Raw genomic sequence first — 57,671 nt, forward strand, 5'->3', positions numbered from 1 at the left:
CAAACATATAAATAAGATCTTTGTACTTCCAGACTTCCTTAAGCTTTAAATCAAATAACGAATGGCTGTCTTCAATAGTTTCTGTCCACTTTTGTTGTGGTTCACTCATTTGTGGGAATTTTTACAAATTTAAAATAATTAATTGATTTCCAATTCGCTGAATTTTGAAATGTTTTTCATACTCAGACAAAAGCATAGCTAATATATTAATAATTATTTCTCTGAACAAAAAAAGCTACCGGTTTCAAACCGATAGCTTTGCATATTTTAGAATATTTTATTATTTAATAACGAGTTTTTTAAGATATTCACCATATCCACTCTTTCCGTACTTCGTTGCCGTTTCCAATAGCTTTTCTTCATTGATGAATCCGTTTCTGAAGGCTATTTCTTCAATACAACCGATTTTGAAACCTTGTCTTTTTTCGATAACACTCACAAATTCTGAAGCATCGTTTAGGGAATCGAAAGTTCCTGTATCCAGCCATGCGGTTCCTCTGTCGAGAACGGCTACTTCCAATTTTCCTTTGCTTAAGTAAACATTGTTTACATCGGTGATTTCCAATTCTCCTCGTGGAGAAGGTTTAATATTTTTGGCAATTTCTACTACTTCATTATCATAAAAATATAATCCCGGAACAGCGTAATTCGATTTTGGTGTCAAAGGTTTTTCTTCAATAGAAACTGCTTTAAATTCATTATCAAATTCTACAACGCCGTACCTTTCAGGGTCTGAAACATGATAGGCAAAAACGACACCTCCTTCCGGATTTGTTTTGTTTTTCAACAAAGTTCCCATTTCTGAACCGTAAAAAATATTATCTCCTAAAACTAAAGCTACAGAATCGTCACCAATAAATTGGTCTCCAAGAATAAAAGCCTGTGCAAGACCATCCGGACTTGGTTGTACAACATATTCAATGTTGCAGCCAATTTGTGATCCGTCGCCTAAGAGTTTGATGAATCCGGCTTGGTCATGTGGAGTGGTGATAATTAAAATATCCTTAATTCCTGCTAAAAGCAATGTGGAAAGAGGATAATAAATCATCGGTTTGTCATAAACAGGCATTAGTTGCTTGCTTACAGCGATAGTAAGAGGGTAAAGTCTTGTTCCGGAACCTCCGGCTAATATTATTCCTTTCATAATTTAGTGCTTGAGTTATTGGGTATTTGAGTTATTGGGTGGTGTGCCTTTTGTTTCGGAGAACGTCCATTTTTTAGAATTCACGGTCATTGAAACAATTATACTCAAAATTTCGTCATATTTTTTATATAAATCTAAATGTGTTTTTTCATCAATATATTTACATGCAAATGCAAAGTCCAGCCAGTTTTGTGTTTCTGCGGCTTCTCCATCTGCATCGTTGAGTTTGTTTATAAATGATTTTTCGTACCGCCGTTTTCTCCATGCTTCTGTAATATTGGCATTTACAGAACGTGAACTCCTTCTTATTTGATCGGTTAATGAATATTTTTCTTCCGCTGGAAATAATTTTGAAATATGAAAAATTTCCATAGCTGCAGAAAAGGCTTTTTGATAGACAATTAAATCTTTATGGAATTTTATAAAGGTCATTCTTTAAAATTATAATTAGAACTAAACTCAAAAACTCAATTATTCAAAAACTCAATTACTACGAATATTGTTTGTTATAGTAATCTTGGTAGTTTCCAGAGGTTACATTTTCCAGCCATTCTTTGTTTTCTAGGAACCAGTCGATTGTTTTTCCTAATCCTTGTTCGAATGTTACAGAAGGTTTCCAGCCTAATTCTTTATTAAGTTTTGTAGCATCAATTGCATAACGTTTGTCATGACCTGGTCTGTCTTTTACATAAGTGATTAACTTTTCAGAATGACCAACAGGATTTCCAAGCTTTTCATCCATTTGCTTAATCAATTCTTTTACCAAGTCGATATTCTGCCATTCGTTGAAACCTCCGATGTTATACGTTTCTCCTGTTTTAGCCTCATTAAAAATCTGATGAATGGCTTTAGCATGATCGATGACGAATAACCAATCTCTTGTATATTTACCATCACCGTAAATTGGCAAAGGTTTTTCATTAATAATATTCGAAATGCAAAGCGGAATCAATTTTTCAGGAAAATGATTGGGTCCGTAATTGTTTGAACAATTTGAAACAATAAAAGGCATTCCGTAAGTATTTCCGTAAGCTCTTACCAAATGGTCTGAAGCCGCTTTTGAAGCTGAATATGGAGATTGCGGATCGTAAGAAGTGGTTTCTAAAAAGAATCCTGTTTCGCCTAAACTTCCATAAACTTCGTCTGTGGAAACATGATAGAAAAGATTGGTTCTTTTTTCGTTTGGGAATCTTCCGTGAGTGTGATCAGGATTCAAAGTCCAGAATTCTTTACAAAGATTCAAAAGATTGGCAGTTCCGTTTACATTGGTGTTAATAAATGCCATCGGATCTGTGATGCTTCTGTCTACATGACTTTCCGCTGCTAAGTGGATAACTGCATCTGGATTATATTTTTCAAAAACCTTTCTTAGTTCTTCAGGTTTTGTGATATCTGCTTTTTCGAAAACATAGTTAGGTTCATTTTCGATGTCCTTTAAGTTTTCAAGATTTCCGGCATAGGTTAAAGCATCCAAATTGATGATGGTAGAATCCGGATTGTTTTTTACAAATTCTCTTACAACATGTGAACCGATAAATCCTGCTCCGCCTGTGATGATGATGTTTTTCATTTGTTTTATGCTTTTAGCCGTTGGCAATTTGCTTTTGGCATTTTATTAATTAATAAATTTCAAAATTTAGTGCTATTTACCTGATGGTTTTTCTTCCAATAGATTTGTAGAAAAATCCGTTCTGTTGAGGAACTTCCAACGGATACATATTTCTTCCGTCGAAAATAGCTTTATTGTTCATTTTTTTAGCCATCATATCAAAGTTGGGATTTTTGAATTCAGGCCATTCTGTAGCGATAAATAATGCGTCTGCATTTTCTAAAGCATCATACATGGTTTTTGCGTAAGCTATTTTATCTCCTAATAATTTTCTTACGTTTTCTTCTGCAATAAGATCGTAGGCAACAATTTTTGCGCCTTTTTGAAGAAGTAAATTGATGTTGTCTAACGAAGAGGCTTCTCTAATGTCGTCGGTATTTGCTTTAAAAGCCAATCCCCACATTGCAATTGTTTTGCCTTCAAGATTTCCTCCGAAATATTTTTCAATTTCAGAAACCAAGATTACTTTTTGTGAAATATTGACATTTTCTGTCGCTTCCAAAATCTGGAAATTAAAATCATCGTCTTTTCCGGATTTAATTAAAGCTTTTACATCTTTAGGGAAACAGCTTCCCCCATATCCGATTCCTGGAAATAAGAAACGGTGACCAATTCTGTCGTCACTTCCCATTCCTAATCTTACTTTATCTACATCTGCGCCTACTTTTTCGCAGTAATTGGCAATTTCATTCATGAACGTGATTTTTACGGCTAAGAATGAGTTGGATGCATATTTTGTAAGTTCGGAAGACTTTTCATCCATAAAAATAATAGGAATTCCGGTATTGGTAAATGGCTGATAAATTTTCTCCATAATATCTTTAGCTTTCTCTGAGCTCGATCCTACAACAACTCTTGCAGGATTCATAGAATCTTCTACTGCAAAACCTTCACGTAAAAATTCAGGATTTGAAACTACATCAAAATCAATAGTAGTTTTTGCGGAAATAGTTTCTCTTACTTTGTCGGCTGTTCCTACGGGAACGGTGCTTTTGTTAACAACCACTTTATATTCGGTCATCAGTTCGCCAATATCATTGGCTACTTTCAAAACGTAAGATAAATCTGCTGAACCATCTTCTCCGGGTGGAGTGGGAAGGGCAAGATAAACAACCTCACTTTTATCTAAAGCTTCTTTCAGGTTGGTTGTGAAAAATAATCTTTCAGATTGAATATTTCTGAGAAACATTTCTTCAAGATTCGGCTCGTATATGGGTACGATGCCGTTTTTCATCCCTTCTACTTTTTTTTCATCAATGTCAACACAATAAACCGAATTACCAAGTTCTGCAAGGGTAGTTCCCGTAACCAGACCTACATAACCTGTTCCTACTATCGTTATATTCAAAATGTATGTTTTTAAAAATTCCAGACAAAAATACTAAAAATTGTCTCATGGTATTTTTTTAATAATAATAACTTACTAAAGATGACAGATTAAAAAGAGTTTGCAATGAAGATTGGTATTGTGAGAGTAGAGTTATTGTATGTTTTTTTTCTGGTAAATTCTTATTCTGTTGATTATGAAGAGTATTTGTGTATTTTATAAAAATGTCATATATTTGCAGGAGATTTACGGAAAAAATGGAAAGGCTTCTAAGAGAAAGCCTTTTTTCGTACTGTTAAATCAGGATATATATTATATGGAGTTTAGAAAAAATATTGAAACATTATTAAATGATTTCCTTCAGACAAGAGAAGATCTGTTTCTTATTGATTTGAAGTTTTCTGCAGGAGATGATATTACAGTAATCTTAGATGGAGATCAAGGTGTTACTGTGCAGGATTGTCTTGATGCAAGCCGTGCAATAGAATTTAATATGGATCGTGAAGAGCACGATTTTAGTCTGCAGGTAATGTCTGCAGGATTGAGCGAGCCGCTTTCGATTCCGAGACAGTTTCGTAAAAACATCGGAAGAGAAATTGAGGTTTTGTTAACTGATTCTTCAGAAATAGAAGGTGAGCTTGCAAAAGTAGATGAAGAGAAAATTACTCTTGTACTGCGTTACCGCAAACCGAAAGAAATAGGTAAAGGTAAAGTAGACGTAGAGGAGGAAAAAGAAATTCCTTACTCTGACATAAAAAAAGCATTAGTAGTACTTAAATTTTAAAAGAAAAAAAGATAAATGGATAATATAGCGTTGATTGAATCCTTTGGTGATTTTAAAGACGAAAAAGGGATCAGTAAAATTGATCTGATGGCGATCATTGAAGATTCTCTAAAGACTTTGTTGAGAAAAAGATTTGATTCTGATGATCACTTTGATGTAATTGTAAACCCTGATAAAGGTGACTTTCAGATTTTCTTAAATAAAACCATCGTTGAAGACGAAATGTCTGAAGATGATGATTTGGAAATTGAAATCACTGAAGCTAAAAAAATAGATCCAACTTTTGAAGTTGGTGAAGATTTTACCATGGAAATTCCGGTAGCGCAGTTGGGAAGAAGAAATATTTTGACGCTGAAGCAGATTTTAGCAACAAAATTGCAGGAGCATAACAATGCGATGTTGTATGATCAGTTCAGAGACAGAATCGGAGAAATTGTAATTGGAGAAATTCACCACATCCGTCACAAGCACGTAATTTTGTTGGATGATGAAGGAAACGAATTTATCTTGCCTAAAGAAAACCAGATTCCATCAGATTTCTTCAAAAAAGGAGAAAACATCAGAGCAATTGTTGAAACGGTAGATTTTAAAGGTTCAAAACCACAGATTATCATTTCAAGAACAGCTCCGAAATTCTTAGAAAAATTATTGGAATTAGAAATTCCTGAAATCCAGGACGGAACAATCATTCTTAAAAAAGCAGTGAGAATTCCTGGTGAAAAAGCGAAAATAGCAGTGGATGCTTACGACGATAGAATAGATCCTGTAGGAGCTTGTGTCGGGGTGAAAGGTTCTAGAATTCACGGTGTCGTAAGAGAATTAAGAAACGAAAATATAGATGTGATTCAGTGGTCTAAAAACCCTGAGATTATGGTGAAGAGAGCTTTAGGAAATGTTACCATCAATAAAATTGACATCAACGAAGAGGCAAACTATGCATTGGTTTATACTCCAATTGAAGAGATTTCTAAAGTAATCGGTAAGCAAGGACAAAATATCAGATTGGCTTCCTGGCTTTCTGGATACGAAATCGACGTGTACAGAGAAGCAAGTGAAGATGATGATGTTGACTTGAGAGAATTCAATGACGATATCGAACAGTGGATTTTGGATGAGTTTAAGAAAGTAGGTCTTACAACTGCAAAATCTGTCTTAGATAAAGATACGGTAAGTCTTTTAAACATGGTAGACTTAGAAGAGGAAACCATCGAAGACGTAAAACGTATATTGAAGGAGGAATTTGAAGATTAATATTTAGAAATAAATTTTAATAACAGTAAAAAAGAATACTTTAATTTTAAGAATTAAAAAAAACAGTAAATAATATAGATGCCAAAAATAAGATTAAATAAAGCGGTTAAGGAATTTAACATATCGATGTCTAGGCTGGTAGAGTTTTTACAGTCTAAGGATATTGTGGTTGAAAACAATCCTAACGCTCAATTAGAAGAAGCGGCATATTCTGCATTGGAAGCTGAGTTTGCCAAAGACGGTGAGCAACGTAAAGCTTCCCATGAGGTGGTTATTTCTAAAGTTCCGGAAGAAAAACTGGAGATGGAAGAAAAGAAAGCACCTGAAGTAATAAGAGCTAAAGCTAATACAAAACCAGAAACCAGAATTTTAGGTAAAATCGATCTTGAGCCTAAAAAAGCTGAACCTGTTGCGGAAGAACCAACTCCTGCACCAGCTGCGCCTGTAGAAGAAAAGAAAGAAGAGAAAGTAGAAGTGAAGGAGGTGAAAGAAGAGGTAAAAGCTGCAAAAGAAGAAGTGGCACCGGTTTCTGAAGTAAAAGCAACTCCTGAAAGGCAAGAATTCAAGGTTTTGGATAAAATTGATCTTTCTCAAATAGAAGGAAACAGAAACAGACCTGCAAAAAAAGATAAACCTAAAACAGAAGAAGTGAAAGCAGAAGCAAAACCTGCTGAACCTGTTAAAGAAACACCAAAGCCGGTTGAAAAGCCTGTAGAAAAAGTGGAAGACAAAAAACCTGAATCTACTATTGAGGAACCTCAGGAGCCTCAGAAAATAGAAACTGTTTATCAAAAACTTGACGGTCCTAAAATTGTTGGTGAAAAAATTGACTTAACTCAATTTGCACCAAAACCAAGCTCAGGAGCTAAAAAGAAAAGAAAGAGAATTGAAAAACCGGGCGGTCCTAACCAGAATACAGGAAACAACCAGCAAGGTGGAAACAATCAGCAAGGCGGACAAAACCGTCCACAAGGTCAAAATGGTCCTGGAGGAAATCGTCCTCAAGGTCAGGGAGGTCAAAATCGTCCTCAAGGACAAGGTGGTCAAGGTGGAAACCGTTTTGGAAATAACAACCAAGGTAATCGTCCATCAGGACAAGGAGGTCAAAACCGTCCTCAAGGACAAGGTGGTGGAAATCGTTTCGGAAATAACAGACCGGGGCAAAGAACGATGCCTGTTGAATTAACCGACGAGCAAGTTAAAAATCAAATCAAGGAAACCCTTGAAAAACTTACTAATAAAGGAGGTAAATCTAAATCTTCTAAGCACAGAAAAGATAAAAGAAGTTTCCGTAGAGAGCAAGACGAGCGTCAGCAAGAAATTGATGCAGCAGACAGAACATTAAAAGTAACCGAATTTATCACTGTTGGTGAATTGGCAAGTTTAATGAATGTTTCTCCTACTGAAGTAATCTCAGCATGTTTCTCTTTAGGAGTAATGGTTACCATGAACCAAAGATTAGAAGCCGATACTTTATTATTGGTAACTGATGAATTTGGATATAAAATTGAATTCTCGGATGCTGATCTTGAAGATACAGACGCTGAAGACGAAATCGATACAGAAGAGAGCCTTGTTTCAAGAGCGCCGATTGTAACAGTAATGGGACACGTTGACCACGGTAAAACTTCATTGTTGGATTACATTAGAAAAACTAACGTAATTGCTGGTGAATCTGGTGGAATTACACAGCACATCGGAGCTTATAACGTGAAATTGGAAAATGGTCAAAGAATTACATTCTTAGATACACCAGGTCACGAAGCTTTTACTGCGATGAGAGCCAGAGGAGCTCAGGTTACCGATATTGCAATTATTGTAATCGCTGCCGATGATGATGTAATGCCTCAAACGAAAGAAGCAATTTCTCACGCACAAGCTGCAGGTGTTCCTATGATTATTGCAATCAACAAAGTAGATAAGCCGAATGCAAATCCTGATAACATCCGTCAACAACTTTCCGGAATGAATATTTTGGTAGAAGAATGGGGTGGAAATGTACAGGCTCAGGAAATTTCAGCTAAAATGGGTAATAATATGGATCTTTTATTAGAAAAAGTATTGTTACAGGCAGAAATGCTTGAATTGAAAGCTAATCCTGAACGTGCTGCAAACGGAGTAGTAATTGAAGCATCTTTAGATAAGGGTAGAGGTTACGTAGCAACAATGTTGGTACAAACCGGAACTTTAAAAGTTGGAGATTATGTAGTAGCAGGTAAAAATCATGGTAAAGTAAAAGCTTTATTGGATGAGAGAGGGAAAAATCTTGCAGAAGCAGGTCCTTCAATTCCGGCAACAATCTTAGGTTTAGACGGGGCGCCTACAGCAGGTGATAAATTCCGTGTTTATGCCGACGAAAGTGAAGGTAAAGCTATTGCTAACAAGAGAGAGCAGTTACAGAGAGAACTTTCAATCAGAACGAAAAAACATACAACGCTTGAAGAACTAGGTAGACGTATTGCTTTAGGAGAATTCAAAGAATTGAATATTATCCTTAAAGGTGACGTGGATGGTTCGGTAGAAGCACTTTCTGATCAGTTACAAAGATTGTCAACAGAAGAAATCAGCGTGAAAATCCTTCACTCAGGTGTTGGGCAGATCACAGAATCTGATATCAACTTAGCGGCGGCATCTGATGCAATTATTATTGGATTTAACGTAAGAGCTGGAGCAAATGCTAAAGATCTTGCAGACCGTGAAGAAATTGAGATCAGAACATATTCTGTAATCTACAAAGCGATTGACGAAGTAAAAGAAGCGATGGAAGGAATGCTTTCTCCGGAGATTCAGGAACAAGTAATCGGTAATGTTGAAATCCGTGAGGTATTCAAAATTTCTAAAGTTGGAACCATTGCAGGTTGTATGGTTCTTACCGGAAAAGTAACGAGACAGTCTAAAGTAAGATTACTAAGAGATGGTATTGTGAAATTTGACGGTGAGCTTGAAAGTTTGAAACGTTTCAAAGACGATGTAAAAGAAGTTACAAAAGGCTACGAGTGCGGATTGAACCTTAAAGGCTATAATGATATCGAACAAGGAGATATTCTGGAAGTATATGAAGAGGTTGCTATAAAGAAGAAATTGAAGTAATTTAGATAAAAAAAATACCACTGAGAAATCGGTGGTGTTTTTTTTATCTAAATGTTAAAAGAGATAAATATTTGTATAAGTGGTTTTTTTTTTACAATTTTGCTAGAATTTTATAATAAAATAACTTTTTTGTTATTTTATTTGTAAAATCAATTTTTAATAATAATCCTAGATAAAAAAGAAATGAAAAAAGTATATTTTTTAATAATGCTTTTACCGGCATTATGTTTTTCACAAACTACTGAAGAGAGAAAAAAAATTGCGTCGCAGTCCGATAAAGTTGGTAATACTATTCTTCTTACTGAGCTAAGGAAACAAGAAAATGAACGTAAGATAAGATTAGAAAACTATTTAAAGAGTAATCCGGAGATTTCTAAAGTTAAAAAATTTGATGAAATTGGAACTAAGGAGTTGATGGATGTTTTACCAAATGGCGAACTCATTTTCGCAAAAACCGATAACGCTGGAGCTGCAATTACTGCCAGAGCAACAAGCTTATACAATGGCGGTAGTTTAGGATTAAATATACAAGGACAAGGAATGATTGGCGGTATTTGGGATGGTGGTAGCGTTAGAAGCACTCATCAAGAGTTTATGGTAGGAGGTATATCCAAAGTTTTATTAATGGATGGAGCTTCGATGGCAAACCATGCAACTCATGTTGGAGGCACAATTGCTGCACAAGGCGTAAACTCTTTGGTGAAAGGACTAGCATTTAATGCATCTCTTAATTCTTATGATTGGACTAATGATTTGGCAGAGATGTTATCAGAGGCAAGTGGAGGTTTGTTGGTTTCAAATCATTCATATGGCATTGGAAGCTTGAGTAGTTTGTGGTTTTATGGTGCTTATGACTCCCGAGCGCGACAGATGGATCAAATCTGTTTTAATAATCCGTTTTATTTACCCGTAGTTTCTGCAGGTAATGATAGGAATGCAAATGAAGCACCTGGGTCTACACAAATAGCTAATAAAGGAGGATATGATATGATTTTTGGACATGGTAATGCTAAGAATGTGATAACTGTTGCTGCTGTGCAGAATGTAGCAAGTTATACTGGTCCTGCTAGCGTGATAATGTCTACATTCAGTAGCTATGGACCAAGTGATGATGGTAGAATTAAACCTGAAATATCTATGAAAGGTGTAAACGTAAGATCAACTTTGTATGATTCAGATACAAGTGTTGGTTTCATGTCAGGTACATCTATGGCTTCGCCTGGTGTTACAGGGGTTGTTTTATTACTACAACAGTATTATAACCAATTGTATTCAAATTACATGAAAGCGGCAACTGCCAAAGGATTGATTCTTCATACGGCTGATGAAGCAGGTTTTTATGATGGACCAGATTATGAATTTGGTTGGGGGTTAATTAATGCTGAAAATGCTGCAAAAGTTATAAGAGATAAAAATCTTATATCAAACAGATCTATTATAGAAGAGAATACTTTAAATAACGGATCTACCTTCACAAAAAATATTTTATCAAATGGATTAGAGCCTTTAAAAATCTCTATTTCATGGACTGACCCTCAGTATCCTGGTCAAAATTCAGGAACAGTGGATCCGACAACAAAATATTTGGTAAATGATTTAGATATAAAAGTTACTTCAGCATCTGGAGCTGTTTATTATCCATGGAAATTACAAGGGATGGGCGCACCTTACGATCCGCCAACCAATAATTCTACTAATGATGTTGATAATTTTGAAAGGGTAGATATTCCACTCCCTGCAGGAAGTTATACTATTTCGGTAACCCATAAAGGAACTCTTACAAACGGAACTCAAAACTTTACATTAATTGCAAGTGGTGGAAATTTTTCAACTTTATCTACAGCTGATCAAATTGCTAAAAGTGATAAGTTAGATATTTATCCTAATCCTGCTGGAGATTGGGTTTACTTTAAGAATAATAATGATCTAGAAGCATCTGTAGTTATTTTGGATATGTCGGGTAAATTATTGAAAAAGGAAACTATTAAAAATGGGAAAATTTCTGTAAAAGAATTGGTTAAAGGGAATTATATGCTTCTATATTCTGATAAAAATAAAGAACAAAGCTTTAAGTTTATAAAATTATAAAATATAAATTTAAGAATCTAGAAAAAGAGCTGTCTATTTTAATGGGCAGCTTTTTTTGTTTTAAAGCATTTTTTTTTAGATTATTTAGAATTAAGATTAATTAATTGGATGAAATATAGCATAATATCAATTTATAATAATTCTAAATAATTTACATTGTTTTATTTATAATATTGGTAAGTTGTTTTTTTTAACTGAATAGCTTTATTTTTTTTTTATTTTGTTGGGTATTATTAATGAATTCTAATATATTTTACACTTTTATAGAATATCAAATAAAAAAAAGCAAATCTTAATAGTTAAAAATTTGCATATGTTAATATTTATTAACATATTTGCTCATTAAAAATATTAAAATTTTGTTAATATGAATGTTAAATTACGTGTGCTAACGGCTGGTGTATTGTTCTTTACTGGGCAGGCAGTTTTTGCTCAGCAAGATTCTACTAAAAATGTTAAAGACATTGAAGAAGTAGTAGTTTTAGGGTATAACAAAACTGCTACAAAGCCTAAAGATGTGACTGCGAGTGTGACTGTAGGTGCAGAAAAATTAGAAAACAGACCAAATGCAACATTTCTTAACTCCCTTCAGGGAGAGGCTGCTGGTTTGTCTGTGAGTTCAACTTCAGGACAGCCTGGTTCGTCTAAAATGGATATCATTATTAGGGGGGTGAGTTCTTTAAATGCAAGTTCTGACCCTTTGTATGTTATTGATGGAATGGTTTCAAACTCTGTGCAGTTTAGAAACTTAAACCCGAATGATATTGAAACTGTTTCTATTTTGAAAGATGCGGCAGCAACTGCAATTTACGGTAACAGAGGTTCGAATGGTGTAATTGTAATTAGAACAAAGCAGGGGAGATATGGCTCTCGTTTTGTTGTAAATTATTCAGGTTCTACAGGTTTGGGGGTGTTGCCTAAAACAAAGTATAACTTAGTTGATGCTAAAGGTCAATTAACCTTACAAAAAAGATATGGGCAAGGGATTGGAGCAAGTTATACTGATGCGCAAATTGCTGCTTATAATGGACCAAATACAGATTGGAGAGATGAGTTTTTCAGGACTGGTATAACACAATCTCATGATTTATCTATGATGTTTGGTGGTGAAAATGTAAATAACTATACTTCATTTGGCTATTTTGATCAAACGGGTACAGTTCCAACAACAGACTTTAAGCGTTTTACATTAAGAAATAATTTAAATGCTAAATCTAAGGATGGTAAATTTGTATTTAATTCTAATTTAGCATTAGGTTATTCTAAGAGACACCAGCTTTTGCAAGAATCTGCTGCTGACGGTTCTACTTCCCAGAATATTGTTCAGAATCCGTTATGGGGTGCTGTTTTAGGATCACCATTAATGGATCCAAATGCATATGCATCTGGAGAAGAAATGTACAATGGCTTTGGTACTAACTTGAATAACGGACAAACTGTTTATTCGTTGTTGGATATTTTAAGAGGTAATCTTCCAAACGAACTTACAGAAACATCCATTGTTGCTAACTTTTCAGCTACTTATAATATCAACGAAAATTTATCAATAACAAATAAATCGGGTGTTGATTATAAATATTCAACAGGGAATTCGGCCAGAGCTCCATGGGCTTATCTGTCTATAGCAGTAGCAAGACCTGCTGGAATTCCTTTTGGGGGAAATGAATCGTTTTCAAATACTACTGAATTTAACTTCAATTCGATTACAAGTGCGAACTACAGAAAAACAATTGGTGAAAATCATACACTTGATGTAGGGGTTTATTTAGATTATTTGAAAACTAATTATAGACAAACCTCACAGAATAGAGAAGGATTAAATCCGTTAAACTGGGTGTTTGGAGCAGGAACGGGATATGTAGGATTTAGCACTACAACTCCTGCACTATATAATCCAACTGCTTCAATGGCTAAAATAACTGCTGGAACATTAGCTTATTTCGCAACATTAGACTATGATTACGCAGATAAATATGGAGTTTCTGGAACTATAAGAAGAGACGGTACATTCCGTTTTATTGGTGATAATAGATGGGGAACATTTTGGTCAGCAGCAGGAAGATGGAATATTGATAAAGAAGAATTTATGACTAATTCTGGTTTTGATATGTTAAAACTAAGAGCTTCATATGGAGTTATTGGTAATCAGAATGTAATTGCTCCTGCTTATGGGCAAAATCCGCTATTAGTAGGAACTAATCTTATAAGAGATACTTATTCACTTCCTGCAACAGGTTATAATCAAACTACAGGTAGCATTGCAGATGGTGTTTTAGCTAATCCTAATGTTCAATGGGAAGAAGTAGGGCAATTTAACGTAGGTTTAGATTTTAGAGTACTTAATAATAAATTAGAAGGTACAGTAGACTACTATAAAAAGAAAACAAATAAACTTTATAATGATATTATTTATTCTTGGGCAGTAGGAACAAACCCGGCTACAGGAAATAATACTATTAAAGGAAATAATGGTAAACTTCAAAATGAAGGGGTTGAACTTAGTTTAAAATATCATTTATTAAACAAATCGGATTATAAATTATCAATTTATGCTAACGGTTCATACAATCAAAGTCGTGTATTAGAGGCTAATCCAGATACATCAATTTTAAAATCTGTTCCTGGCTCAATGATTGGAGAATGGTATTTGGTTGATTATGTTGGGGTGAATGCTTCTAATGGAGAGCTTTTGTTTAATGTTAACGGGCAAACTGTTGAACAGTTTGATCAAATTAACGATTTAAAAGCTACTGGGAAAAGCTACTTGCCAAAATTTGTTGGTGGTTTCGGAATTAATGCATCAGTTAAAAACTTTTTCTTAGATGCGCATTTTAATTGGCAGGCTGATGTTTGGAGAATGGATGGATTATTGGATTGGACTAATAACCCTTCATTGCTTCAGAGAGACCGCATGTCTACAGATCTTTTGAATGCTTGGACTCCAAATAATATGAACACTAATGCTCCGTCACTTACTGCTTCAAATTTAACTTATGCTGATTATTCAAATAGATTCTTACGTGATGCATCTTTCTTAAGACTTAAAAATGTGACTTTTGGATATAGCCTTCCTAAAAGTTTATTGGGTGATAAGTTGAAAGAAGTTAAACTTTATGTATTAGGTGAGAATATTTTAACTTTCACTAAATGGCAAGGTTATGATCCAGAACCGTTATTTGCTTCTTCAGGATCTGTTTATCCTAACTTGAAAACAGTTTCATTAGGTGTAAATGTTAGTTTTTAATTATAAATGAATAGATAAAATGAAAAGAAATATTAAATATTTAGTGGTAGCTTTTGCGACTATATTGTCGGTTACTTCTTGTAATGATGCATTAGAGATTGTGCAGGATGGTGAGTTATCACAGAATGCAGTTTTTTCTAACTCTAAAAATATGGAGAACTATTTGAATGGATCTATTTATGGATCTTTAGATAATTCTTCTCAAATGAAGTTTACATCTGTATTTACTGACGAACTTAGAATTGGTCCGTCTTCTGTTGGAGGTGATTTTGATCTGTACAGATATATTATCACCCCAAATTCCGGATATGCTGAAGGAATTTGGTCTCAAAATTATACTACAATTAGAAGAGTAAATACTTTAATTCAAGGTGCTAATACTATTACGCCAGTTGGGAGTGCAGAGACACTTCAATATAATAATACTTTAGGTGAAGCAAGAGCGATAAGAGCGTTGGCTTATATAAATTTATTAGCCTATTTTTCTCCAAATATGAAAGATAATGGAGCTTTAGGAGTTATGCTTACTACAGAACCTAATATTGTAGGAGATAAATTACCAAGGGTTACAAATGGTGAAATATGGGCAGTTGTAGAATCTGACTTGAACTTTGCTTATAACAATATTAGCCCTACACATCAAGCTTTGCCAGCTACTGCACACAACAGTAGTTTTTATATAAGTAAAGCGGCAGTACAGGCAATCAGAGCTAGAATGTATGTTTATAGAGGTAACTATCCAATGGCTGCACAGTATGCTCAAAGTGCAATTACTGAGTCAGGATTAGGATTATCAATTGCTACTCCTATTCCAACAGGAACTGTAGGATCAACAACTTGGAATACACAATTCTATAACGTTGGAGGAGGCACATCTCCATATAGAAGAATGCTGGTAGATGTGGCAGCGGCTACTGATGAAAACATTTTTAAATTAAGCAGACCTGCTACAGGAACTGGAGGCATTGCGGGTTTATGGACAACAAATACTACTGATTACGCCGGTGCTGCACAGTGGACATTAGGATTGAATGTCTACAATGCTATTACTTCATTAACTAATGATATTAGAAGGTATGCATTTATTGATCCAACATCTCAAAATAATTTTTGGATTATTGACAAATACCCAGGAAAAGGTACTACACCTTTGAAAAATGATATTAAAATGTTTAGAATTTCAGAAATGTATCTAATTTTAGCAGAGGCAGCAGCTCAATCTAATCTTACGCAGGCTGCAGATTATGTTAGACAAGTTAGACAGGCAAGAGTTTATTCTGGTACAGTAACAGCTCCTGTTTATGCTAATAAAGTAGATGCATTAAAAGATATTTTGAAAGAAAGAAGAGTAGAACTTGTATTAGAAGGTCATAGATATATTGATTTGAAAAGACTTGGTCAAGAGGCTGGAGTTGGTATTGATAGAAATGTAAATGATGATTGGGTTTCTTCTACTACGCCTTTAACATTAAGTGCTACTGATTATAGATTTACATTACCTATCCCTGCTTCTGAGATTAGTGGTAATCCAGCAATTCAACAAAATACAGGGTATTAATTATAATATTTAAATTATTTAATTATGAAAAGAATTTTAAGTATATTGACGCTATCATTATTAACTGTTTTTAATTCTTGTCAGGAAGATGAGGCAGTATATTATGAAGGTGATTCTTTAGTTCATTTTAATACGACTACTCAAAGAGTATTCGTTAAATTAGGGACTAACGCGGCAGATGTTTTAGTTACCTATGGTGTTACCAAAGCAGCCGGTTCAAACAGTAATGTAGAATTAGTATTTAATGCAACTAAATCTACAGCCGTATTGGGGACTGATTTTACAATAGTGGAAGGTACAGATACATTACCTGCTGGTAATGTATTAGGTGATTTTAAATTAAATGTTAAAGAAGCTGCAGCGTTAGCTGGAAAAAAAGCTTTTTTTACTTTAAAGTCTTCATCTTTAGGTTTAGCAACATTTAATACTGAAGTAGAAGTTGATTTTGCATTGGCTTGTCCTTTAGAAAATTTCCCATTGAAATATAATGTAGATGTTTTTGCTTTTGGAGAATATGCTCCTAGCCACGAACAGACATTGGTTCCTGTACCCGGGACAGATAATTCATTCAAAGTAAACTCTTCATGGGGACCTAGTTTTGTTGCATGGGCGACCGATAATAATGGGTATAATAATCAATATCTTTACCCGGGAACAATAACTATTCAATGTTCAAATGTAACATTTACCAGTGATGCTCCTACAACAGGTCCTGGTGGAACGGGTACTTATAATCCTACAACAAAAGTAATAGAATTCACAATCAGTCAATCACTATTTACTTCTCCATTTAATACTACATGTACCTTTACTCCATTGTAAAAACAAATAGTGTCTGTCCTAAAAATCTTATACAGATTATAGGTCGAAAATAATTAATTATACCAAAGCAAAAACGTTTTTTTGCTTTGGTTTTTTTTGTTTATAGGTTTTATTTTTAATTCGGGCTGCTCGTGCATTTGGTTGGGTATTAAATAATGTTTTGAAGAATGAAGTTTAATTTCGGATCAATCCCAAAATTTTGGGACTAAGCAAAAAATTATAATCCGAAGAGGAAGAATGCCTTATCTCGTACCCCACGAAATTGTAATCTGAAGTTTTTTTTATTTTGCATTAAAATAATTTAGAATACTATTATAGTTTAGCATGATTGTCCAGTTTAATTTATTGATAGATTTAAACCCTGATTCTTCCGTCTCTTTGAACCAATGCGCCGATTTCAGCATTGCAATTGATCTTTCGATGTTTTGATAATATTTTTAAATGTGCAGAATTTTATTTTCTTCTTGAAATTTAATAATCACAAAGTGTTCAATCAAGAGCTCAGGTAAAAATAATTTAAGTAGTTTAGTATCAGTTATCATAATACAAAATTATCTCTTTGTATTTTTTCTCCTCAACTATTGTAACTGATCCTTAATTTCATTATAAATTTTAATTGACTCATCTACAATATACCTTCTCAATTTTGCTTCCATATAGTATTATCAATATCAAATTCTTGTTTTAAATGCCATTAACCCTTTTTACTATTACAATCTGGTAAAGATTTTAATATTGCCTCATACAGTATCTAATACGATTAATTCTAGCAATATTGCTCTATCCAAGTAATGAATCTATGATTCTAAATTTACATTACCAATTTTTGCTAACCCAAATATGCAACAAAACGTAGGATGGTAATTGAAATATTACAAACCTATAACCCACATGATATTCATGTGGGTTTTTTATTGCCTTTTATTTCTTATTTTTGCTCTACAAAAAATATTCATGAAATACCTTTTTCTAATCATATTTTTCCTTGCTTCATTTACTAAAGCTCAGGTTATTGTCAATAAAACAGACTCAAACATGCTTGAGAAAAAACTAAAAGACACTTTAGTAATAGATTCCGGGACAAAAGATTCTCTTAAAATTTTTAGACCGACGATTAATGATTATCAGTATCAGACTCAGTTTTCTGAAAAGAAAATCTTTGATACAGCGATGAGCTTTAATAAGACCTATATTTTTTCTCAATATAACAACAGAGATAACTTTGGAAGAGTGCAGTTTGCAAATATCGGATCAGGATTCAATCCTTTATCTTATGAAGTGAATGCCGAACAAAACCTTTCTCTTTTGCCAACAAATAAATCGTATGGTATTTTAGGGATTAATGACATCAAATATTATGATGTAAAAACTCCTACTGCGACATTTATTTATCATACTGCAATGAAGAATGGTGCAGCTTTGCAGTCAACGTATACCCAAAATATAGGGAAGAGATTCAATTTTGCTTTAGATTATATGGGGCTTCGTTCTCAAGGGTTTTACAGAAACTCTTTGTCAGCAAATAACAATACTTTGTTTTCCGGACATTATATTTCGAAAAGCGGAGATTATGAATTGTTTGCGCATTACCTTCATCAGAATGTAAACAATCAAGAAAATGGTGGAATTGTAAATGATAATCTTTTCCAATCAGGAGATAGTGAGTTTAGAAATCGTGACAGGGCTTTGGTTAATTTAGCATCATCCAGCTCACAATATTCTTACCGTAGATACTATTTGAGCCATCAGTTTACTCCTTTTAATGCTGAAAAATTCCCTTTTAGAATTAGACACACCATTTTTAATCAAGGGAATAAATATTATTATAACCAAGGTAGCTTAGAACCATATTGGTACACTTCTGCTGCTGAGATTGTTAATGGTTTTCCTCTTGCAACTAAAAAGTATTCAAATAATTTCAGCAATACATTCAGTTTGGTTTTCGATAACGAACGTTTCAAATTGGATGCTGGGTTAAGATACCAAATGTTGAAATTCGGGGTAGATCAAATTACATTGCCTACTCTTCAAATTCCTTCTGAGATGAAAGAAAACAGATTGGGAGCTGTCGGAAATCTACAGATTAAGCTTTTCGATAAATTTCAGGTCAATTCATTCTTGGAAATTTCAAAAGGAAATCAGTTCGGAAATTATTTGAAGACGACAAACAATATCAAGTTTGAGCCGATTAAAGATTACTTTGTGAATGCAAAAGTAAATTTCCAAAGTTCATATCCGTCATTTAATTATCTTGCGAATGCTTCGGCATACAACAACTTTAATTATTTTCTTAATGATGCAAAAAATCAGTCGGTAACAGAAATTGGTGGAAATGTTAATTTAAAATGGTTCCAAACTCAACTTTTTGCCAACTATTTTAGAGTAGATAATTATACTTATTTTGATGCTGCAGCAATGCCAAGACAGAGTGCAAATTCTGTGAATATTTCTCAGATTGGAGGTGATGCTACTTTCAGTTATGGTAAATTTCATTTAAATACAAGATTGCAGTTTCAAAATGTTTTAACCAATAAAGAATTATTGCCATTGCCTTCTTTTATTGGTAGAGCCAACTTTTTCTTTCAGTCTAAAGCATTCAAAAATGCTGCGGAAATTCAGGCTGGCTTAAAAGTATATTATTTCTCGAAATTTGCTACCCGAGAATATTTCCCGATTCTTAATGAATACATTTTGCCAAGCGCAGATTCTTTCTCAATCGGAGGACAGCCAATTGCTGATGTATATGTTAATATGAAAGTAAAGAGAATGTTTTTCTTTATCGAAGGTCAGCAAATAGGAACGGTCATTTCACCAAACAAATCTTATACATTCCCACATTATCCGGTCTATGATTTTAGACTGAATATTGGAATTTTATGGTATCTGTTCAACTAAAATTTAATCAGGTTGAAAACAATAAACAAAATAGCATTCAGCGAAATCGAAAGTATTCCAAAATTGGTTAAAGATTTCCTGAATCATGATATAAAAGGATTTGAAGCACATAATTTTTCGCTTGAAAACTTTGCTCAGCAAATTCATTTAAAACAAAACTCTTTTATAGTAGAAAAAAGAGAAATTCTATCGGAAACGATAAAATCTCAACTTTCAGATTTTAAGTTGTCTTCTAAACAGACAGAAAATTTAGAAAATCTTAAACAAAAAAATACATTCACCATTACAACCGGGCATCAGCTTAATCTGTTTTCCGGACCTGTTTTTTTTGTATACAAAATTCTTCAGACAATAAAAACCTGTAGTTATTTACAGCAGAATTTCCCTGATTTTAATTTTGTTCCGGTGTACTGGATGGCTTCTGAAGATCACGATTTTGCAGAAATCAATCATTTTAAAACCGAGAATAATTATTACGAAATCAACGAGAAATCGGGAAGTGCAGTTGGGAGAATTCAAATCAACGATATTTTTTTTATTTCTGAATTTGAAAAAGAATTTAAAGATTCTATTTTCGGAACTGAGCTTATTTTAATGCTTAAAGAGGCTTACAAAAACGGAAATACTTTAACGAAAGCAATTCAGACTTTGGTTAACAGATTATTTGCAGACTTTGGTTTGTTGATTCTTGATGGTGATTCTAAAGCATTGAAAAATCAAATTAAAGATGTTTTTAAAGATGAACTTGAGAACTTTAGTTTACATAAAAACTCAAAAGATAAAGTCGATTTTCTGACGGATAAATATGGTAAAGTTCAGGTAAATCCGCGTGAAATTAATTTATTTTATCTTTCTGAAACCCGCGACAGAATAGATTTTGATGGCAAAAATTATATCGTTATAGATAAAAATATTCGATTCGCAAAAGAGGAAATTTTAAACGAACTTGAAAACTATCCTGAAAAGTTTAGTCCAAATGCATTGATGCGACCTGTTTATCAAGAAAGTGTTTTGCCGAATTTGGCTTATATTGGCGGGAATGCCGAAATTATGTATTGGCTTGAACTGAAGGATTATTTTACTAAACTAAATTTACCGTTTCCAATTTTAATTCCGAGAAATTCGATGTTGTTTTTAAAAGAAAAGACAATCGGCAAAATCGAAAAACTTAATTTAAAGCTGGATGACTTCTTTCAGAATTTCACAAAGATCACGAATGATAAGATTTTAGATAATAATGAGATTCTTGATTTGCTTAATGAAAAAGAAAATCTTCTCATAAAGCAATTTTCAGAATTGAAAAATGCAGCTGAAAATACAGACCAGTCTTTTGGAAATCTTGTAAAAGCAGAAGAAACAAGACAAATGAAATCATTCGAAAGAATGAAAAAAAGACTTCTTCGTGCTGAAAAAATAAAACAAAACGAATTATTGGAGCGTTTAGAGAATCTGTTTTTAGATGTTCATCCTTCAAAAACCTGGCAGGAAAGAATTTATAATTTCTCTGTATTCTTTGCAGATTTCGGATATTCTTGGATAGAATTTTGCATGGAAGAAATGGTGGTAGAAGATTCAAAATTAATAATTGTTGCCATTTAATTTTAAAGAAGTATTTTTGTAAATTATAATATCGAAAATGATTAAGAGGTTTTTTGTACTATCTGGTTTATGTTTGTTTCTTGGTTTAAATGCTCAGAAAACACACACGGTTATAAAAGGTGATACTCCCTACAATATTTCTAAGAAATACGGAATTTCTGTAGACGAGCTGTTGAAGTTGAATCCTAAAGTAAAAGATGGGAAACTGGCAATTGGAGATGTGGTTAACGTAAAATCGGGAACTGCAAATGCGGTTGCTACAAAAACTCCTGTTGTAAACACTTCTTCTAAAACAGGAAAAATAATTCTTCAGCCTAAACAAACTGTTTACGGAATTACAAAACAATACAGAATTTCTGAAACCGATTTGAGAAAACTCAATCCAGAGTTAGATTCTCACATGAAAATCGGGGACGAAATCACTTTACCTCTTGATAGCATCAAAAAATATGGTGGAAATCAGGCTGTAGCTACTACAGTAACAAAACCTGTGGAAACTGTTACTGAAACTGCTCCTGTAAATAATAACAAAACTAAAATAGATTCCGGAAACGAAAGATCTTCAGCCGGAAATTCTCATTCAAATCAAGATGATTACGCTACTTATACTGTTGAACAAGGCGATACCGTTTTTTCAATTGTGAATAAGTTCGGAATTACAATTGATGAATTGGTTTCATTAAATCCTGAATTATCAAAAGGTTTAAAAGCCGGAATGATTATCAAAATCAGAAAGCTTGATGCCGCTTATATCAAAAAAAATGGTGATGCTTTAAGTGTTGTTTTGATGCTTCCTTTTGGTTACAATACTGGCGAAACGCAATATCGAGCAATGGCTACAGATTTCCTTACAGGAGCTAAATTAGCGATTGAAAGAAATGCTTCAGCCGGACAAAAATTAGATATTAAAATTGTTGATTCTGGTAACGAAGCTTCATTCAAAAGCTCTTTGTCGCAAATCAATCCAAATAATACCGATTTAATTATCGGCCCTTTCTTTAAGTCGAATGTAATTGATCTTTTAGATTTTACTAAAACTCAGAAGATTCCTGTTGTTGCACCATTTGCAAACTCACCGGAATTATATAACTACAGCAACCTGATTATTGTTGAAACAAACGATCAGACGTATGCCGATAAAATTGTGGAAGAAGTTAAGTCAGTTTATTCTGATCAGAAAATTTATATTGTTGCAGACGCTAAAAAAGACAATGCCAATTATCTGAAGTCAAGTCTTGAGAAAAATGTTAAAAATGCTCAGATTATCATTGTAAATGCTGCTTCAGAAATCCAATTGGATCAAAATATGATGACTGGGCAATCTGCTCCGGTTATTGCAATTTTGGCAAGCGATAATGATACGGTAGGTGAAGCTTTTTCAAATAAAATAATTGCCTTATCTAAAGAAGTTCAGGGTATCAAAGCATTCAGTATGTATGCAGTTCCGAGTTTCGATAAAAAAGTGGATGAATTGAGCCAGGCAAGTTTGGTGTATCTGATGGACAGAAAAATCAACGCTGACGGAAATTTTGAAAAAGAAATCTTAGCTGCTTACAAATCAAAATACTGCAAAGTTCCCGGGAAATATGCGGTAATCGGTTTTGATGTGGTAAACGACATGTTGTCAAGAGAAAACAAGAAAGGAGAAATCTTTAAACAAATCAATAAAGTACAGACTCAGTTGGCTACTAAATTTGAATTTGTAAAATCTAAATCAAACGGAGCTTATGTAAACACAGGCTTCAGAGTGATCAGATTGGTTCCTTAATTTCTATAAGGACTTTATATTAAACTATATTTTGTATTAAACTTTAAATAAATAAATGAAAGCACTTGTATTTCCTGGTCAGGGATCACAGTTTGTAGGTATGGGAAAAGAATTATACGATTCCCGTAAAGACATTAAAGATCTGATGGAATCTGCTAACGAAATTTTAGGTTTTGATATTCTTTCCCTTATGTTTAGCGGGACAGATGAAGATCTTAAGAAAACGGAGGTTACTCAACCTTCAATATTCATACATTCAGTTGCTGCTTTAAAAGCGGTAAACGGTCTTGGTGCCGAAATGGTTGCAGGACACTCTTTAGGAGAATTTTCTGCATTGGTTGCCAATGGAGTTTTATCTTTTGATGACGGTTTGAAACTTGTTTCTGAAAGAGCTAAAGCAATGCAGGCTGCTTGTGATGCAAACCCAAGTTCTATGGCCGCAATTTTAGGTTTGGATGATGCTAAAGTGGAAGAAGTCTGCGCATCAATCAGTGGAGTAGTGGTTCCTGCAAATTACAATTGTCCTGGGCAATTGGTAATTTCTGGTGAAACAGTTTCTGTAGAAGAAGCTTGTGTTAAATTAAAAGAAGCTGGAGCAAAAAGAGCACTATTATTGCCTGTAAACGGAGCTTTTCATTCACCATTAATGCAACCTGCACAAGAAAGATTGGCTGCTGCAATTGAGAATACGAAGTTCAGAAAGGCAACTATTCCTGTTTATCAGAATATCACAACAACTGCGGTTACAGATCCGGATCAGATCAAAGCTAATCTTATCGCTCAGTTAACAGGCCCTGTAAAATGGACGCAGTCTGTTCAGAATATGATTAAAGACGGTGCTACAAATTTTGTAGAAGTTGGTCCTGGAAAAACACTTCAGGGATTAATCAAAAAAATTGATAGCGCAGTAGCATCTGCTTCTGCCATCTAATTAAAATAAAAATGGGCGAAATTTATTCACCGGGAAAGCTTATGCTTACTTCAGAATATTTCGCTGTAGACGGAGCTCTTGTCTTAGCGGTACCCACAAAGCTAGGACAGGAGTTTTTTTTTGAAGAAAAGCAAGACGGAAAATCGATTGTTTTCTGGGAAGCGTATCATCAAAACAAATTATGGTTAAAGGCTGTCATCGATTATAAGACATGGCAGATTCTTGAAACCAATATCAATCAAAGCGCAGAGTTTATTCTTAAGACTCTCAAAAATGTTCAGAGTCTTTCTGAAACTAAATTTAAAAGCACCGATACCTATCATTTAAAAACAAATCTTCAGTTTCCATCAGATTATGGTTTGGGAAGCAGCTCTACGTTGATGAATAATCTTGCGGAATGGTCACAGATTGATCCTTTTCATTTAAATTCTATAAGTTTGGGTGGAAGCGGATATGATATTGCGGTTGCTAATGCAAAATCTGCGGTGTTGTTTCAGAACAAACCTGAAATACATTTTGAGAAGATCAATTTCAATCCGAAATTTAAAAATGAGCTGATTTTTATTCATCTTAATCAGAAGCAAGATAGTCGTGAAGCAATACAACTTTACAGGTCGAAAATAAAGTCTCAAATTATAGTTGATGAATTTTCAAATCTCACAAGAAATATTTTATTATGTGATGAATTGGAAAATTTTTCAGAACTAATGATGTTACATGAGCAAAAAATTTCAGATTTTATTGAAATTCCGACAGTTAAGTCGAGGTTTTTCTCAGATTGCCCGAGTTTTGTTAAAAGTTTGGGTGCTTGGGGCGGAGATTTTGTAATGAGCTCAAAATTTGTAGGGTTTAAGGACTATTTTTGGGGAAAAGGTTTTACAACTATTTTTGAATGGGATAATATAATCAATTGTTAATCAATTTATTATATCTATTATTTTTTATTTGTCATTTTCGCTTATATGTTTATATTTATCCACGTTTAACAATTTGTTAATATTCGTGTTGTTAAACAAACAAAAAGAAAAAGAAAATATAAGTAAAATGAAAAACGCTAAAATCGTCCAAGATTTACAAAAATTAGGAATTAAAGGAGATTACGAATTAATTTATAATCCTTCATACGAAGAGTTATATCAAGCGGAAGTTTCACCTGAAAATCAGGGTTTTGAGAAAGCTGAACTTACAGAATCTGGCGCAGTATCTGTAAAAACAGGAATTTTCACTGGTCGTTCGCCTAAAGACAGGTATATTGTTCAGGATGATGTTACAAAAGATACTATTTTCTGGGATGGTAAAGTAAATTTACCTACAACACCTGAAATTTTCGAATCATGTAAAGATTTGGTATTAACTCAACTTTCTGATGCGAAAAAGATTTATGTAGTTGATACTTTTTGTGGAACCAATATTGACACAAGATTAAAAGTAAGATTCATCGTTGAAGTTGCTTGGCAGGCGCATTTCGTTACCAATATGTTTATCCGTCCTTCTCACTTTGAGTTAGAAAACTTTGGAGAGCCGGATTTTACAGTAATCAACGGGTCAAAAACTACAAACCCTAACTGGGAAGCGCAGGAATTAAATTCTGAAAACTTTGTCATGTTTAACCTTACTGAAAAACTTCAGATTATTGGAGGAACTTGGTATGGTGGTGAAATGAAAAAAGGAATGTTTGCAATGATGAATTATTACCTTCCGTTAAAAGGAATGGCATCAATGCACTGTTCTGCAAACGTAGGAGAGGAAGGAGATGTAGCGTTATTCTTCGGACTTTCAGGAACAGGAAAAACTACTTTGTCTGCAGATCCTAAAAGATATTTAATTGGTGATGACGAGCACGGTTGGGATAACAACGGAGTGTTCAATTACGAAGGTGGTTGTTATGCTAAAGTAATCGATTTGTCAGCAGAAAAAGAGCCGGATATTTTCAGAGCAATAAAAAGAGATGCACTTCTTGAAAACGTTGTGGTACACGACGGTGTTGCTGATTATACAGACGGATCTATCACTGAAAACACGAGAGTTTCTTACCCGATTTATCATATTAACAAAATTGTTTTACCTTCTAAAGCAGGTCACGCAAGTAAGATTGTTTATCTTTCTGCTGATGCTTTCGGAGTATTGCCTCCGGTTTCTATTTTAGATGAAAACCAGGCTCAATATCACTTCCTTTGTGGATATACTTCAAAATTAGCTGGAACTGAAAGAGGAATTACTGAACCAGAACCATCTTTCTCGCCTGCATTTGGTGAAGCGTTCTTAACACTACACCCAACAATGTATTCTAAAACATTGATTGGAAAAATGAAAGAACACGGTGCAAAAGCTTATTTGGTAAACACTGGATGGAACGGTACCGGAAAAAGAATTTCGTTAAAAGATACAAGAGCGATCATTGATTCTATCATCGATGGATCAATCGAAAAAGCTGAAAAAACAACTATTCCGGTAATGAATTTAGAAATTCCAACTTCATTGCCAAATGTTTCTGAAGGGATTTTAGATCCTAGAGATACTTACAGCGATGTTGCAGAATGGGAAGAAAAAGCAAAAGATCTTGCTGCAAAATATATCAAAAACTTCGAGCAGTATTGTAATACTGACGAAGGCAAAAAGCTGATTGCTTCTGGTCCTCAATTGCAGGAACAGACCATTTAGAAATAGTGAAGAAAGGCTCATCAAATTTGATGAGCCTTTTTTATTTTCGGTATTCTTTTAAAAATCTGCGTAATCTCCAAAATCTGCAAGAGCAAAATTCATTGAGCATTTTACACAATCATTTAGAGTTTTACTTTAAACTCAAAACCGCCAATCGATATCCTTCCATTCCAAAGCCGGACAAAACTGCATCCGTAGAAGCTGCCGTTACAGATTTCTGCCTAAACTCTTCTCTTTTATAAATATTGCTGATGTGAACTTCTACTTTTTGTTTCTGAATATTCTTTAAACAATCTGCAATTGCATAAGAATAATGCGTAAAAGCTCCAGGATTAATAACAACAGCATCAAAATCATCTACCTGAAGTCTGTTAATCAGTTCTCCTTCAATATTCGACTGATAATAATTCAATTCATGTGCAGGAAATTCGGACTTTAATTTTTCTAAATAATCTTCCATTGAAATACTTCCGTAAATTTCGGGTTCTCTCGTACCTAAAAGATTAAGATTTGGACCATTGATAATTAAAACCTTCATATAATGTAAATTTATTCAAATATAATATTTAAATATTGTTTTCACTACCTCTCTTGGTATTCTGAAAGTATTCTGAAGGTGTAATTCCTTCAATTTGCTTAAAAACACGATTGAATGTTGATTGATTTGAAAATCCTGCTTCTGTGTAAACATACATTAAAGTCTTTTTCTGGAAATCTACTTCTGTAAGCAATTTTTTCACATATTTGATTCTATAGATATTGAGATAATTGTTGAAGTTCGGATAACCTTTAAATCGAATAGCTTTCGAGATATAGTTACTGTTTATGTTTATTGCGACGCTCAACATAGACAAATTAAACTTGATATCTTTAAAAAACATATTTTCATTCATTGATTCTTCAATTTTAGAGAAAATTTTCTCTAAACCTTTGTTGTCTACATCATTGTTCTTTTGAGTAAATTCTTTAATGACTATTTTTTCTGTTTCTAATTCATATTCTGAATGATACGAAGTTTCCAACTTTCGTATTTTGTCTTTATAATAAACTAACATGGCAACTACTAAAATATTAGAAACAATCAAAATGGTGTCAGTGTTAATAACCTCTTTTAGGTTATGTTTTGGAAAATTGAGATTCAAACTATTTGCTAGAATATAACCAATTACAATAATAAGTAAAGTGTAAAATGTATAGTAATATGCTACTTTTTGATTAAAAAAAATGTTAGCTCCCAATGGAATAGGTAACAACCAGCAAAAACTTGCAACTGAACTATCCCAAAAAGCAAGCATCACATAAAAATTATATAATGGAGCTGTGATAAGATAACAATGAACAATAGTGCTAATAAGAAATTTTTTACGCACGAGAAGATAGCTGTATCCAAGAAAAATAATGCCTCCGCCTAAATATCGGCGTAAAATTTCATCATAAATATAGAATGTAAAGATTGCAGCATAAATACCTAAAATAATCATCATAAAAATGATGTATCTATCCACTAGCTCATACTTTAGCTTCTCAATTTGTTCATCTCTTGTGCTCATTTGTGTTCTAAATAAAATTATTTCAGAAAAACACAATGATTTATTGAAAAATGATTTGCTTAAATAACTGATTTTTAATAAAATAGCTTATTTAAGTCACTTTCGGATTATCATTGAGGAGAGTGGTTTTTGATTTAATATCTAAGATAACTTTGAATAAGATTGTTAGGCAAAATATCTGAGACAAATTTCTCCTTTTCCTCTGAAATTATAAAATATGAATGAAGTTAAAAAAAAATAATGAAGAAAAGATAAAATTTGAAGAATTTTTTTATCACCAGATTTTTTTTGATTTGCTTACTACAACAATTATTATGAAAACACAATTATTATGAAAACAATTATTTTATTGATAACAAATTTTGCTTTTGTATCAATGTTTTCACAGGTAGGTGTTAATACCTCAAATCCTCAAGGAGTTTTTCATGTAGATGGAGCAAAAGATAATGCTGCTACAGGGGTTTCGACAGCTGCACAACAATCTAATGACTTTATAGTGTCTACGGACGGAAGTGTAGGTATTGGAACAAATACACCAAATTCATCAGCTATTCTTGACGTAAATGTCGACGGTTTGCCGTCTGGAAGCAAGAAAGGTTTTCTCGGTCCAAAAGTAGCTTTAGATTCCTACACAGACCAAATGACGATATCTTCCCCAGCAACAGGATTGCTTGTTTATAATTTGGGAACAGGTGGTCTTACATATAATGGTTATGTTTTCTGGAATGGAGCAGAATGGAGAACATTTAATAATGGCTCTCTTGCACCCGGCATTGTGGGAAGTATTACTTGTAATGCTGTTACGCTTTCTCCAAATACTTATACTTCAGGAGTTTCTTATACGGGTACAATGAATGTTCCTTATACAGATGGTAATGGTGGCGTGTATCCTGCTCAGGTAATTGGACCTGTAAATGGGCTTACTGCAACTTTATCAGCGGGAAATTTTAATTCTGGTTCTGGAGTACTTAGTTATATAGTTTCCGGAACACCTACAGTTACTAGTCCTGTTTCTACCACTTTTTCTTTATCAATTGGTGGTCAGTCTTGTGATGCAACAATTGGTGCAGGTGGTGGTATTTCTCCTGGAGAATTGATTTTTTATCACTCTTCTATATCTCGTAAAACATCTTCATTTTTGCTGAGTCAGTATCTTTCAGATCTTCCGGTATTGAATAATACTTTTAGAATTGATGCTTTTATAGGAGCTCCCGGTGCATTTGACGGAACTGGAGCAAGTACTAATATGGATCCGCGTATTTATAATATTACAACATCTAATGCTAAAGTGTGGATTTCAGAAGTTTCTACTCATACAGGCGATTCTCATGGAGCGAATTTATTGATTTTGCCAAACAATTACGCACAATTTGATGATGGTGTTTACCTTACTCAGGGAAGAAATGAAACTGTAACTTTCGATGTTACTACCGCCGATAACAAATGGTACAGAGTCTACTATGTTTTACGTATTGACAATAAATCAATTGCCACAGGCAATGGTAATGGCAATACAACTTCTGATCCTTCAGTTGCAGATAATACTTTGGAAGTTTTTATTTCAATACAGCGATTATATTAGAATTAAAAGAATATTTAAATGAGAAGTTGTCTTAAAAAGGCAACTTTTTTTTGTTTTATGTTATTGTGTTATTTTTAATGATATTTATCATATTTGAGGATTTGATAATTTTTATAACTCCTTATTTTAGTGTTTTTTAAGAGAAAAATAAGTTAATTTTTACTAAATAATAATTTGAAATCATAAAGTCTACTTGTTTTGTAGACTAATTGTTTTTAGATTTGTAAACATATTTCGATCGGCTTATAAAGAAAGATGGAGGGAACTGACCCTGTGAAATCTTAACAACCTGCTCTTTGCAAGGTGTTACATTCAGCCTTTAAAGGAAAAATAAGCAATTGGTTAATCGTATTTATCGATGCCCTTTGCTGTCTTTTCTGCAAAGGGTTAATTTTTAAAATTTGATAAATGAAATGAGTTATGATTAACAAAAATTTAATTAGTTCTAAAGCTTGGATTCCACCTGTTGCAGTGTTTTTCTTAGGAATCATCAACATAAATGGTCAGGATGTCAAAAAAGATACACTTCGCGAACAGGATATAGATGAAGTAGTAGTTGTCGCTTACGGAAAAGCGAAAAAAACAAGTTACACAGGTTCAGTGGCAACAATTTCTAGTGAAAAAATAAACAACAGACCCGTTACCAATATTACCAAAGCTTTGGAAGGACAGGTTCCGGGTCTTCAGGCGGTAAGTACTTCAGGACAACCGGGTGCAACGGCATCTATCCGTATTCGTGGAATTGGTTCGGTGAGCGCTTCAAGTAATCCTTTATTTGTCGTAGACGGAATTCCTTTTGATGGGAATATCAATTCGATAAGCCCGAATGATATTGAATCGATCAGTGTTTTGAAAGATGCTACAGCAAGCTCAATTTATGGTTCAAGAGGAGCCAACGGAGTAATTATTATTACAACAAAATCCGGAAAAAAGGGTGAGGCTAAAGTGAATTTTAATATCAGTCAGGGTTTTTCTACAAGAGCGGTTAAAGATTACGAGCAGGTAAATACAGACCAGTATTTTCAGTTGTATTGGGAAGCTTTGAGAAATGGCTACAAATCGAGCCAGGTTACTTCTCAACAGGCGGCACAAATGGCGAGTGATAATTTAGTTTCTGCTTTAGGAATCAATCCTTATGGTTCAAGTTATGCAAAACCAGTTGGAACTGATGGAAAACTTTTGTCTGGAGCTAATGCTTTATGGAACGACGACTGGAGAGATATTCTTCAGAGAGTGGCGGCAAGAAGCCAGGTAGATTTAGATTTCAGTGGCGGAAGCGAAAAAAGCAATTACTTCTTTTCATTAGGATATTTAGATGATAAAGGAATTGCTATTGGATCAGGATTTACAAAATACAGTACGAGACTTAAAATAAATTCTGAAGTCAAAAAATGGTTAAATGTTGGGGCTAATTTAAGTTATACCAACAGCCTTCAGGAAGCGCCACCTTCTTCAGATTCCAGAACGGATAATATCATAAATGCAGCAAGAGTAATTCCTTCTTTTTATCCTTATTACGAAAGAAATGCGGACGGAAGCCACCGATTAGATGCCAATGGAAATTATATCTACGACTTTGGAAAATACCGTCCTACAAGTGCTTTGCAGAATCAAAATGCGGCAGCGACGTTACCTTTAGATAAAAATGAAAACAGAGAAGATAACTTTTCAGGAAAAGGATTTTTAGACTTTACTTTCTTACCGGAATTAAAGTTTAAATCTAGCTTTTCTGTTGATTTGGTTAATTACAACGGCCACTTTTATTCCAATCCTTTGATTGGGCAAGGAAGCGAAATCGGTGGTTCGGTAACAAAAACAAACTCAAGAACGCTGTCTTATACGATCAGTAATATTCTGACTTTTGATAAAAAACTCAACCAGCATCACTTTAATATTTTAGCCGGACAGGAATTTTATCATTACGAATTTCAAACCATTTCAGGAAACAGAAGCCAATTTTCGCTTCCCTATTATTATGAGCCAGATGCAGCAGCTTTGTTAGGAGGATTTAGCGGAAACAGTGACAAATTAGGTTTGTTAAGTTATTTAGGGAAAGCGGAGTATGATTTTAAAAATAAATATTTCATTTCCGGATCGGTAAGAGCAGATGGTTCTTCAAGATTTTCACCTGAAAACAGATGGGGAACTTTCTGGTCAGTTGGTGGATCATGGAAAGCATCGAGCGAAAATTTCATTAAAGATTTAAATATTTTTGATCAGTTGACGCTTCGTGCAAGTTATGGAGGTCAGGGAAATGACAAATTGAGTACGTATTATGCCTACCAAAGTTTGTACACATTTTATAATAATCTTGGTGAAGGCGGTACGGTTGCAAGCAGACTTCCTACTCCGGATCTGAAATGGGAAACCAATCTCAACTTAAATGTGGGGTTAGAATTTGCCATTCTGAAAAACAGAATTAAAGGTAATGTAGAATATTTCCAGCGTCAGAGTAAAGATCTTTTGTTTGATATGCCTTTGGCTCCGTCAGTTGGTTTTAGCGGTTATCAGGCAAATATCGGAGAGTTAAAAAATACAGGTTTTGAATTTTCTCTCTTTACGACTCCTGTTAAAACAGATGATTTCGAATGGAATGTTGATGTGAATCTGAGTACTTTAAAAAATGAAATTACAAAGCTTCCGAAAGGTTCAATTGTTAGTGGAACAAAACGTTTGCAGGTTGGAGGTTCTATTTATGATTTCTTTATTCCTGAATGGATGGGAGTTGACCCGACTAACGGAAATCCGCTTTGGAAAACAATTAGTACAGATGCAAACGGAAATACAGTAGAAGGAACAACTTCAGAGTATGCAAAAGCTACAAAAACTCTGCAAGGTTCTTCTTTGCCTAAAGTAATGGGTGGTCTTACAACCAGCATCAGATATAAAGATTTTGATTTTTCAGGATTGCTGACTTTCAGTTTGGGTGGTAAAATTCTCGATACCGATTATACAATGTTGATGCATAATGGAAGTGCTGCAGGAAGAGCATGGAGCTATGAAATGTTAAACCGATGGACTCCTGAAAATACAAATACAGATGTTCCGGCTTTAAGTACAACAACCAATAACTGGACTTCCGCTTCTTCGAGATTTTTGTATTCAGGAACGTATGCAAGAATTAAAAATGTAAGCTTAGGATATACACTCCCGTCTGATTATTTTGAAAAGATTGGGTTGAAAAAACTAAGAGTGTATGTTCAGGCAGAAAATCTTTTCACATTCTACAAACATAAAGGAATGGATCCTGAGCAAACTTTAGACGGAACAACCTACTACAGATATCCTGCAATGAGAACCGTAACTTTTGGTGTACATGCTACGCTTTAACATATTTAAAATTTAGACAATGAAAAAATTAATATACATATCTTTTGCTTTAATTGCTTCGATTTCTCTGGTAAGCTGTGAAAATGATTTGGAAACGGCTCCGACAAATCAGGCGGATGAAGCTGAAATTTTCAAGACTGCAGAAAGCGCCGAAACGGTAATCAACGGAACCTGGGCAAAATTTAATGATGACGGAACAACGTATGCCAATATTGGATATTCCACAGTGTTAAGAACTAGCGATGCAATGGGAAGTGATGTTGCGGTTTTAACCAATAAATATGGTTTTCCATCAGCTTATGCGTTCACTGATCTGGTGAATAATACAGGGGGTAGATCACTTTATATCTGGACATCTTTATATTCTGTTATCAATAATATGAATAACGTGATTGCAAGAATTGATGCTGCAGAAGGAACTCAGGAAAAGAAAAATCAGGTGAAAGGTCAGGCGAAAGCTTTGCGTGCTTTCTGTTACTGGAATCTTGCAAGTTTCTATCAGTTCAGTTATTTAAAAGATAAAAATGCACCAACGGCTCCAATTTATACAGAACCGGCAACCACCAATTCTGTAGGAAAGAAAAAAGCGAGTCTTGAAGAAATTTATAATTTAATTAAAAGTGATTTGACTGATGCCAACCAATTGCTTCAAAATTATACAAGAAATAATAAAGATAAGATTGACCGTTCTGTAGTCAACGGGCTTTTAGCAAGAGTATATCTGAATACCGGAGAATGGACCAAAGCTGTAGCTTCTGCACAAATTGCGAAAACCGGATTCCCTTTGATGAATGCCGAAAAATATAAAGAAGGCTTCAACGATATTACCAACGGAGAATGGATTTGGGGACACGCACAAACTCAGGAACAGTCTGGTGAAAGCTATGCATTCCACTATTTGGATGTTTCATCTTCGGGAAGTTATTATTACAGCTTTATGGCAGATCCTTATTTTAAAGATTTGTTTGATACCAATGACATCCGCTATTCTTTATTTTCTTGGGACGGTTTGCCAGGAAGAGAGGGGCTCTTGAGATATGCTAAATTTAAGTTTAAAGCTAATTTAATTGCCGATATCGTTTTCATGAGAGCTGCAGAAATGTATTTAATTGAAGCTGAAGCTGAAGCAAGAAGCGGAAATGTTACGAATGCAGTCACTGTTTTAAATCAACTAAAAACGACAAGAAATGCCAATGTTTATAATGGTTCTCTTGCAAAGAATGATGTCATTAAAGAAATTTTGACTGAAAGAAGAAAAGAATTGTTCGGAGAAGGTTTCTCTCTCTTAGACATCATCAGAACACAGGGTAAAGTAGAAAGAAAGGCGTATGTAAACTCAAGCGGGCAACCGATTCAGGTGCAGGTCACAACTCCGGATGGTACAGTAAAAACTGTTAATGGAAGAGGGCATTCTATCTTTGCTTTTCCTGATCAATCGGCTTTTGCGCCTAACAGCAGATATTATTTGTTTTCAATTCCGCAGAAAGAAATTGAGAATAATCCAAATTTATAGTTTTGATTTTATTTTGGAGTCTTTGTAGAAATGCAAAGGCTCTTTTTTTGATTTAAAACATTAAAATATATTCTAAAAGGCTAACTTTGAAAGACTCTCACCAATGAAAGTCTTATAGTATGAAGCAAGAAATCGAAAATAAGCTCATCGACAAAAATACCAAACCTACAAGCATCAGGATTTTGGTGTACGATTTTTTAAGTTCACAAGAAACAGCTTTGTCTTTGTCAGAGATCGAAAACTATTTTGAAAATGCAGATCGAACCACAATTTACAGAACATTAAAAACCTTCGAAGAAAAAGGAATTGTTCACAGCATTCAGGAAAATTCGACCACTAAATATAAATTATGTCATGATGATTGTAACGAAAAAACGCATAAAGACTGGCATCTGCATTTCTACTGCAAGATTTGTAAACAAACGACTTGCAAAGAAGATATTTCTTTCCCCGAAAGCATGAAAACCAATTTTAGGATTGATGAAATAAGGCTTTTTGCGAAAGGTATTTGCGAAAACTGTTTCGAAAGTTTGCAATAGTATTGCATTCGTGTTCACGGTACATTTGTTTAAAATTATTTGTTATGGAAGAATGTTGCACTACAAAACCTAAAAAAGAGCATAATCACGAAGGTCACGACCATGATCATTCTCACGAGGTTCAAGACAAATCGACTCTTCAGCTTTTTTTGCCGGCAATCATATCGTTTGTTTTGCTTTTAATCGGAATTACGTTTGATAATTTCATTGAAAACAATTGGTTTAACGGTTGGGTGCGTCTTGTTTGGTATTTGATAGCCTATATTCCTGTGGGAATTCCTGTTTTAAAAGAAGCTTATGAAAGTATTGTTAAAGGCGATGTTTTCTCAGAATTTTTCCTGATGGGAATTGCTACAATCGGTGCTTTTGCGATTGGAGAATATCCTGAAGGTGTTGCGGTGATGTTGTTTTATTCGGTGGGGGAAGTTTTTCAGGCAATGGCAGTTACCAAAGCGAAAACCAATATTAAATCGCTTCTGGATCAGCGTCCTGATGAAGTGACCGTTTTAGAAAATGGAACTCCCAAAGTAATAAAAGCTGAAAAAGCGAATATTGGAGATATTATTCAATTAAAATCTGGTGAAAAACTGGGTTTGGATGGCGAATTACTTTCTGAAAAAGCCTCTTTCAATACCTCCGCTCTTACCGGAGAAAGCAAACCGGATACAAAATCTAAAGGTGAAATGGTTTTAGCCGGAATGATTAATTTAAATACAGTCAGTCAGGTAAAAGTCACAACAGCTTATAAAGACAGTAAACTGAGTAAAATCTTAGAAATGGTTCAGAATGCGACCTCTCAAAAAGCTCCGACAGAATTATTCATCAGAAAATTTGCTAAAGTTTATACTCCTATTGTTGTATTTCTAGCGATTGGAATTACTTTTTTACCTTACTTTTTCGTTGAAGAGTATCAGTTTAAAAGTTGGCTGTACCGAGCGTTGATTTTCTTAGTGATCTCTTGTCCTTGTGCATTGGTGATTTCTATTCCATTGGGTTATTTCGGTGGAATTGGCGCCGGAAGTAAAAATGGAATTTTATTTAAAGGAAGTAATTTTCTGGATGTTTTGGCAAATGTTCAAAACGTTGTGATGGATAAAACCGGAACGATGACTGAAGGAGTTTTCAAAGTTCAGGAAGTAAACTTTGGAAACGAATTTAATAAAGATGAAATTTTAAAACGGGTCAATGCGCTTGAAAGCCAGAGTACACATCCTGTAGCAACAGCCATTCATCAGTTTGTGGGCGAGATCGATCATTCTATTCAATTAGAAAATGTAGAAGAAATTGCCGGTCACGGTTTAAAAGCAACGATTGCCGGAAAAGAATTATTGGTTGGAAACTTTAAGCTGATGGATAAATTCAACATTAGCTATAATTTAAAAACTGAAAACATTGTTTATACTTTAATTGCAGTTGCGTACGATAAAAAGTTTGTGGGATATCTTACCATCGCAGATTCCATTAAAGAAGATGCTCAGTTAACGATCAATAAATTAAAAGCACTGAATGTAAAAACCACGATGTTGAGCGGTGATAAAACTTCTGTTGTACAATTTGTAGCCAATGAATTGGGAATTGAAAATGCTTTCGGAGACTTACTTCCCGAAGATAAAGTAAATAAAGTAAAAGAACTGAAAGCAAAAAATCAAACCGTAGCTTTTGTTGGTGATGGAGTAAATGATGCTCCTGTTGTCGCTTTAAGCGATGTCGGAATTGCAATGGGCGGATTGGGAAGTGATGCAACAATTGAAACTGCCAATGTCGTAATTCAGGATGATAAACCGAGCAAAATCCCAATGGCGATCAATATCGGAAAGCAAACTAAAAAGATAGTTTGGCAAAATATAATTTTAGCATTTGCGGTAAAAGCTATTGTTTTAGTTTTAGGAGCAGGAGGCTTGGCAACGATGTGGGAAGCTGTTTTTGCCGATGTGGGTGTTGCATTACTGGCAATCTTAAATGCAGTAAGAATTCAGAGAATGAAATTTTAATAATGCTGGAAGACGGAAGCTCGATGTTGGAAGTTTAAAAGCAGGCTGCAACAATTTATATTTGGTTTTATCAATAGGGATGGGCTTTAGCCCGCCCTTAAAAATATCAATCTTCCATTGGCTTTAGCCAAAATTTATCTCACGCAGATTTTGGAGATAGAGCAGATTTAAAAAAACAATGCAGACATCTACGCAAATCCGTGCGATCTGTGGGAATTTTAATGAAGACAATTATCCACATCAAAAACTTCCATGTTTCAACATACAGATTCCATTTGTAAAACTGACTTTCATCATAAATTAATGCAGAAACAAATTTTGTACACTATATTTGTACTAAAGATTTGATACTTGAAGTTTTTCTTATCCTTTTTCATCGTATTTACCATTGCAATTCGTCCCGTTTTGCCAATGTTAAATTATGCGATCAACTACGATTACATTGTAAAAAATCTTTGTGAAAATAGAAAAATCATAGAGTCTGATTGTAAAGGAAAGTGTTTTGTAAAAAAAGAGTTGGCAAAAACTGAGAAGGAATCTAATAATGCTCAGAATATAAAGATTGCAGGCTTAGATGTTTTTTTATCTAATAAAATTCTGTCTTTTTCAAACATCGGTAAAGCTGATTTAAAATCAGAAAAGCCTAATTCAAATCATATTCAATTACATTCTTCAGAATATTTTTCCCGAATATTCCATCCTCCTTTAGTTTAATTTATTTAACCTGAAACTTTAGTTTTGATTTTTATCAAGGCTTATATTCATATTAATTAAACTTAATTTTAAATTCTATTTAATGAGATCTAAAGTTATCTTAACAGCATTATTGTCTGTTTCATTATTAGCCTGTGCGCAGGAAACGCCTAAAGTAAAGCATAAAAAGAAAAATACAACTACAAAAACGACTACTCAAAAAGTAAAGTTTGCCAACGCCATCGATCCGATCTGTGAGATGAAAACGGAAGACGATATGAAAGACACGGTAGTTTACAAAGGAAAAACGTACGGTTTTTGCAGTAGCTACTGTAAGGATGAGTTTAAGAAAAATCCTGAGAAATATGTCCAAAAATAAAAAGACCGAAAGCAGCGCAAAAAAGAAGATTATTATTCCGATTGCGGTTATTGCATTGTTGTTTTTGGGAATTGGTGTTGGGATGAGCTATTTTAAAAGTAGTCTTTATACGGTGATGAAAGTTCCGGATTTTGAGCTGACGGATCAGAACAGTAAAAAAATCACCAACAAAGATATGCTAGGAAAAGTATATTTAGTAGAATTTTTCTTCAGCAAATGCCCTACAATTTGTCCGGTGATGAATACCAATATGAGATTTATTGAAGATGAGATCAATGATCCCGATTTTGGAATTATTTCAATAAGCATCGACCCTGAAAATGATACTCCAGAATTATTAAAACAACATGCGCTAAAGATTGGAGCAAAATCTCCAAACTGGCATTTTCTGACAGGTGACCGAACTTATATTGGAGATCTTGCTGATAAATTTGATATTTACGTCGGAGATAAAGAAGATGAAAGCGAAAATCTCAATCACAGCGGAATGATTGCTTTAGTTGATAAAGAAGGGAATATCCGTTGCAGATACAACAAAGAAAATATGCCGATTCTTTACTATTCAGGGTTGAATTATGAAGACGCCGAAGGAAAAATCCCTAAATTGAACGGGAAATTTCATCCCGACAGAGAAATTTTAATCGAGGATATAAAGAAATTATTGAAATAAGGAAGAAAGCCTGAAGCTGGATGCGGGAAGTCAATAACAGACTACAAAAACTTCTATCTTCCATCACCCATCTTCCAGCAAAAAAAATAAATGTTAAACCATATAAACAAAAAGTTATGAAGATTTTTAAAATCGCTGCACTAAGTGCGGTTTTTGCGGCGCAGTTTGCGTTTGCACAGTTTAAGCAGACGCCTTTACCGTACGCATACAATGCATTGGAAGGTAATATCGATGCACAAACTATGGAAATTCACTATTCAAAACACGCAGCGGCTTATGTTGCCAATTTGAATAAAGCAATTGCCGGAACTCCACAGGAAAAGCAAACTTTATTTGAAATTCTTTCAAAAGCAGGAACTTTACCAATGGCTGTAAGAAATAATGCGGGAGGTCACTACAACCACGAGTTGTTCTGGACGGTTCTTACACCTCAAAAAGACACAAAACCATCTGCAAAATTAACAAAAGCAATCAACGATGCTTTCGGAAGTATGGATGCATTTAAAGAAAAAATGAGCAAAGCTGGAGCAGACCGTTTCGGTTCGGGTTGGGCTTGGCTTTCTGTTGATAAAAACGGAAAATTATTCGTTTCTTCAACGCCAAACCAAGACAATCCTTTGATGGATGTTGTAGAAGAAAAAGGAACTCCAATCTTCGGAATCGATGTTTGGGAACACGCTTATTACCTGAAATATCAGAACAAAAGAGCGGATTATTTAACTGCAATCTGGAATGTAACCAACTGGAAAGAGATCAGCAGAAGATATGACGAAGCATTAAGCAAAAAATAATCTTTTGAATTTAATTTGCAGCATATTTCTCACCTTTTTCACGGTTTTCAGACCTCTGATTCCGTTGGTGGAGTATGCTGTAAATTATCAATATATCAGCGAAGAACTCTGCGTCAACAGGAAAAATGTTATGCTCAACTGTAATGGTAAATGTTATCTTGCTAAAGAATTATCAAAAACCACCGATACCGATTCTTCACCTTTACACAAAACAAAAAATTCAGGACAAAAATTACTCGACATCTACGTCCTTCCTGAAATTATAGCCGTCAATTCCACAGAAAAGTCAGTCTTTTCTACAACCAATTTCCTTTACAAAACAGGCTACTCGTTTCTGTTTTTAAAACACATTTTCAGACCGCCGGTTTTTTAGTATTCCTTTTTATTATTTTGGGCGATTCCCTTTCCATGGCTTTTCCAGCCGCTTGGGTCGGGCTGTCCGCTCATATCTTTTTTTAGATTCTTCCTTGCGTCAGAATCCAAAAAAAGGATAACCGCTTCCATCCCTATCGCGATGAGCATACCAACATAATTTGAGTTCAGGTTAAATAATGAATATCGACAGTTATTTATTTAACGCAAAAATCTATTTAAAATAATTATGATTTAAGTAAGCAAAGAAGAATCAATAAATTAACTGATAAAGCTGTCGTTCACGCTTCGTGATGCAAATTTATTTGCCTTTGCTTTCTAAAATATAAAGTTTAAACACAAGAATCTTTGCGTAAAAAAATCTTTTCAAATTTTAAAGATTACAAACGGCTATCAATATTTCTTATCCTGAATTAAACTAACATATTTATCACTAAAAAATCAAAAATGAAATCGCCTTTGCTGAAGTTCGAAAGCAATCACTATTTGTATAGGCGATTACATATGACAATTAAAAAAATTAGAAACTTACATATGAAAATTTATAAATTTTTATCATTATTCTTTATAGTCTTTACTTTTTTCACTTTTACGTCATGTAGAAACAGCGATGAAGAAGATTCATCACCGGAAACAAAAGGAAAACTTCAGCTCAAATTCGAAAACGGTTTCAATAATTTAGGAGATATTGTTCTCAATCAAACAACTCAAACTTCTTCAAACGGACAAAAACATCAGTTTTCAACATTAAAATACGTTATCAGCAATATCAGTTTAATTGATGAAAACGGAAACGAATTCAAATACAACGAAAATAATCCCGACAAAGGTGCTTTCATCATCAATCAGGAAAAAGCTGTTGCCGGAATTGTGTATGTAGATTTAGATGAGGTTCCAAAAAACAATTATAAAAAAATAAAATTCGGATTGGGAATCAGTCAGAACGCGTATTTACTCGGACAAAACGGACAGGCAGAATTCTGGGAAAAAGCTAAAAAAGAAAGTCTCACTTGGTCGTGGGCTGCAGGATATATTTTCGTGAAGTTAGAAGGAAAATACGGAACAGGTTCTGCCAACACAGAATTTATGAATCACACCGGAAACATGGGAAATGTTACCGCAAACAATACTCCGGATTTATATCGTGAAGTAATTTTAGACCTTCCGACAACGGCGAGAGTTTCTACGAGTATAAAACCTTCCATTCATATTTTGGCAGATCTTAATCAATATTTAAGCGGAGAAACATCTTTAAATCTTTCTTCGACAAATGATATGGCGATGGGTTCTAATCAGCATTTGGTGAATGTTACAAATAATTTAACCAAAATGTTTAAAGTAGACCATGTTCACAATGATTAAGCAGATCTTTAAAATTGGGTTCGTTTTAACTACTTTTCTGAATTTCATCTCGTGTTCAGATGAAGTTATTCAGCCTTTAGAAAAAGATGAAGCCGTTCATTTGGAGTTTCCATCTTATTTTCCGGAAATGACTTTCGACCCAGCAGAAAATCCTATCACAAAAAATGGAGTGGAGTTGGGAAGAAAATTATTTTATGAAGGCAGACTTTCCAGAAACAATACGATTTCATGCGGTTTCTGTCATATTCAGGAAAATGCATTTACCCATCACGGTCATACGGTAAGTCACGGAATCGATGACAGATTAGGAATCAGAAATGCACCATCCATCCAAAATATGGCGTTTTTAAAACGATATATGTGGGATGGCGTGATTCATAATTTAAATCAACAACCGATTATTCCGATGACGGATGTCAACGAAATGGATAGCTCGATGCCTGAAGCAATTGCAAAACTCAGCAAAGATGAGGTTTATAAAAAATTGTTTAAACAGGCTTATGGAGACGAAAATATTACTGGAGAAAGAGTTTTAAAAGCATTGTCTCAGTTTATGGCTACTTTAATTTCCGCTGATTCAAAATATGACCGTTTCAAGCAGGGAAAAGAAAAATTAAACTCTGAAGAATCTCAAGGAATGGCTTTGTTTCAGCAAAAATGCGCGTCGTGTCACAGCGGAGAACTATTTACCGATGAAAGTTTCAGAAATACCGGAATGTATTACAATACGCAGTTCAAAGATGCAGGACGATATCGTGTAACGCTGGACCAAAATGACTGGATGAAATTCAGAGTTCCGAGTTTGAGAAATGTAGAATATACTTCGCCTTACATGCACGACGGAAGATTTTATACGTTGGAAGCAGTGCTCAATTTCTATTCAGATAATGTAGAAGATGATCCCAATCTTGACCCGCAACTGAAACAGAATGATCATATCGGAATTGCGATGAACGCTCAGGAAAAACAATTCATTATTGCTTTTCTAAAGACCTTATCTGACAAAAGTTTTATTTCTAATCCCAAGTTTGCGGAATAAATTTTAATTAAAATGAAGAAGATACTTTTAATCTTAAGTTTGGTTTTATTTAATTTAAATCAGGCTAAAACGATCAATGACAGTTTATATATTCCAGATAATCTGAGTGAAATTTTATTTAATGAATGTGATGCTTGCGGATGTGCTGCCGGAAACGGCTCTTCCGGTTTTGAGTCGCTCTTGAATCCTCAGTTTATTGGAATTAAATATTTTGCTCAACATTATAAAGCAAAAGAAAATTTATTTGTGAAAGATTTAACCCAGGATCAGTATTTCAATACCATTCAGATTTGGGCTAAAGTTCCTTTAACTCAAAAATTAAGTGTTTATGCAAGTTTACCGTTTCATTTTCATGAAAAAAAAACTTTGCAGGCCGACATTAATATTAACGGGATAGGTGATTTTAATCTGATGGGAATTTATAAACTGATCAATTCAAAAGACAATGCGCATGAGTTGAATGGTGGAGTAGGTGTGAAAGTTCCACTCGGAAAATTTGATGAAAAAGGAGTTTCAGGAGTTAATCCAAGTTTTCAGTTGGGAACCGGAAGTTGGGATTATCAGGCTGTTTTGAATTACAGATTTCAAAAAAATAAAGTGGCTGTTCTTCTCAATACCGATTATACCATCAAAACTGAGAATAAAAAACACTACCAGTTTGGCAATCAATGGAATTATTCAGCCACCGGATTTTATCAAATTTTTAGAGATGAGAAAACTATTATCTCTGGGAAAGCAGGTTTGCAGGGAGAAGTTTATGACAAAAACCGTCAGTATAATGAAAACCTTCCGAAAACAGCAGGAAGTGCTTTGTATGGAAAAATGGGTTTTGAAGCTTCCTTTAAAAAGTTGAGTATGGGAACAGAATTAATGCTTCCTACTTACACCAATTTGGCAGCAGGAGATATTGAGGCGAAATCCAGATTCAGTGTTTTTATCAACTTTGGGATTTAAATAAAAAAATAGAATTTTAGGAAAAGCCATTTTTATAAATGATCTTTAAACCTAAAATTCTATTGAGTTTAATTTTTATGTAGTCCTCATCAGTTTTGGTGAGGCTATTTTTTATGTCCTTTTATATTGGGTAAAAAAGCAGTGATAATGCCCATCAAAGGTAAGAATGCACAAATTTTAAAGACAAATTCTATACTGGTGTCATCGGCAACGGCTCCTAAGATTGCAGAACCTATTCCACCCATTCCAAACATAAAACCGAAGAATAATCCGGCAACCAATCCTATTTTATTGGGCATAAGGTCTGTGGCGTAAACTAATATTGCAGAAAATGCTGAAGCTATGATCAGTCCTATTAAAACAGCGAAAATGATTGTCCAAAATAATGAAAGATAAGGAAGGCAAAGAGTAAATGGCGCAGCTCCCAAAATAGAAGCCCAGATAATTTTTTTTCTGCCATATTTATCTCCCAATTTTCCCCCTAAAATTGTTCCTACAGCAACTGCTGCTAAGAATAAAAACAAAAACAGCTGAGAATCTTTTACCGAAATGTGGAATTTATCAATCAAAAAGAAGGTGAAATAATTAGTCATTGAAGCCAGGTAAATATATTTTGAAAATACCAATGCCAATAAAATAGTGATTGAAAATATTACCTTTTTGCGGGAAAGCTGTATCTCAATAATATCACTTGGATGTTTGGTTGATTTCTTTAATGATAATCTTTCAGCATACCAATTTCCGATCCTCCATAATACAATGATTCCGATGAAAGCTGCAATCGCAAACAATCCTACATAACCTTGTCCCAAAGGAAGAATAATTAAGGCGACCAAAAGTGGTCCGATGGCACTTCCCGAATTTCCACCTACCTGAAATATCGATTGAGCCAATCCTTTTTGTCCACCCGATGCCAATTGCGCAACTCTTGAAGCTTCCGGATGAAAGATAGAAGATCCCATTCCAATCAATGCGACAGAAATTAAAATAACATAATATTCGTGAGCAGCTGCTAGCAAAAGTAACCCAGCCATTGATAATGCCATTCCGATCGCTAAAGACCTGGGATTTGGTTTTTTGTCAGTATAAATTCCAACAAAAGGCTGCAAAATAGATGCGGTTAGTTGAAATACTAATGTGATGATTCCAATTTGTGAAAAGGATAAGCTGAATTCTCCTTTCAAAATAGGATACAATGAAGGAATCGTAGATTGGATCAGGTCATTCAAAAAATGTGAAAAACTGATCATAAAAAGGATAGGATAAACAATTTTCGTCGTGTCAATTGTTTTGGTAGTTATATTTTCCATGTTATTATTTTATTCATCATATCATCTGATGAATTTTGTTAAATTTTTTTAATAGATCTGATCTACAATTTTTTGAGCAATGATAGCAGCTTTCTCTGTATCTCCACTTTCAATCGACAAATAAAGATCGGTATGTATTTTCTGAGAAATTTTAAAAGACTCCGTATTGTTGTGATGTCTTGTTTCGAAAGAACTCATAATATGTTTGGTTGCTATTTTATAGATTTCTTTTAAAAGATTATTTCCGCAAGCTTCTGCAATAGCCAGATGGAAATTAATATCTGCCTGATAACATTCTGTCGCAAGATTTTCTTCTGCAAATTGATTTCTAAGATTCAGATAATTTTGAATCGTTCCTAGATCTTTTTCAGTTCGGTTGATCGCTGCTTTTGCTGCAATTTTTGAATCAAGCAGTGAACGTACTTCCTGTACTTCCTCGATCTGAGCTTTATTCATTTGAGATTCTAAAGATTCGTGAGCATTTTTAGAAATTACAAATGTTCCTACGCCTTGCTGTACATTAAGAATTCCCTGAATAGATAAAATCTTTATCGCCTCACGAATACTTGAACGACCTACACCGTAGATTTTCATCAGTTCAGATTCAATTGGCAGTTTTTCGCCAATATCATATTCATCGTTGGATATTCCTTCGATTAATCTTTCTGCTACTTCCTGTGCTAAAGTTTTTCTTTGAATCTGCATCATAAAACATCATATCATCTGATGAATTACAAAAGTATAACTTTTAGAGATAGATAAGCAAACTTTATTGATGATTTTTAACAGTATTTTATTAAATGAAAAAAGAGATTTCAAAATTTGAAATCTCTTTTTGTAGCCCGTAGGGGAATCGAACCCCTCTTACCAGAATGAAAATCTGAGGTCCTAACCGATAGACGAACGGGCCATCTACCAAACTGTAAATAAATTTACAGGGTTAGTTTTTTGTTTTTATAAGTTTCAACTCTTATTTTAATTACTCGGTTAGTAGTAATTAAGTTTAGTAGCCCGTAGGGGAATCGAACCCCTCTTACCAGAATGAAAATCTGAGGTCCTAACCGATAGACGAACGGGCCATCTACCAAACTGTAAATAAATTTACAGGGTTAGTTTTTTGTTTTTATAAGTTTCAACTCTTATTTTAATTACTCGGTTAGTAGTAATTAAGTTTAGTAGCCCGTAGGGGAATCGAACCCCTCTTACCAGAATGAAAATCTGAGGTCCTAACCGATAGACGAACGGGCCATCTACCAAACTGTAAATAAATTTACAGGGTTAGTTTTTTGTTTTTATAAGTTTCAACTCTTATTTTAATTACTCGGTTAGTAGTAATTAAGTTTAGTAGCCCGTAGGGGAATCGAACCCCTCTTACCAGAATGAAAATCTGAGGTCCTAACCGATAGACGAACGGGCCAACTATATAATTACGCTAATTTATTAACGTGCTTAGTCAATTTACTTTTCAAGTTAGCAGCTTTGTTCTTGTGGATAATGTTTTTCTTAGCTAATTTATCCAATAAAGCGATAACTTTAGGCAATTGCTCAGATGCAGCTGCTTTGTTCTCTTCGTTTCTCAAGACTTTCATTGCTGTTCTAGCAGTCTTGTGATAGTATCTGTTACGAACTTTTCTAACTTCGTTTTGTCTTATTCTCTTAAGTGCTGATTTATGATTAGCCATATCGTTTAAATGTGAGTGCAAATGTATAGACTTTTTTGTTACCCACCAAATTTATTTTTAATTATTTTAAAATATTTTTAGTTTTCTTCTGAAAGGTACTTTTTAAGCTTGTCTAAGGCTTGTTGTACTTTAATATTTTCAGTTTCTTTCTCTATTTTGTTGATGATGTTTTCCAACATAATCATTGCATTATTCCATTCTCCGGTAGAGTTGGAAAAAGTAAGTCCGTCGATGGTTACTTCAAAAATACTTTTTTCGCCGCTCTTGTAGAGTTTGAAACTAATTTTATCATCCTTGCCTGTAATCCCTTCCGTACTAGTTTTTAAATCATACCCTTTCGGGTTAGAGCGAATTTTATTAAAAAGCTGTTGAGCTTCTTGAATTTTTAAATTCGGCATGATGTAAAATTTGGTAGTCTTGTGAGGCCTGCGTTTATTTACTCTCGAGAGAGTAAAGTTTACCAGTTTTTATCCTGTAGACTGATTTCTCAGTCGCTAAACTTTTGCAAAAGTAATGTTTTTTCATATTTCAAACAAAATCAAATTTAATCTTGTTTAAAAAAATATTGATGTTTAAGGCTACTTGATTGTTTTACAGCCTGTTTATCTGAAAACATTATTTACAATATTTCCAATTTCCATAAAATCATTATGATTTCCTACAGATCGCCTCTCTGAATTTGAGCTTTCGAATTCTGAAAAAGGGAAGATCAATAAGTAATTTTTATCACTCAGATACTTGTTAAGAAGTTCCGGGATAAATCGCATTTGCGGAATGTAAGATTTCATTCCTCTTTTTGCCATTAAGATAATAAGAGCTTCATTATCTTTAAGCTGAGTTGCCGTTTGTTCACCGTCTTTCCATGTATTCATAATGATAAATTCGGCTTCAATATTGGCTTTTTTAATGATTTTCTGTAAAATATTAAGAATTTCTTCGGAGGCATAAAACGTCATTGTGGCTCCGGAATTTCTTGCAATATTCCAAACTCTCAACAAGGCATGAAAAAATCCGGCTTCTTTATGAGCATTTTCAGGAATCATCACCGCATGGTTGGTTATGGTGGCTAAAGGCTGAACCGCATGATACACCAAAACATTTACATCATCACGCTGTAAGTAACCATTGTAAAGATTATCGGTGAAGGCAGGCGAAAAACCTTTGCTGTCTTCTAATCCTACGATGAGATCAGTGATGTTCTGTTCTTTAATCACGTTGTTTACCCCATTAATTACATCATTGTCATATCTTTTTAATGGCTGCATTTTTACATCTGCAGCGGCTGCCATATCAGTAGCATGATGCAGAAGTTTCTCGGCATTTTTTACCGAAGATTCATTTTTGTCTTCATTAATTACATTTAAGGCAAATAAATTTTCTGTATTCGAATGAGCTTTAATTAAAATTCCAAGATTCACCATTCTTTCAACAGTGGTTTCGTGGTTTAAGGCTAAAAGAATATTTTCCTGTTCGTGGCTGTTTCCGGAAACGGTTTCCTGATTATCCTGTTCTGCGATTTTCTGAGCACTCGACATGGAAATGAATGATGAAACGGTACATGAAATAAGAATCAATAAAATACTTCCGTTAAGAACGTGTTCGTTTAGTAATCTAATGGGCTCTCCGGTTTCAGATTCTGAAAGTATAATGTTGTAACCAACCATCACTGAAGCTAATGTTGCTGCTGCAGAAGCAGAACTTAGCCCGAAAATAAGCTTTCCTTCTTCTTTAGAAAGCCTGAAGGTTTTTTGCGTGGCAATTGCAGAAAGATACTTTCCACCAACAGATGCAATGAGCATAATCGTTGCAACTTCCAATGTTTCCCAACTTTTAAAAAACACTTTAAAATCGATCAGCATTCCCACACTGATTAGGAAGAAAGGGATGAAAATGGCATTCCCGACAAACTCAACACGATTCATCAACGAAGAAGTGTGTGGAATTAATCTGTTTAAAGCAAGTCCGGCAAAGAAAGCTCCGATAATAGCTTCCACTCCGGCTAATTCGGCTAACATTGCAGCCAGATAAATCATTACCAATACAAAAATATATTGTGAAATTTTATCATTCACCTTTTTGAAAAACCATCTTCCAATCATAGGGAAAATCACCAAAACTACCAATGCAAAAACCACAAAGGAAACTGAAAGTTTTACCCAAAACTCTGTTCCTACGTCACCTTGAGACATCCCGACAATGATTGCTAGAACCAATAATGCTAAGACATCTGTAATCATTGTTCCCCCAACGGTAATGTTTACAGCCGGATTTTTTGCAATACCCAATTTGCTGACCAAAGGATATGCGATTAACGTATGAGATGAAAATAAACTGGCAAAAAGTATAGACGTTAATACCGAAAATTTCAGAATATAGTGACCTCCCAAATATCCTACAACAAACGGTACCGTAAATGTAAATATCCCGAAGGTAAGACTTTTCCACTTGTTTTTCTTGAAATCTCCCATATCAATTTCAAGACCTGCAAGGAACATGATGTAAAGCAATCCGGTTGTTCCGGTCACTACAATACTGCTGTCTCTTGCCAAGACATTAAATCCGTTCGGGCCAATTACTGCACCGGCAATAATCAATCCTAATAAATGAGGGACTTTAATTTTATTGAGGAGAAGAGGCGCTGCAAGAATGATGATAAGCACCAAAAGGAACTTCAAGACCGGGTCTTCTATCGGAAGACTGAGGTTGTGTATACTTAATAGAATCATTTGTGTTTATTTTGTGGAACGTATTAACTCTACAGAGAATTTTGCCATGCAATTGCCGATTGCAATAGTTCTGGTACCTTTTATTTTAGTATCTGAAATATCATTAAGCAAAACATTCATGTCTACCTGCTTTTTTGCGGTGGAGTCTGTTTTGAAATTAAGTTTGATTTCGTTATTCTCAAATTTCCCTGAATATAATCTGACTAAATTATTATTGTTAATGATTTTTGTAAATAACTGTATAGAATCGCTGTCGAATTCCCAAGTATCGGTTCGCTGATCTCCTACAACGTAGTCACTGCAATTAGATTCTGTGCAGATTACTTTTCCTATCCAGTCACCGGAAATTTCATCAGACCATTTTACAATTTTTATAGAATCTGAGTTTTTATGATTAAAAATACTGTCTCTCATTTTTAATAGAGATTGGTATTCGGCTTCTTTTTGTGCAAATAATTTTTCTTTATTCAGTAATTCCTTTTCTCTCAGAGTCAAATCGTCTGCTTTGTCTTTGTTGTCGCAGCTGAAAAGTAGAAATAAGAAGGAAATTAAGAGTATTGAATTTTTCATAAAAATAAGTTGTAGCCTAAATATACAAAAAAATATAAATAGCTTCGAGCCCTATTTCTGGAATCTAATAATTTGAAAAGATGAAAATTGAGGTCTTAACGTTTATTTTTAGCGGTTTTATACTTTGAAAAGCTTAAAAAAAACACATAAAAAAAGCTCCCTGAAATAGAGAGCTTTTTGGTAGTCTATAGGAGAATCGAACTCCTGTTGCAAGGATGAAAACCTTGAGTCCTGACCACTAGACGAATAGACCAAATTTTGAGGTTGCAAAAGTATAAATAAACTTTTAAACTTCAAAATTATAATGTTTATTTAAAATTCTTCTGAATAACGGTGTTTTTTATCCCTTTGGCTTCCAGATCTTTTTGAAGTTTCACTGCATCTTCTAAGGTGTAAACTTTTCCGTACGTGTAGTAGAACATTCCGTTAGATTTGTTTCTGTCTACGTCTTTCAGAGTTTGAAGGATGAAAGAATTTGCACTTAATTTATCTTTTCCTACATATACCTCGATGTTGTAATAACCAATGCTCAATTTTTGGTTTGGCATAAATCCTACCGCATAAGAATTTCTGAATCCTGCATCTTTAGCTGTTTTAAGATTGATATCTTTCACAGATGCCATATTGGTCACTCCATAATAGTATTTATACAATCCGTTTTCTTTGATAGGAAGAATGTAATTCAATCCTTTCAATTCAGGATCTCCATCGTTGTATTTTACAGGCATTGTCATTAGTAAAATTCTGAAGTCATTTTTCAATGCAACTTCTGCCGGTTTTTCTGGCTCAGGCTTTTTAGTAATCACTTGCGCTCCGGTTTTTCTATCGACTGCTTTTTTGTATTCAATAATTGCTTTATAAATATTTTCTGCTGTTTCCTCTTGTCCTTTTTCAGAATTTAAGAATGCTGCATCTTCATAGTTATTTACAAATCCTGTTTCAATAAGAATAGAGGGCATCGCACTTCTTCTTAAGATGTGTAGATTTTCCTGTTTTACACCACGAGAAAAACGACCGCTCTTTTCAAAGTTTCCTTCCACAAAGCTTCCTACAATTAAGCTGTTTTCAAGATATTTACTTTGCTGTAATTTTAGGGCAATCAAAGATTCTGGTGAAGATGGATCATAAGAGGCAAAAGTTTCTTTATCTTTTTCATCAAGATAAATCACGCTGTTTTCTTGCTTTGCCACTTCCAGGTTTTCTCTGTTTTGAGCAGGTCCCTGTACGAAAGTTTCGGTTCCTCTGGCTGTTGCAGAACGACTTGGCGAAGAATTTACGTGTACAGAGATAAATAAATCTGCTTTGCTTCGGTTGGCGGTGTTGGTTCTGTCTGTTAAAGAAGGATATTCGTCTATTTTTCGGGTATAAATAACTTTAAACTCTTTGTTTTTCTCAAGCATTGCTCCTAATTTCAGAACAATTCCCAACGTAACATGTTTCTCCTGAACAAGACCAAGATCCGGGTAATTTCTGTTAGCTCCGTTATCGCTTCCTCCATGCCCTGCATCCAAAACTACAGTGAATTTTTTTTGTGCAAAAGTAAAAGAGGAGAAGAATATCAGTAGAAATGCTAAAATTGTTTTAAAATTTAGTTTGTACATCATACAGTTATAAAAATTATATTAATTTTGAGCCAAATTATACAGAACAAAATTGGACAAAACCGTCTTCAAAAATATATTACAAATTTTAATTATCCTAATTTTTAACAGTTTTTTAGCACAGGAAGGTCCTAAAAAAGTAGTTAAAGCTACGGTAATTAATGATACTATTTCCAAAAAGGATACCATTGCTGCTCCCAAAGAATCTTTAGACGCTGTGGTAGATTATAAAGCTGATGATATTCGTAGAGATGTTCAGAAAAAAATGATTTATCTGAATAAAAATGCTCAGGTAAAATATCAGGATATGCAAATCGATGCAGATTACATCTCGATCGATGAAGACAAAAATTTAATTTTCGCCCGTGGAAAATTAGATTCTTTAGGAAAAGTCTTTGAGCTTGCACAGGTAAATCAGGCTGGGAAAAAGTATGAAGTAGAGAGCTTTAATTATAATACGAAAACCAGAGAGGCAATTGCCTACAACGCAAGAACCGAAGAAAGTGAAGGCTTAATTGTTGCCGATAAAACCAAAAAGTACAACGATTCTGTTTTTGTCATGAGGCATGCAGAATTTACGACAGATAGTTATTATATTGACAAAAAAGATACAAGACCCGATTATCACCTTTTGGCATCTTACATCAAAATGCAGAAGGGAAAAGAAAGCTCAACCTTAATTGTAGGTCCTGCACAAATGTATATCGAAGACGTTCCGACTCCTTTGATTTTACCTTTTGCTATTTTACCTTTTTCAAGTAAAAGATCCGCAGGAATTTTGATTCCAAGTTTTGGAGAAAGAGAAGATGTAGGTTTTTTCCTGAATGGAATAGGGTATTACCAGCCAATTGGGGAACATTTCGATTTAAAAGTTCTTGCAGATATCTATACAAAAGGAAGCTGGACGGTAAGACCAGAAATGAATTATCTTAAAAAATATCGATATTCAGGAAATTTCTCGGCAGACATCGGAAGTACCGTTCGTGGTATTAAAGGTCTTGATAATTACAGCAAAACAGGAACATACAGAATTGCTTGGAGGCACACTCAAGATACAAAAGCAAATCCTTTTCTTACATTTTCTGCATCCGTAGATGTTACGAGCCAGACGTTTTACAACAACACGGTGAACAACAACTATATCATGGATCAGAGTGTTTTGAAAACTCAGCAGAACTCAACATTGACGCTTACCAAAAGGTTTTTGAAACTTCCGGCTACGATTACAGGAACGGCTTCTTATTCTCAGAATTTTGCTACAGGATTGGCAGATTTACGTTTGCCACAAATGAACGTTGCGATTAATCAGTTTTATCTATTTAAATCTAAAACCGGGGTAAGATCTGGTTTGCTAGAAAATATTACAGTGAATACGGGTTTAAATTTATCAAACTTTGTAAGCACAGAAGAAGGAGAATTATTTACCGATGCAATGTGGGATAAAATGCAGACCGGTTTGAAAAATAATATCGCATTAGGAACCAACACAACTTTTGCAAAGTATTTTACTTTCAGTTTAGGAGCTACAATTGATAATGCTTTAACGACAAAAACGCTTACCAAATATTACGATCCAATACAAAATATAGAGGTTGACCAGATCAACAAGCAAATTGCGGGATACAGTATTTTTTCTACTACAGCAAGTATTCAGACTCAATTGTATGGACAGGCAAATTTCAAAAAAGGATCTACAATACAGGCAATAAGACACATGATGACGCCAAGTATTGGTTTCACTTACTCCCCTGATTTTGGTGGTGAACAGTTTGGATATTTTAAGAATTTCTATAATGCCAATGGAGCTTTAACGCCTTATTCTATTTTTGATAAAGGAATTGTGGGTTCGCCAACAACAGGAATGGTGGGAGCTTTAAATTATAATATAGGTAACAATATCGAAATGAAGGTAAGATCTAAAAGCGATTCTACCGGAGTGAAAAAAATGAAGATTTTTGAATCTTTAAACGTAAGCGGAAACTATAATTTTGCTGCAAAAAGCCACCCTTGGTCGATTATTTCTGTGAACGGACAATCTTCTTTCTTTGATAATAAGTTAAGCGTAAATACAAGTTTAACGATTGAACCTTATAAAATTTTATTTGCTCCGGGATCAGATACCGGAATCAGAACGGAAGATTTCGGATCTTTTAGCGTACAAGGTTTCAATGTGCAGGTTTCTTATCCTTTAAGCAATGAATTGTTTGGTGAGAAAAAAGATTACGCCAAAACCTATTCGCAAAAAGGGGAAATCAGAAATGAAAATTATTTCTTTGATGATGATAATTATGCCCATTTTGAGCAAGCCTGGACTTTAAATGTGAATGCCAATTACCAATATTCTAGAAACTTAACGAGAACAGCAACCAAAATGGCTTCCATTGGTTTAGATGGAAGTGTAAAGCTTACTCCATACTGGAATATCAACGGTAGTACGCATTACGATATGGTGACCAAAGAATTGGCTTATACAAGAATCGGCTTCTCAAGAGATCAGCGAAGTTTTACGATTAATTTTAACTGGGTACCTTTTGGTCAGTATAAAGTTTATGATTTCTTTATCGGTATTAAGGCAAATATATTAAGCGATGCATTGAAGTATAAAGACAGAAGTTTTACTCAGCCTAATGCACCTTTCTAAAGTCATACTGATTTTACAATATAAATTTTATCTTTGCACCCAAAATAAACTATAATCAAATCGTGAATAAACGGTTTGGTATGATTTTTTAAAGTAAATAAATCTATATATGAAGACAATAATCAACACAGTGAATGCTCCTGCAGCTATCGGTCCTTATTCTCAGGCAAATCTTGCCAACGGAGTTTTGTATATCTCTGGTCAGATTCCTGTAGATCCTGCAACGGGTAAACTGGTAGAAGGAATTGAAAAGGAAACACATCAGGTAATGAAAAACCTTGAAGCGATCCTTACAGAAGCAGGGATGACGTTTAAAAATGTGGTTAAAGCAACAATCTTCCTTAAAAGCATGGATGATTTTGCAGTGATGAATGATATTTATGCATCATATCTTGATGCTGAAAGCTTCCCGGCTCGCGAAACTGTACAGGTTTCTTGTTTGCCAAAGAATGTTGATATCGAAATTTCTATGATTGCACATCAGGATTAATGAATTTTTTAAGAAATACATTTGCAGTTTTGGTAGGTCTTGTGATTGCAGGGCTTATTATCACTCTTGGTATAAGGGCTTTTCCAAAGTGGGTTACCTTTGATGCTTTTGCTCCGTTTGAGCATTGGCAAAGATTTTTAGAAAGCATGAAAAATAATGATGCCTTCTTTGGCTTTCTGCTTTTTATTTCAGGATTAGGAACTACCGTGGGAGGAGTTGTTACCGCCATGATTGTAAAATATGCAAAAGTAGCTTACGCAATTCTTATTGGTTTCATCATGCTTTTTATAGCGATGCTTGATGTCATCATTCTTCCTTATCATCCTACATTTTATAAAATTTCTATTTTCTTGGTCTTTTTTCCTTTTGCCTGGATGGGAGGTAAGATCGTAGAAGTAATTTATGAAAGAAATAAGAAGAAAAGAATTGCTGAAAAAATGAATAAAAAGTAATCTTTTAAAACATAAAAAAAGCGCTGTAGATTTAAAATTTGCAACGCTTTTTTGTTTAATATTTTTTTCTACTAAGGCATTTTAAATCCTCTTTGATAGCCTCTTCCGTAATCATCCATATATTTTATCTGGCCTGTTCCGGTGAATTTATTTAATAAGTTTTCTACATCTTTCTGAGAATTTACAGGCTTCCCGTTAATTTCAGTAATGATATAGCCGTCTACGATACCTGCCTTAGCGATTTCGCTTCCTTCCACTACATTTTTAGCAACAACTCCGCTGGTTAATCCATAGTAAGCTTTCGTTCTGTCATCCAGACTTTGGAAATCTGCACCAATTTTTTCAGTGACGCTCAGATCAGCTTTTGTTCTTGCAGAAGTTCCGCCTTTTTGATCTTTTAAAGTAACTGTTGCGGTTGTTTCTTTTCCGTTTCTTGTGTAAGTTACCTGTACTTTATCACCTGGTCTTTTGCTTCCGATAGCAACAGAAAGGTCTGCAAAATCTGTAATATTTACACCATCAATTTTAGTAATGATGTCTCCAACTTTCATTCCTGCATCTTGTGCTCCGCTGTTATCCGGAAGTCCTATAATATAAACACCAGAGCCTGGTTTTATATTAGTTTTCTTTTCTTGGTTATAAAAAGCAACTTGCTGATCATTAGATAAGTCTAAAGAATTTACCCCTAAGAAACCTCTCTGTACAATACCAAATTTCTTAATATCCTCGATGATCTTTCTTGCCAAATTCGCCGGAACAGCAAATCCGTATCCCTGATAATACCCGTTTGTAGATGAAATTGCTGAGTTGATTCCAATTAAATCTCCATTTACATTCACCAATGCTCCTCCTGAGTTTCCAGGATTAATTGCGGCATCGGTTTGTATAAAACTCTCAATAGGATTGGTAGCTTTTCCTTGTCCGCTCAGAATTCCTATTCCTCTTCCTTTGGCAGAAATAATTCCTGCTGTAACGGTAGAGTTCAATCCAAGTGGGTTACCTACAGCCAAAACCCATTGCCCAACTTCAACGTTATCAGAATTAGCAAAGTTTAAGAATGGTAATCCTTTCTCTTCGATTTTCAGTAATGAAATGTCGGTGTTTGGATCGGTTCCTACCAAAGTTGCGATATAAGATTTTTTATTGCTTAAAACAACTTCAAGCTTATTTGCTCCTGCTACAACATGGTTGTTTGAAATAATATATCCATCCGGAGAAATAATCACTCCAGATCCTAAACCTGAAGGCATATTTTCTGGTGCTTGTTGTTGCTGTCTCTGTCTTTGTTGACCTTTTCCTCCAAAAGGATCACCAAAAAAGAAATCAAACAAATCCTGTTCAGAAGCTCTGCTTGATGCTCTGTTCTGATAATTTTTAATCGTTACCACAGCCGGAACCGTAGTTTTAGATGCTTTTACAAAATCGTCACCTACAGTTGCGGTATTCATTCCCACAAATGAAGCGTTGGTAGATTTTGTAAAATAAGATTGGTCACCGTTATTAGAGTCGTGACTTAGATATTGTTGTACGCCAACGGTAGTAGCTCCTGAGAGAACCCCTACAACAGCAAATGGTAAAAGTTTTTTAAAAGTACTCTTCATTGTATGTCTTCTTTGTTTGATTGTTATTTTATCTTACACAAATTTAATGCTAAATATGTATGTAAATAATCTTAAGTGTTTCACTTTTAACTAAAATTTAACGACAATTATACCATTTTATAGTTTATGTAATAATTATCGAATAAGTTTAACACTGCTTAAAAAATTATTAAAGACAAAATGTCAGAAGTTAGATTATTAAACCAGTCAAAAAGTTAAATGTAAATTAATTTGATAAGAAGGTGTTTTATGTCATATAAATCAAATTTGAAAAATTGACTATCTTTGCAAAAATAATTTTCTCACTTAAACCGTTTATAGCATGCAACTGTATAACACCTTAAGCGCAGAAGAAAGAGCTCAACTTATTGATGAAGCTGGTAAGCAACGCCTTACTTTGTCTTTCTATGCGTATGCCAAAATTGAAAATCCCAAAAAATTTCGCAACGACTTATTTATAGCCTGGAATGCACTCGATGCATTGGGTCGTATCTATGTTGCCCATGAAGGAATTAATGCTCAAATGAGTATCCCTGCAGATTATTTGGAAGATTTTCGAAATACGCTGGAAGTCTATGATTTTATGAAAGGAATTCGTCTTAACGTAGCCGTAGAGCAAGACAACCATTCTTTCTTAAAATTAACGATTAAGGTAAGACATAAAATTGTTGCCGATGGTTTGAATGATGATACTTTTGATGTTACCAATAAAGGAATTCACTTAAAAGCACAAGAGTTTAATAATTTATTGGAAGACCCCAATACCATTGTAGTAGATTTTAGAAACCATTACGAAAGTGAAGTCGGACATTTTGAAGGGGCGATTACTCCGGATGTGGAAAACTTCAGAGAAAGCTTGCCCATTATCAACGAGCAGCTTCAGGATTTTAAAGAGGATAAAAATCTTTTGATGTATTGTACGGGCGGAATTCGTTGCGAAAAAGCGAGCGCTTATTTCAAACATCAAGGTTTTAAAAATGTTTTCCAGTTAGAAGGAGGGATTATTGAATATACCCGTCAAATCAAGGAAGAAAATATTGAGAGTAAGTTTATTGGTAAAAA

The 57,671-nt window shown here is 34.3% G+C and carries 47 protein-coding genes, 5 tRNA genes and 1 riboswitch (2 of these 53 cut by a window edge); of the genes, 31 read left to right on the plus strand and 21 right to left on the minus strand.

Annotated elements, in window-relative coordinates; all coding sequences use genetic code 11:
• From OEW74_RS05310 to OEW74_RS05330, 5 genes are all read right to left on the minus strand, one after another.
• Positions 1-109 carry the start of an ABC transporter permease gene (locus OEW74_RS05310; protein WP_265427517.1) on the minus strand. Its footprint begins 740 nt before the window's first position, so the window shows 109 of its 849 coding nt (coding positions 1-109); its start codon is at positions 107-109; its stop codon lies beyond the left edge, outside the window.
• Between the two features lie 171 nt (positions 110-280).
• The gene (gene rfbA, locus OEW74_RS05315; RefSeq protein ID WP_265427518.1) at positions 281-1,144 is read right to left on the minus strand and encodes a glucose-1-phosphate thymidylyltransferase RfbA; all 864 of its coding nucleotides are present in this window, start codon (positions 1,142-1,144) and stop codon (positions 281-283) included.
• A 15-nt stretch (positions 1,145-1,159) separates the two neighbouring features.
• The gene (locus OEW74_RS05320; protein WP_265427519.1) at positions 1,160-1,576 is read right to left on the minus strand and encodes a four helix bundle protein; all 417 of its coding nucleotides are present in this window, start codon (positions 1,574-1,576) and stop codon (positions 1,160-1,162) included.
• Positions 1,577-1,634: 58 nt separating this feature from the next.
• Positions 1,635-2,714, minus strand: a complete 1,080-nt coding sequence (rfbB, locus tag OEW74_RS05325; protein ID WP_265427520.1) for a dTDP-glucose 4,6-dehydratase — start codon at positions 2,712-2,714, stop codon at positions 1,635-1,637.
• Between the two features lie 76 nt (positions 2,715-2,790).
• The gene (locus tag OEW74_RS05330) at positions 2,791-4,101 is read right to left on the minus strand and encodes a UDP-glucose dehydrogenase family protein (RefSeq protein WP_265427521.1); all 1,311 of its coding nucleotides are present in this window, start codon (positions 4,099-4,101) and stop codon (positions 2,791-2,793) included.
• A gap of 295 nt (positions 4,102-4,396) precedes the next feature.
• On the opposite strand from OEW74_RS05330, the gene rimP reads away from it, so the two are divergent.
• The 13 genes from rimP (at position 4,397) to pckA (ending at position 26,771) form a co-directional block, all read left to right on the plus strand.
• Positions 4,397-4,864 carry a ribosome assembly cofactor RimP gene (gene rimP, locus OEW74_RS05335; RefSeq protein ID WP_265427641.1) on the plus strand — a complete coding sequence of 156 codons (468 nt, stop codon included), beginning with the start codon at positions 4,397-4,399 and terminating at the stop codon, positions 4,862-4,864.
• Between the two features lie 15 nt (positions 4,865-4,879).
• The gene (gene nusA, locus OEW74_RS05340) at positions 4,880-6,115 is read left to right on the plus strand and encodes a transcription termination factor NusA (RefSeq protein WP_265427522.1); all 1,236 of its coding nucleotides are present in this window, start codon (positions 4,880-4,882) and stop codon (positions 6,113-6,115) included.
• A 78-nt stretch (positions 6,116-6,193) separates the two neighbouring features.
• Positions 6,194-9,205 carry a translation initiation factor IF-2 gene (gene infB / locus OEW74_RS05345; RefSeq protein ID WP_265427523.1) on the plus strand — a complete coding sequence of 1,004 codons (3,012 nt, stop codon included), beginning with the start codon at positions 6,194-6,196 and terminating at the stop codon, positions 9,203-9,205.
• A 207-nt stretch (positions 9,206-9,412) separates the two neighbouring features.
• Positions 9,413-11,293 (plus strand): S8 family serine peptidase, encoded by a 1,881-nt coding sequence (locus OEW74_RS05350; protein ID WP_265427524.1) that lies wholly within the window; start codon positions 9,413-9,415, stop codon positions 11,291-11,293.
• 367 nt (positions 11,294-11,660) lie between these two features.
• Positions 11,661-14,537 (plus strand): SusC/RagA family TonB-linked outer membrane protein, encoded by a 2,877-nt coding sequence (locus OEW74_RS05355; RefSeq protein ID WP_265427525.1) that lies wholly within the window; start codon positions 11,661-11,663, stop codon positions 14,535-14,537.
• A gap of 19 nt (positions 14,538-14,556) precedes the next feature.
• Entirely contained in the window at positions 14,557-16,095 is a 1,539-nt protein-coding gene (locus OEW74_RS05360) for a RagB/SusD family nutrient uptake outer membrane protein (RefSeq protein ID WP_265427526.1), read from the plus strand.
• Between the two features lie 24 nt (positions 16,096-16,119).
• Positions 16,120-16,917 (plus strand): hypothetical protein, encoded by a 798-nt coding sequence (locus OEW74_RS05365; RefSeq protein WP_265427527.1) that lies wholly within the window; start codon positions 16,120-16,122, stop codon positions 16,915-16,917.
• A gap of 954 nt (positions 16,918-17,871) precedes the next feature.
• A complete protein-coding gene (locus tag OEW74_RS05370) occupies positions 17,872-19,812 on the plus strand; it encodes a putative porin (protein ID WP_265427528.1) in 1,941 nt (646 codons plus the stop codon).
• Between the two features lie 12 nt (positions 19,813-19,824).
• Positions 19,825-21,411, plus strand: coding sequence for a bacillithiol biosynthesis cysteine-adding enzyme BshC (gene bshC / locus OEW74_RS05375; protein ID WP_265427529.1), 1,587 nt, complete (start codon positions 19,825-19,827; stop codon positions 21,409-21,411).
• A gap of 37 nt (positions 21,412-21,448) precedes the next feature.
• The gene (locus tag OEW74_RS05380; RefSeq protein ID WP_265427530.1) at positions 21,449-23,179 is read left to right on the plus strand and encodes an amino acid ABC transporter substrate-binding protein; all 1,731 of its coding nucleotides are present in this window, start codon (positions 21,449-21,451) and stop codon (positions 23,177-23,179) included.
• A gap of 55 nt (positions 23,180-23,234) precedes the next feature.
• Positions 23,235-24,110, plus strand: coding sequence for an ACP S-malonyltransferase (fabD, locus tag OEW74_RS05385; RefSeq protein WP_265427531.1), 876 nt, complete (start codon positions 23,235-23,237; stop codon positions 24,108-24,110).
• 11 nt (positions 24,111-24,121) lie between these two features.
• Complete coding sequence (locus OEW74_RS05390) at positions 24,122-25,027, plus strand: GYDIA family GHMP kinase (RefSeq protein WP_265427532.1); 906 nt, start codon at positions 24,122-24,124, stop codon at positions 25,025-25,027.
• Between the two features lie 127 nt (positions 25,028-25,154).
• On the plus strand, positions 25,155-26,771 hold the full coding sequence (gene pckA / locus OEW74_RS05395) for a phosphoenolpyruvate carboxykinase (ATP) (RefSeq protein WP_102978855.1): 1,617 nt from the start codon (positions 25,155-25,157) through the stop codon (positions 26,769-26,771).
• A gap of 130 nt (positions 26,772-26,901) precedes the next feature.
• On the opposite strand, the gene OEW74_RS05400 is transcribed toward pckA, so the two are convergent.
• Together OEW74_RS05400 and OEW74_RS05405 are read right to left on the minus strand one after the other, a co-directional pair.
• Complete coding sequence (locus tag OEW74_RS05400) at positions 26,902-27,309, minus strand: type II 3-dehydroquinate dehydratase (protein WP_265427533.1); 408 nt, start codon at positions 27,307-27,309, stop codon at positions 26,902-26,904.
• A gap of 28 nt (positions 27,310-27,337) precedes the next feature.
• A complete protein-coding gene (locus tag OEW74_RS05405; protein WP_265427534.1) occupies positions 27,338-28,321 on the minus strand; it encodes a helix-turn-helix domain-containing protein in 984 nt (327 codons plus the stop codon).
• A 331-nt stretch (positions 28,322-28,652) separates the two neighbouring features.
• Between OEW74_RS05405 and OEW74_RS05410 the strand changes: the two genes are divergently transcribed.
• The 11 genes from OEW74_RS05410 to OEW74_RS05460 all read left to right on the plus strand — a co-directional run bounded on the left by OEW74_RS05410 (position 28,653) and on the right by OEW74_RS05460 (position 40,182).
• On the plus strand, positions 28,653-29,903 hold the full coding sequence (locus OEW74_RS05410; protein WP_265427535.1) for a hypothetical protein: 1,251 nt from the start codon (positions 28,653-28,655) through the stop codon (positions 29,901-29,903).
• Between the two features lie 240 nt (positions 29,904-30,143).
• A riboswitch (SAM riboswitch) is annotated at positions 30,144-30,240 on the plus strand.
• A gap of 83 nt (positions 30,241-30,323) precedes the next feature.
• Positions 30,324-33,233 carry a SusC/RagA family TonB-linked outer membrane protein gene (locus OEW74_RS05415; protein WP_265427536.1) on the plus strand — a complete coding sequence of 970 codons (2,910 nt, stop codon included), beginning with the start codon at positions 30,324-30,326 and terminating at the stop codon, positions 33,231-33,233.
• Positions 33,234-33,252: 19 nt separating this feature from the next.
• Positions 33,253-34,746 carry a RagB/SusD family nutrient uptake outer membrane protein gene (locus OEW74_RS05420; protein ID WP_265427537.1) on the plus strand — a complete coding sequence of 498 codons (1,494 nt, stop codon included), beginning with the start codon at positions 33,253-33,255 and terminating at the stop codon, positions 34,744-34,746.
• A 119-nt stretch (positions 34,747-34,865) separates the two neighbouring features.
• Positions 34,866-35,285 (plus strand): Fur family transcriptional regulator, encoded by a 420-nt coding sequence (locus OEW74_RS05425; protein ID WP_265427538.1) that lies wholly within the window; start codon positions 34,866-34,868, stop codon positions 35,283-35,285.
• A 44-nt stretch (positions 35,286-35,329) separates the two neighbouring features.
• Entirely contained in the window at positions 35,330-37,276 is a 1,947-nt protein-coding gene (locus OEW74_RS05430) for a heavy metal translocating P-type ATPase (RefSeq protein ID WP_265427539.1), read from the plus strand.
• 178 nt (positions 37,277-37,454) lie between these two features.
• Positions 37,455-37,580, plus strand: a complete 126-nt coding sequence (locus OEW74_RS05435) for a hypothetical protein (protein ID WP_265427540.1) — start codon at positions 37,455-37,457, stop codon at positions 37,578-37,580.
• Positions 37,581-37,627: 47 nt separating this feature from the next.
• Positions 37,628-37,990 carry a hypothetical protein gene (locus tag OEW74_RS05440; RefSeq protein WP_265427541.1) on the plus strand — a complete coding sequence of 121 codons (363 nt, stop codon included), beginning with the start codon at positions 37,628-37,630 and terminating at the stop codon, positions 37,988-37,990.
• An 82-nt stretch (positions 37,991-38,072) separates the two neighbouring features.
• On the plus strand, positions 38,073-38,348 hold the full coding sequence (locus tag OEW74_RS05445; protein WP_265427542.1) for a YHS domain-containing protein: 276 nt from the start codon (positions 38,073-38,075) through the stop codon (positions 38,346-38,348).
• A complete protein-coding gene (locus tag OEW74_RS05450; protein ID WP_265427543.1) occupies positions 38,335-39,018 on the plus strand; it encodes an SCO family protein in 684 nt (227 codons plus the stop codon). Before OEW74_RS05445 ends, OEW74_RS05450 begins: the two co-directional genes overlap by 14 nt.
• A 116-nt stretch (positions 39,019-39,134) precedes the next feature.
• Positions 39,135-39,809: a superoxide dismutase gene (locus OEW74_RS05455; protein WP_265427544.1), complete on the plus strand. Its 675-nt coding sequence runs from the start codon at positions 39,135-39,137 to the stop codon at positions 39,807-39,809.
• A gap of 4 nt (positions 39,810-39,813) precedes the next feature.
• Positions 39,814-40,182: a hypothetical protein gene (locus OEW74_RS05460; RefSeq protein WP_265427545.1), complete on the plus strand. Its 369-nt coding sequence runs from the start codon at positions 39,814-39,816 to the stop codon at positions 40,180-40,182.
• On the opposite strand, the gene OEW74_RS05465 is transcribed toward OEW74_RS05460, so the two are convergent.
• Positions 40,179-40,331 (minus strand): hypothetical protein, encoded by a 153-nt coding sequence (locus tag OEW74_RS05465; RefSeq protein WP_265427546.1) that lies wholly within the window; start codon positions 40,329-40,331, stop codon positions 40,179-40,181. The two genes, OEW74_RS05460 and OEW74_RS05465, sit on opposite strands and share 4 nt — an antisense overlap.
• 384 nt (positions 40,332-40,715) lie before the next feature.
• On the opposite strand from OEW74_RS05465, the gene OEW74_RS05470 reads away from it, so the two are divergent.
• From OEW74_RS05470 to OEW74_RS05480, 3 genes are read left to right on the plus strand one after another with little or no spacing between them, the layout of a single operon-like run.
• The gene (locus tag OEW74_RS05470) at positions 40,716-41,543 is read left to right on the plus strand and encodes an MbnP family protein (protein WP_265427547.1); all 828 of its coding nucleotides are present in this window, start codon (positions 40,716-40,718) and stop codon (positions 41,541-41,543) included.
• Positions 41,536-42,582 (plus strand): cytochrome-c peroxidase, encoded by a 1,047-nt coding sequence (locus OEW74_RS05475; RefSeq protein ID WP_265427548.1) that lies wholly within the window; start codon positions 41,536-41,538, stop codon positions 42,580-42,582. The genes OEW74_RS05470 and OEW74_RS05475 overlap by 8 nt, the downstream gene beginning before the upstream one ends.
• Positions 42,583-42,594: 12 nt before the next feature.
• The gene (locus OEW74_RS05480; RefSeq protein WP_265427549.1) at positions 42,595-43,536 is read left to right on the plus strand and encodes a transporter; all 942 of its coding nucleotides are present in this window, start codon (positions 42,595-42,597) and stop codon (positions 43,534-43,536) included.
• Between the two features lie 104 nt (positions 43,537-43,640).
• Here OEW74_RS05480 and OEW74_RS05485 read toward each other — a convergent pair whose 3' ends face one another.
• The 12 genes from OEW74_RS05485 to OEW74_RS05540 form a co-directional block, all read right to left on the minus strand.
• Entirely contained in the window at positions 43,641-44,846 is a 1,206-nt protein-coding gene (locus OEW74_RS05485) for an MFS transporter (protein WP_265427550.1), read from the minus strand.
• Positions 44,847-44,894: 48 nt separating this feature from the next.
• On the minus strand, positions 44,895-45,554 hold the full coding sequence (locus OEW74_RS05490; protein ID WP_265427551.1) for a FadR/GntR family transcriptional regulator: 660 nt from the start codon (positions 45,552-45,554) through the stop codon (positions 44,895-44,897).
• Between the two features lie 130 nt (positions 45,555-45,684).
• Positions 45,685-45,756 (minus strand) — tRNA-Glu (locus tag OEW74_RS05495).
• Between the two features lie 97 nt (positions 45,757-45,853).
• Positions 45,854-45,925, minus strand: a tRNA-Glu gene (locus OEW74_RS05500).
• Positions 45,926-46,022: 97 nt separating this feature from the next.
• Positions 46,023-46,094 (minus strand) — tRNA-Glu (locus OEW74_RS05505).
• Between the two features lie 97 nt (positions 46,095-46,191).
• Positions 46,192-46,263, minus strand: a tRNA-Glu gene (locus OEW74_RS05510).
• 10 nt (positions 46,264-46,273) lie between these two features.
• Positions 46,274-46,528 carry a 30S ribosomal protein S20 gene (gene rpsT, locus OEW74_RS05515; protein ID WP_034677968.1) on the minus strand — a complete coding sequence of 85 codons (255 nt, stop codon included), beginning with the start codon at positions 46,526-46,528 and terminating at the stop codon, positions 46,274-46,276.
• Positions 46,529-46,605: 77 nt separating this feature from the next.
• Entirely contained in the window at positions 46,606-46,926 is a 321-nt protein-coding gene (locus OEW74_RS05520; RefSeq protein ID WP_265427552.1) for a hypothetical protein, read from the minus strand.
• A gap of 204 nt (positions 46,927-47,130) precedes the next feature.
• Positions 47,131-49,254 carry a cation:proton antiporter gene (locus OEW74_RS05525; protein WP_265427553.1) on the minus strand — a complete coding sequence of 708 codons (2,124 nt, stop codon included), beginning with the start codon at positions 49,252-49,254 and terminating at the stop codon, positions 47,131-47,133.
• Between the two features lie 6 nt (positions 49,255-49,260).
• On the minus strand, positions 49,261-49,824 hold the full coding sequence (locus tag OEW74_RS05530) for a hypothetical protein (RefSeq protein WP_265427554.1): 564 nt from the start codon (positions 49,822-49,824) through the stop codon (positions 49,261-49,263).
• Between the two features lie 178 nt (positions 49,825-50,002).
• Positions 50,003-50,077: transfer RNA gene (locus OEW74_RS05535), tRNA-Glu, on the minus strand.
• 55 nt (positions 50,078-50,132) lie between these two features.
• Positions 50,133-51,425, minus strand: coding sequence for an N-acetylmuramoyl-L-alanine amidase family protein (locus tag OEW74_RS05540; RefSeq protein ID WP_265427642.1), 1,293 nt, complete (start codon positions 51,423-51,425; stop codon positions 50,133-50,135).
• Positions 51,426-51,477: 52 nt separating this feature from the next.
• Here OEW74_RS05540 and OEW74_RS05545 point away from each other — a divergent pair, with 52 nt between their 5' ends.
• The 3 genes from OEW74_RS05545 to OEW74_RS05555 all read left to right on the plus strand — a co-directional run bounded on the left by OEW74_RS05545 (position 51,478) and on the right by OEW74_RS05555 (position 55,008).
• Positions 51,478-54,066, plus strand: a complete 2,589-nt coding sequence (locus tag OEW74_RS05545) for a putative LPS assembly protein LptD (RefSeq protein WP_265427555.1) — start codon at positions 51,478-51,480, stop codon at positions 54,064-54,066.
• A gap of 109 nt (positions 54,067-54,175) precedes the next feature.
• Positions 54,176-54,556 carry a RidA family protein gene (locus OEW74_RS05550; RefSeq protein WP_074230937.1) on the plus strand — a complete coding sequence of 127 codons (381 nt, stop codon included), beginning with the start codon at positions 54,176-54,178 and terminating at the stop codon, positions 54,554-54,556.
• Positions 54,556-55,008 carry a hypothetical protein gene (locus OEW74_RS05555; RefSeq protein WP_115950486.1) on the plus strand — a complete coding sequence of 151 codons (453 nt, stop codon included), beginning with the start codon at positions 54,556-54,558 and terminating at the stop codon, positions 55,006-55,008. The genes OEW74_RS05550 and OEW74_RS05555 overlap by 1 nt, the downstream gene beginning before the upstream one ends.
• Before the next feature lie 71 nt (positions 55,009-55,079).
• Here the strand turns inward: OEW74_RS05555 and OEW74_RS05560 are convergent, their stop codons facing one another.
• Positions 55,080-56,609 carry a trypsin-like peptidase domain-containing protein gene (locus OEW74_RS05560; protein WP_265427556.1) on the minus strand — a complete coding sequence of 510 codons (1,530 nt, stop codon included), beginning with the start codon at positions 56,607-56,609 and terminating at the stop codon, positions 55,080-55,082.
• Between the two features lie 322 nt (positions 56,610-56,931).
• Here OEW74_RS05560 and OEW74_RS05565 point away from each other — a divergent pair, with 322 nt between their 5' ends.
• Positions 56,932-57,671: the 5' portion of a rhodanese-related sulfurtransferase gene (locus tag OEW74_RS05565; protein ID WP_265427557.1), read on the plus strand. 616 nt of this gene lie beyond the right edge of the window; the window shows 740 of its 1,356 coding nt (coding positions 1-740); its start codon is at positions 56,932-56,934; the stop codon falls past the right edge of the window.

It is taken from the genome of Chryseobacterium sp. YIM B08800 (assembly GCF_026163565.1).
Lineage (GTDB): Bacteria > Bacteroidota > Bacteroidia > Flavobacteriales > Weeksellaceae > Chryseobacterium.

Excerpts from the sequence above, each read along its gene's own strand:
- rfbA (WP_265427518.1), bottom strand. The coding sequence starts at position 1,144 with ATGAAAGGAATAATATTAGCCGGAGGTTCCGGAACAAGACTTTACCCT.
- OEW74_RS05320 (WP_265427519.1), bottom strand. The coding sequence starts at position 1,576 with ATGACCTTTATAAAATTCCATAAAGATTTAATTGTCTATCAAAAAGCC.
- rfbB (WP_265427520.1), bottom strand. The coding sequence starts at position 2,714 with ATGAAAAACATCATCATCACAGGCGGAGCAGGATTTATCGGTTCACAT.
- rimP (WP_265427641.1), top strand. The coding sequence starts at position 4,397 with ATGGAGTTTAGAAAAAATATTGAAACATTATTAAATGATTTCCTTCAG.
- nusA (WP_265427522.1), top strand. The coding sequence starts at position 4,880 with ATGGATAATATAGCGTTGATTGAATCCTTTGGTGATTTTAAAGACGAA.
- infB (WP_265427523.1), top strand. The coding sequence starts at position 6,194 with ATGCCAAAAATAAGATTAAATAAAGCGGTTAAGGAATTTAACATATCG.
- OEW74_RS05350 (WP_265427524.1), top strand. The coding sequence starts at position 9,413 with ATGCTTTTACCGGCATTATGTTTTTCACAAACTACTGAAGAGAGAAAA.
- OEW74_RS05355 (WP_265427525.1), top strand. The coding sequence starts at position 11,661 with ATGAATGTTAAATTACGTGTGCTAACGGCTGGTGTATTGTTCTTTACT.
- OEW74_RS05360 (WP_265427526.1), top strand. The coding sequence starts at position 14,557 with ATGAAAAGAAATATTAAATATTTAGTGGTAGCTTTTGCGACTATATTG.
- OEW74_RS05365 (WP_265427527.1), top strand. The coding sequence starts at position 16,120 with ATGAAAAGAATTTTAAGTATATTGACGCTATCATTATTAACTGTTTTT.
- OEW74_RS05370 (WP_265427528.1), top strand. The coding sequence starts at position 17,872 with ATGAAATACCTTTTTCTAATCATATTTTTCCTTGCTTCATTTACTAAA.
- OEW74_RS05380 (WP_265427530.1), top strand. The coding sequence starts at position 21,449 with ATGATTAAGAGGTTTTTTGTACTATCTGGTTTATGTTTGTTTCTTGGT.
- fabD (WP_265427531.1), top strand. The coding sequence starts at position 23,235 with ATGAAAGCACTTGTATTTCCTGGTCAGGGATCACAGTTTGTAGGTATG.
- OEW74_RS05390 (WP_265427532.1), top strand. The coding sequence starts at position 24,122 with ATGGGCGAAATTTATTCACCGGGAAAGCTTATGCTTACTTCAGAATAT.
- pckA (WP_102978855.1), top strand. The coding sequence starts at position 25,155 with ATGAAAAACGCTAAAATCGTCCAAGATTTACAAAAATTAGGAATTAAA.
- OEW74_RS05400 (WP_265427533.1), bottom strand. The coding sequence starts at position 27,309 with ATGAAGGTTTTAATTATCAATGGTCCAAATCTTAATCTTTTAGGTACG.
- OEW74_RS05405 (WP_265427534.1), bottom strand. The coding sequence starts at position 28,321 with ATGAGCACAAGAGATGAACAAATTGAGAAGCTAAAGTATGAGCTAGTG.
- OEW74_RS05410 (WP_265427535.1), top strand. The coding sequence starts at position 28,653 with ATGAAAACAATTATTTTATTGATAACAAATTTTGCTTTTGTATCAATG.
- OEW74_RS05415 (WP_265427536.1), top strand. The coding sequence starts at position 30,324 with ATGATTAACAAAAATTTAATTAGTTCTAAAGCTTGGATTCCACCTGTT.
- OEW74_RS05420 (WP_265427537.1), top strand. The coding sequence starts at position 33,253 with ATGAAAAAATTAATATACATATCTTTTGCTTTAATTGCTTCGATTTCT.
- OEW74_RS05425 (WP_265427538.1), top strand. The coding sequence starts at position 34,866 with ATGAAGCAAGAAATCGAAAATAAGCTCATCGACAAAAATACCAAACCT.
- OEW74_RS05430 (WP_265427539.1), top strand. The coding sequence starts at position 35,330 with ATGGAAGAATGTTGCACTACAAAACCTAAAAAAGAGCATAATCACGAA.
- OEW74_RS05435 (WP_265427540.1), top strand. The coding sequence starts at position 37,455 with ATGCAGACATCTACGCAAATCCGTGCGATCTGTGGGAATTTTAATGAA.
- OEW74_RS05445 (WP_265427542.1), top strand. The coding sequence starts at position 38,073 with ATGAGATCTAAAGTTATCTTAACAGCATTATTGTCTGTTTCATTATTA.
- OEW74_RS05450 (WP_265427543.1), top strand. The coding sequence starts at position 38,335 with ATGTCCAAAAATAAAAAGACCGAAAGCAGCGCAAAAAAGAAGATTATT.
- OEW74_RS05455 (WP_265427544.1), top strand. The coding sequence starts at position 39,135 with ATGAAGATTTTTAAAATCGCTGCACTAAGTGCGGTTTTTGCGGCGCAG.
- OEW74_RS05465 (WP_265427546.1), bottom strand. The coding sequence starts at position 40,331 with ATGCTCATCGCGATAGGGATGGAAGCGGTTATCCTTTTTTTGGATTCT.
- OEW74_RS05470 (WP_265427547.1), top strand. The coding sequence starts at position 40,716 with ATGAAAATTTATAAATTTTTATCATTATTCTTTATAGTCTTTACTTTT.
- OEW74_RS05475 (WP_265427548.1), top strand. The coding sequence starts at position 41,536 with ATGATTAAGCAGATCTTTAAAATTGGGTTCGTTTTAACTACTTTTCTG.
- OEW74_RS05480 (WP_265427549.1), top strand. The coding sequence starts at position 42,595 with ATGAAGAAGATACTTTTAATCTTAAGTTTGGTTTTATTTAATTTAAAT.
- OEW74_RS05485 (WP_265427550.1), bottom strand. The coding sequence starts at position 44,846 with ATGGAAAATATAACTACCAAAACAATTGACACGACGAAAATTGTTTAT.
- OEW74_RS05490 (WP_265427551.1), bottom strand. The coding sequence starts at position 45,554 with ATGATGCAGATTCAAAGAAAAACTTTAGCACAGGAAGTAGCAGAAAGA.
- rpsT (WP_034677968.1), bottom strand. The coding sequence starts at position 46,528 with ATGGCTAATCATAAATCAGCACTTAAGAGAATAAGACAAAACGAAGTT.
- OEW74_RS05520 (WP_265427552.1), bottom strand. The coding sequence starts at position 46,926 with ATGCCGAATTTAAAAATTCAAGAAGCTCAACAGCTTTTTAATAAAATT.
- OEW74_RS05525 (WP_265427553.1), bottom strand. The coding sequence starts at position 49,254 with ATGATTCTATTAAGTATACACAACCTCAGTCTTCCGATAGAAGACCCG.
- OEW74_RS05530 (WP_265427554.1), bottom strand. The coding sequence starts at position 49,824 with ATGAAAAATTCAATACTCTTAATTTCCTTCTTATTTCTACTTTTCAGC.
- OEW74_RS05540 (WP_265427642.1), bottom strand. The coding sequence starts at position 51,425 with ATGTACAAACTAAATTTTAAAACAATTTTAGCATTTCTACTGATATTC.
- OEW74_RS05550 (WP_074230937.1), top strand. The coding sequence starts at position 54,176 with ATGAAGACAATAATCAACACAGTGAATGCTCCTGCAGCTATCGGTCCT.
- OEW74_RS05555 (WP_115950486.1), top strand. The coding sequence starts at position 54,556 with ATGAATTTTTTAAGAAATACATTTGCAGTTTTGGTAGGTCTTGTGATT.
- OEW74_RS05560 (WP_265427556.1), bottom strand. The coding sequence starts at position 56,609 with ATGAAGAGTACTTTTAAAAAACTTTTACCATTTGCTGTTGTAGGGGTT.